General features: G+C 38.6%; 49 protein-coding genes (2 of these 49 running past the window's edge). 27 read left to right on the top strand and 22 right to left on the bottom strand.

Translation table 11 applies throughout. From position 1 onward, the window contains the following. From FHS59_RS19185 to FHS59_RS19170, 4 genes are all read left to right on the top strand, one after another. On the top strand, positions 1 to 1,458 hold the 3' portion of the coding sequence (locus FHS59_RS19185) for a Z1 domain-containing protein (protein ID WP_184497071.1). The gene continues 1,317 nt to the left of window position 1, outside the view; the window shows 1,458 of its 2,775 coding nt (coding positions 1,318–2,775); its start codon lies beyond the left edge, outside the window; it ends in the stop codon at positions 1,456 to 1,458. Further along, positions 1,433 to 2,434, top strand: a complete 1,002-nt coding sequence (locus tag FHS59_RS19180; RefSeq protein ID WP_184497069.1) for a PD-(D/E)XK motif protein — start codon at positions 1,433 to 1,435, stop codon at positions 2,432 to 2,434. Before FHS59_RS19185 ends, FHS59_RS19180 begins: the two co-directional genes overlap by 26 nt. After that, the gene (locus tag FHS59_RS19175; protein WP_184497067.1) at positions 2,431 to 4,806 is read left to right on the top strand and encodes an AIPR family protein; all 2,376 of its coding nucleotides are present in this window, start codon (positions 2,431 to 2,433) and stop codon (positions 4,804 to 4,806) included. Before FHS59_RS19180 ends, FHS59_RS19175 begins: the two co-directional genes overlap by 4 nt. 87 nt (positions 4,807 to 4,893) lie before the next feature. Next, complete coding sequence (locus FHS59_RS19170) at positions 4,894 to 5,136, top strand: hypothetical protein (RefSeq protein ID WP_184497065.1); 243 nt, start codon at positions 4,894 to 4,896, stop codon at positions 5,134 to 5,136. Positions 5,137 to 5,539: 403 nt separating this feature from the next. On the opposite strand, the gene FHS59_RS19165 is transcribed toward FHS59_RS19170, so the two are convergent. From FHS59_RS19165 to FHS59_RS19140, 6 genes are all read right to left on the bottom strand, one after another. Beyond that, on the bottom strand, positions 5,540 to 5,692 hold the full coding sequence (locus tag FHS59_RS19165; RefSeq protein WP_184497063.1) for a DUF559 domain-containing protein: 153 nt from the start codon (positions 5,690 to 5,692) through the stop codon (positions 5,540 to 5,542). Positions 5,693 to 5,932: 240 nt separating this feature from the next. Continuing rightward, positions 5,933 to 6,853: a putative signal transducing protein gene (locus tag FHS59_RS19160; RefSeq protein WP_184497060.1), complete on the bottom strand. Its 921-nt coding sequence runs from the start codon at positions 6,851 to 6,853 to the stop codon at positions 5,933 to 5,935. Between the two features lie 406 nt (positions 6,854 to 7,259). Next, a complete protein-coding gene (locus tag FHS59_RS19155) occupies positions 7,260 to 7,616 on the bottom strand; it encodes a hypothetical protein (RefSeq protein WP_184497058.1) in 357 nt (118 codons plus the stop codon). 135 nt (positions 7,617 to 7,751) lie between these two features. Beyond that, the gene (locus FHS59_RS19150; RefSeq protein ID WP_262890877.1) at positions 7,752 to 8,231 is read right to left on the bottom strand and encodes a very short patch repair endonuclease; all 480 of its coding nucleotides are present in this window, start codon (positions 8,229 to 8,231) and stop codon (positions 7,752 to 7,754) included. Positions 8,232 to 8,667: 436 nt separating this feature from the next. Then, positions 8,668 to 9,141 (bottom strand): hypothetical protein, encoded by a 474-nt coding sequence (locus tag FHS59_RS19145; protein ID WP_221444538.1) that lies wholly within the window; start codon positions 9,139 to 9,141, stop codon positions 8,668 to 8,670. A gap of 172 nt (positions 9,142 to 9,313) precedes the next feature. Continuing rightward, complete coding sequence (locus FHS59_RS19140) at positions 9,314 to 11,116, bottom strand: InlB B-repeat-containing protein (RefSeq protein ID WP_184497054.1); 1,803 nt, start codon at positions 11,114 to 11,116, stop codon at positions 9,314 to 9,316. Positions 11,117 to 11,296: 180 nt separating this feature from the next. On the opposite strand from FHS59_RS19140, the gene FHS59_RS19135 reads away from it, so the two are divergent. Continuing rightward, the gene (locus tag FHS59_RS19135; protein WP_184497052.1) at positions 11,297 to 11,572 is read left to right on the top strand and encodes a DUF4235 domain-containing protein; all 276 of its coding nucleotides are present in this window, start codon (positions 11,297 to 11,299) and stop codon (positions 11,570 to 11,572) included. A gap of 83 nt (positions 11,573 to 11,655) precedes the next feature. Here FHS59_RS19135 and tnpA (FHS59_RS19130) read toward each other — a convergent pair whose 3' ends face one another. Further along, positions 11,656 to 12,084: an IS200/IS605 family transposase gene (tnpA, locus tag FHS59_RS19130; protein WP_184497050.1), complete on the bottom strand. Its 429-nt coding sequence runs from the start codon at positions 12,082 to 12,084 to the stop codon at positions 11,656 to 11,658. A 572-nt stretch (positions 12,085 to 12,656) separates the two neighbouring features. Then, positions 12,657 to 15,254: a mechanosensitive ion channel family protein gene (locus FHS59_RS19125; RefSeq protein WP_184497048.1), complete on the bottom strand. Its 2,598-nt coding sequence runs from the start codon at positions 15,252 to 15,254 to the stop codon at positions 12,657 to 12,659. Positions 15,255 to 15,392: 138 nt separating this feature from the next. On the opposite strand from FHS59_RS19125, the gene FHS59_RS19120 reads away from it, so the two are divergent. From FHS59_RS19120 to FHS59_RS19110, 3 genes are all read left to right on the top strand, one after another. Next, positions 15,393 to 16,253: a hypothetical protein gene (locus FHS59_RS19120; protein WP_184497046.1), complete on the top strand. Its 861-nt coding sequence runs from the start codon at positions 15,393 to 15,395 to the stop codon at positions 16,251 to 16,253. Positions 16,254 to 16,405: 152 nt separating this feature from the next. Continuing rightward, positions 16,406 to 17,461 (top strand): PCMD domain-containing protein, encoded by a 1,056-nt coding sequence (locus tag FHS59_RS19115; RefSeq protein WP_184497043.1) that lies wholly within the window; start codon positions 16,406 to 16,408, stop codon positions 17,459 to 17,461. Between the two features lie 107 nt (positions 17,462 to 17,568). Beyond that, positions 17,569 to 18,339 carry an outer membrane beta-barrel protein gene (locus tag FHS59_RS19110; RefSeq protein ID WP_184497035.1) on the top strand — a complete coding sequence of 257 codons (771 nt, stop codon included), beginning with the start codon at positions 17,569 to 17,571 and terminating at the stop codon, positions 18,337 to 18,339. A gap of 37 nt (positions 18,340 to 18,376) precedes the next feature. On the opposite strand, the gene FHS59_RS19105 is transcribed toward FHS59_RS19110, so the two are convergent. The 7 genes from FHS59_RS19105 to FHS59_RS19075 all read right to left on the bottom strand — a co-directional run bounded on the left by FHS59_RS19105 (position 18,377) and on the right by FHS59_RS19075 (position 27,528). Continuing rightward, positions 18,377 to 19,177, bottom strand: coding sequence for a TapB family protein (locus FHS59_RS19105; protein WP_184497033.1), 801 nt, complete (start codon positions 19,175 to 19,177; stop codon positions 18,377 to 18,379). A 13-nt stretch (positions 19,178 to 19,190) separates the two neighbouring features. Continuing rightward, positions 19,191 to 20,492: a hypothetical protein gene (locus tag FHS59_RS19100; RefSeq protein ID WP_184497031.1), complete on the bottom strand. Its 1,302-nt coding sequence runs from the start codon at positions 20,490 to 20,492 to the stop codon at positions 19,191 to 19,193. Positions 20,493 to 20,496: 4 nt separating this feature from the next. Then, positions 20,497 to 21,540: a hypothetical protein gene (locus FHS59_RS19095; RefSeq protein WP_184497029.1), complete on the bottom strand. Its 1,044-nt coding sequence runs from the start codon at positions 21,538 to 21,540 to the stop codon at positions 20,497 to 20,499. 3 nt (positions 21,541 to 21,543) lie between these two features. Continuing rightward, on the bottom strand, positions 21,544 to 22,815 hold the full coding sequence (locus FHS59_RS19090) for an OmpA family protein (RefSeq protein ID WP_184497027.1): 1,272 nt from the start codon (positions 22,813 to 22,815) through the stop codon (positions 21,544 to 21,546). Positions 22,816 to 22,911: 96 nt separating this feature from the next. Then, the gene (locus tag FHS59_RS19085) at positions 22,912 to 23,550 is read right to left on the bottom strand and encodes a response regulator (RefSeq protein WP_184497026.1); all 639 of its coding nucleotides are present in this window, start codon (positions 23,548 to 23,550) and stop codon (positions 22,912 to 22,914) included. Positions 23,551 to 23,593: 43 nt separating this feature from the next. Beyond that, positions 23,594 to 25,816 carry a histidine kinase gene (locus FHS59_RS19080; RefSeq protein WP_184497024.1) on the bottom strand — a complete coding sequence of 741 codons (2,223 nt, stop codon included), beginning with the start codon at positions 25,814 to 25,816 and terminating at the stop codon, positions 23,594 to 23,596. 884 nt (positions 25,817 to 26,700) lie between these two features. Further along, positions 26,701 to 27,528: an alpha/beta fold hydrolase gene (locus FHS59_RS19075; RefSeq protein WP_184497022.1), complete on the bottom strand. Its 828-nt coding sequence runs from the start codon at positions 27,526 to 27,528 to the stop codon at positions 26,701 to 26,703. Positions 27,529 to 27,815: 287 nt separating this feature from the next. On the opposite strand from FHS59_RS19075, the gene FHS59_RS19070 reads away from it, so the two are divergent. Then, positions 27,816 to 28,112, top strand: coding sequence for a hypothetical protein (locus tag FHS59_RS19070; protein ID WP_184497020.1), 297 nt, complete (start codon positions 27,816 to 27,818; stop codon positions 28,110 to 28,112). A gap of 302 nt (positions 28,113 to 28,414) precedes the next feature. Here FHS59_RS19070 and FHS59_RS19065 read toward each other — a convergent pair whose 3' ends face one another. Continuing rightward, positions 28,415 to 29,758, bottom strand: a complete 1,344-nt coding sequence (locus tag FHS59_RS19065) for a hypothetical protein (RefSeq protein ID WP_184497018.1) — start codon at positions 29,756 to 29,758, stop codon at positions 28,415 to 28,417. A 453-nt stretch (positions 29,759 to 30,211) separates the two neighbouring features. Between FHS59_RS19065 and FHS59_RS19060 the strand changes: the two genes are divergently transcribed. The 5 genes from FHS59_RS19060 to alr all read left to right on the top strand — a co-directional run bounded on the left by FHS59_RS19060 (position 30,212) and on the right by alr (position 37,565). After that, positions 30,212 to 31,138 carry a hypothetical protein gene (locus FHS59_RS19060; protein WP_184497016.1) on the top strand — a complete coding sequence of 309 codons (927 nt, stop codon included), beginning with the start codon at positions 30,212 to 30,214 and terminating at the stop codon, positions 31,136 to 31,138. A 368-nt stretch (positions 31,139 to 31,506) separates the two neighbouring features. After that, on the top strand, positions 31,507 to 32,769 hold the full coding sequence (locus tag FHS59_RS19055; protein WP_246388516.1) for a S41 family peptidase: 1,263 nt from the start codon (positions 31,507 to 31,509) through the stop codon (positions 32,767 to 32,769). A 417-nt stretch (positions 32,770 to 33,186) separates the two neighbouring features. Further along, a complete protein-coding gene (locus tag FHS59_RS19050) occupies positions 33,187 to 34,410 on the top strand; it encodes an ATP-grasp domain-containing protein (protein ID WP_184497014.1) in 1,224 nt (407 codons plus the stop codon). Positions 34,411 to 34,425: 15 nt separating this feature from the next. Next, positions 34,426 to 36,414 (top strand): hypothetical protein, encoded by a 1,989-nt coding sequence (locus FHS59_RS19045; RefSeq protein ID WP_184497013.1) that lies wholly within the window; start codon positions 34,426 to 34,428, stop codon positions 36,412 to 36,414. Next, positions 36,408 to 37,565: an alanine racemase gene (gene alr, locus FHS59_RS19040; protein ID WP_184497012.1), complete on the top strand. Its 1,158-nt coding sequence runs from the start codon at positions 36,408 to 36,410 to the stop codon at positions 37,563 to 37,565. Before FHS59_RS19045 ends, alr begins: the two co-directional genes overlap by 7 nt. 135 nt (positions 37,566 to 37,700) lie before the next feature. Here the strand turns inward: alr and FHS59_RS19035 are convergent, their stop codons facing one another. Further along, positions 37,701 to 38,516 carry a hypothetical protein gene (locus FHS59_RS19035; RefSeq protein ID WP_184497010.1) on the bottom strand — a complete coding sequence of 272 codons (816 nt, stop codon included), beginning with the start codon at positions 38,514 to 38,516 and terminating at the stop codon, positions 37,701 to 37,703. A 175-nt stretch (positions 38,517 to 38,691) separates the two neighbouring features. Between FHS59_RS19035 and FHS59_RS19030 the strand changes: the two genes are divergently transcribed. Further along, entirely contained in the window at positions 38,692 to 38,967 is a 276-nt protein-coding gene (locus FHS59_RS19030) for a DUF4235 domain-containing protein (protein ID WP_184497008.1), read from the top strand. A gap of 70 nt (positions 38,968 to 39,037) precedes the next feature. Here the strand turns inward: FHS59_RS19030 and tnpA (FHS59_RS19025) are convergent, their stop codons facing one another. Continuing rightward, on the bottom strand, positions 39,038 to 39,466 hold the full coding sequence (tnpA, locus tag FHS59_RS19025; protein ID WP_184497006.1) for an IS200/IS605 family transposase: 429 nt from the start codon (positions 39,464 to 39,466) through the stop codon (positions 39,038 to 39,040). A 1,940-nt stretch (positions 39,467 to 41,406) separates the two neighbouring features. Between tnpA (FHS59_RS19025) and FHS59_RS19020 the strand changes: the two genes are divergently transcribed. The 3 genes from FHS59_RS19020 to FHS59_RS19010 all read left to right on the top strand — a co-directional run bounded on the left by FHS59_RS19020 (position 41,407) and on the right by FHS59_RS19010 (position 45,153). Next, positions 41,407 to 41,721: a hypothetical protein gene (locus FHS59_RS19020; RefSeq protein ID WP_184497004.1), complete on the top strand. Its 315-nt coding sequence runs from the start codon at positions 41,407 to 41,409 to the stop codon at positions 41,719 to 41,721. Between the two features lie 500 nt (positions 41,722 to 42,221). Continuing rightward, entirely contained in the window at positions 42,222 to 44,057 is a 1,836-nt protein-coding gene (locus FHS59_RS19015) for an alpha/beta hydrolase-fold protein (protein WP_184497002.1), read from the top strand. A 439-nt stretch (positions 44,058 to 44,496) separates the two neighbouring features. Then, entirely contained in the window at positions 44,497 to 45,153 is a 657-nt protein-coding gene (locus FHS59_RS19010; RefSeq protein ID WP_184497000.1) for a YiiX/YebB-like N1pC/P60 family cysteine hydrolase, read from the top strand. Positions 45,154 to 45,341: 188 nt separating this feature from the next. On the opposite strand, the gene FHS59_RS19005 is transcribed toward FHS59_RS19010, so the two are convergent. Together FHS59_RS19005 and FHS59_RS19000 are read right to left on the bottom strand one after the other, a co-directional pair. Then, positions 45,342 to 46,091, bottom strand: a complete 750-nt coding sequence (locus FHS59_RS19005; protein ID WP_184496998.1) for a LytR/AlgR family response regulator transcription factor — start codon at positions 46,089 to 46,091, stop codon at positions 45,342 to 45,344. Positions 46,092 to 46,093: 2 nt separating this feature from the next. Further along, on the bottom strand, positions 46,094 to 47,881 hold the full coding sequence (locus tag FHS59_RS19000; protein ID WP_184496996.1) for a histidine kinase: 1,788 nt from the start codon (positions 47,879 to 47,881) through the stop codon (positions 46,094 to 46,096). A 143-nt stretch (positions 47,882 to 48,024) separates the two neighbouring features. On the opposite strand from FHS59_RS19000, the gene FHS59_RS18995 reads away from it, so the two are divergent. From FHS59_RS18995 to FHS59_RS18975, 5 genes are all read left to right on the top strand, one after another. Beyond that, positions 48,025 to 48,492, top strand: coding sequence for a PspC domain-containing protein (locus FHS59_RS18995; RefSeq protein WP_184496995.1), 468 nt, complete (start codon positions 48,025 to 48,027; stop codon positions 48,490 to 48,492). Beyond that, entirely contained in the window at positions 48,489 to 49,076 is a 588-nt protein-coding gene (locus FHS59_RS18990; protein ID WP_184496994.1) for a hypothetical protein, read from the top strand. Before FHS59_RS18995 ends, FHS59_RS18990 begins: the two co-directional genes overlap by 4 nt. Before the next feature lie 368 nt (positions 49,077 to 49,444). Beyond that, entirely contained in the window at positions 49,445 to 49,876 is a 432-nt protein-coding gene (locus tag FHS59_RS18985) for a (4Fe-4S)-binding protein (RefSeq protein ID WP_184496993.1), read from the top strand. A gap of 15 nt (positions 49,877 to 49,891) precedes the next feature. Beyond that, positions 49,892 to 50,467, top strand: a complete 576-nt coding sequence (gene kefF / locus FHS59_RS18980) for a glutathione-regulated potassium-efflux system oxidoreductase KefF (RefSeq protein WP_184496992.1) — start codon at positions 49,892 to 49,894, stop codon at positions 50,465 to 50,467. After that, positions 50,464 to 52,353 carry a monovalent cation:proton antiporter-2 (CPA2) family protein gene (locus FHS59_RS18975; RefSeq protein ID WP_184496991.1) on the top strand — a complete coding sequence of 630 codons (1,890 nt, stop codon included), beginning with the start codon at positions 50,464 to 50,466 and terminating at the stop codon, positions 52,351 to 52,353. The genes kefF and FHS59_RS18975 overlap by 4 nt, the downstream gene beginning before the upstream one ends. A 94-nt stretch (positions 52,354 to 52,447) precedes the next feature. Here FHS59_RS18975 and FHS59_RS18970 read toward each other — a convergent pair whose 3' ends face one another. Next, positions 52,448 to 53,221, bottom strand: coding sequence for a hypothetical protein (locus FHS59_RS18970; RefSeq protein WP_184496990.1), 774 nt, complete (start codon positions 53,219 to 53,221; stop codon positions 52,448 to 52,450). Between the two features lie 180 nt (positions 53,222 to 53,401). Between FHS59_RS18970 and FHS59_RS18965 the strand changes: the two genes are divergently transcribed. Together FHS59_RS18965 and FHS59_RS18960 are read left to right on the top strand one after the other, a co-directional pair. After that, a complete protein-coding gene (locus tag FHS59_RS18965; protein ID WP_184496989.1) occupies positions 53,402 to 55,417 on the top strand; it encodes a carboxypeptidase-like regulatory domain-containing protein in 2,016 nt (671 codons plus the stop codon). A gap of 174 nt (positions 55,418 to 55,591) precedes the next feature. Next, complete coding sequence (locus tag FHS59_RS18960; RefSeq protein ID WP_184496988.1) at positions 55,592 to 55,801, top strand: hypothetical protein; 210 nt, start codon at positions 55,592 to 55,594, stop codon at positions 55,799 to 55,801. Positions 55,802 to 55,935: 134 nt separating this feature from the next. Here the strand turns inward: FHS59_RS18960 and FHS59_RS18955 are convergent, their stop codons facing one another. Then, complete coding sequence (locus tag FHS59_RS18955; protein WP_184496987.1) at positions 55,936 to 56,208, bottom strand: hypothetical protein; 273 nt, start codon at positions 56,206 to 56,208, stop codon at positions 55,936 to 55,938. Positions 56,209 to 56,404: 196 nt separating this feature from the next. Between FHS59_RS18955 and FHS59_RS18950 the strand changes: the two genes are divergently transcribed. Further along, complete coding sequence (locus tag FHS59_RS18950) at positions 56,405 to 57,283, top strand: aldose 1-epimerase family protein (RefSeq protein ID WP_184496986.1); 879 nt, start codon at positions 56,405 to 56,407, stop codon at positions 57,281 to 57,283. 236 nt (positions 57,284 to 57,519) lie between these two features. Further along, positions 57,520 to 57,671, top strand: partial view of a YybH family protein gene (locus FHS59_RS18945; protein WP_184496985.1) — the 5' end (the start) only. It continues 295 nt past the right edge of the window; the window shows 152 of its 447 coding nt (coding positions 1–152); it begins with the start codon at positions 57,520 to 57,522; its stop codon lies beyond the right edge, outside the window.

Genomic DNA, 57,671 nt, shown 5'->3' with positions numbered 1-57,671 from the left:
CAGGAAAAAAAGCATAACTCTATGCTTATACACGTTGCACTCAGGGTAGCATGGATTGACCGAATCGCATGGCTCGTAAATGAAATACTGAGAGATTATAAAAGACAAATCAAATCAGGACAAGGTGATCTTTTAACAGAACTGGAGGATCTCTACAAAAACGATTTTATTCCAACGACAGAAGAAGTACTTGAAAATCTTTCCTATTCTGACCCAAAAATAAAACCCTTGATCTGGGATAAGGTAAAATCTGAATTGATCAATGCGGTAACCAAAATAGAAGTTCGGGCAGTACATGGAACAAAAAACACCCGTGATCTTGAATACCACAATATTGAAGAAATCAACTACGGAAAATATGAAAATGGACTGTCAGTAATAGCAGTAGGTGGAAATAAACTGGCTCGTGGCATTACGCTGGAGGGTTTATCAGTCAGCTATTATCTGCGTACTACGCGTATGTATGATTCTCTTATGCAAATGGGAAGGTGGTTCGGCTACCGCCCTGGTTATGTTGATCTCTGCAGGTTATATACAACCGAACAACTGGTAAACTGGTATCGACACGTGACCATGGCCACGGAGGAAATGCGGGCAGATTTTGATGAGTTGGCAGCTCGAAACCTGCGTCCTGAAGATTTTCAGCTAAAGGTACGAACACATCCCGGTATGTTGCTTATTACCTCTGTAACCAGAATGAGAGATCATGAGCGAATACAGGTAGGCTTTTCTGGTAAACTGATCCAAACTTATGCATTTGAAAAGTCATCAGCTGTGGTAAATTCAAACTATCAGTCGTTCACAAATCTTCTAAATCGGCTTGCCAGTCCTGAAAAGCAACAATCAGTTCGGGGGATAAATGGTTTGTTATGGAAGAATGTGAGTTCAACTATTGTATCTGATTTTATCGCCTCCTACCAGTCAGGCTACATTCGCAGTGATATATTAAGGTCATACATTGAAAAGCAAAACCAACATGGTAAACTTACAGAATGGTCAGTTGCTGTCATTTTGAATACAGGTAATACGATTACCACAAAAGGTGATCTCAGTGGTAAACCAGTTCAATCACATCTGTTCAGCTGGAGTGATGGAAATATTACTGCCGGACTGCCCGCCCGTAACCTTGAAAACGGACTGACAGAACTAATAGTTAAGGGGAACAAAAATGCCATTCTGGATAAAAGAGCCAGAATGATAGATCTGCAATTTGATTTTGAGCCAACAGAGCAGGAAATAAAAGACAAACGGAATTGTGAAGAAACTCCTCTTTTAGTAATAATGCCTCTGGACCCAAGGATCTCTCCCGACATTGACAAAAACATACCCTTAGTTGGTTTTGGATTGATCTTCCCGGAATTTGATGGAGAGGCAACTTATGAATATGCCGCCCGACCTATTCAAAACGAATTTGAAGAAATTCTTCAGGACGATGACGATACTGAAGATGATGGGTGAAATAAAAAAGTTATGGCTTGAACAGGAATCTATATCCGGAAAGAATGTGGTGAGAAAACGGATTGATTCAATTTCCGGATTGAATTGTTTCATTGGACTCATTGGAGTAACGGGTGCCAGAATGTTTCAAATGGAACTGGATACAACAGCTGCATTACATAAAAACTACCTGAGAAAATTCCGTGGGGTGGAAATACAAGCAATACCTTACAGCCAATCCCACACTGAATACACTATCATTCTACTTGAAAAAGAACTGAAGGAAATTTTCACAATGTTCATAGAGGACATTATTGAAAAACTTGGTCCGGTCGCTGAACCTCAGGAAGCTCTTACGTTAATTAACCAAAGGGTAAATTATTGGAAAAAACTCTTTTCCAAAGCAACAGGAGAATTTTTATCTGCTGATAAACAGAGAGGGTTATTCGGGGAACTTTTCTTTCTCAGTTTACTGCTTCAGAACTCATCAAATCATCAGGAAGCTTTGCACTCATGGAGAGGTGCGGAAAGTGCAAACCAAGATTTTGCAAAGGATGGAAACGCAGTAGAGATTAAAACAACTAAAGCAAACAATCCCTCAGTATATGTTTCAAATGAGCAGCAACTTGATTTTACTGCATGGGATCATCTCTTCCTTGGCTTGATTTCGGTAACTGAAACAACAGGAAATCAGAATTCGCTTGTCGCCATTATAGAAGAAATAAAGGATTTGATAAATCACGACCCTGAACTGACAGAAGAGTTTGAAACTAGGCTTGAACATGCAGGAGTAAGTGGTGACATGATTGAAAACTATAATGAGATTAGTTATTCAGTAAATAATGTGAGGTTCTTCAAGATTCAGAATGGATTCCCCGTGATCCTAAAAGGTAATCTACTTAGTGATGCTATATATAATGTAAAATATCAGATTGATATTTCATCCTGTGGTCCATTTGAAGTTCCAGAAGCAGATGTATTTAGAACAATGATATGAGCCAAATAACAGGAACTTTACACACTGACTTTGAACTCGAACAGTATCTTCAGGAGCTTTATCATGAAGTCAACTCACTTACCTATGCAGATGAGGACGGAAATTCCAAAGAGAATAAATTCACAGAGCATGTAATGGAGCTATTGGCGGAAGCAGGAGAAACTGACAGTATAAGACTGTGTCCCTATATCAAGGAAAATAAACTGGAAAACATCCAATTTAAGATCAATGGTTACGCAATTGAAGAGGGCTTTGAGACACTTGACATTTTTATAGCCTCTTTTCAAGATACCAATCAGCTATATCGAATCGGTAAATCTGATTTCGAAAAATTAATTAAATGGCCGACTGGTTTCATTAACGCAGCTTTCAAAGGTCATTTGGAGGATATAGAACCTTCCTCGGAAGCTTTTGGCCTTGCTAAACTAATACGTGATAATTATAAGGATATCATTCGCATAAATATTTTCATCATTTCAAATGGAAATATCCCACATGATCCTCCGGTGAATTATTCAATTAAAGGTCTTGAAGAGGTTGTTTTCAATTTTCAAGTTTGGGATGCAGAGCGTCTACATCGTCTTTCGCAGTCAAAGTACAATAGAGAGCCAATTGAAATAGATTTCAAAAAAAAGTTGGGAGCCGTACTCCCATGTCTTTCAATGCCTTCCGGCAATGATCTTTATGAATGTTATTTGGCGATAGTCCCTGGAAGTATTTTGTCCAACCTCTATCAGAATTATGGTACTAGACTTTTGGAAAGCAATGTCCGAGCCTTCTTGCAACAAAACGGTAAAATCAACAAGGGAATCCGTGAGACAATCAGACAGGAGCCATATATGTTTTTACCATACAACAACGGGATTGCAACTACAGCACAAGAAGTAAAAACTGAAAGAAATGAAAGCGGTCATTTAGTAATCACTGCAGTAAAGGACTTTCAAATAGTCAATGGAGGCCAAACAACTGCCTCGCTGTTTCATACCGGAAAGAGATTTAAGGCTGATATCTCGAAGGTGTTCGTCCAGATGAAGCTGACCGTCATTAAGGACGAAGACAAAAAGAACGAAGCGGTACCTTATATATCGAGGTATGCAAATTCCCAGAATCCGGTTTCTGAACTTGATTTGACATCCAACAATCCGTTCCTTCAACGGCTGGAGGAACTTTCCAGAACATCCTATTCCATTGATCCTTCGGACACAAATAAGCAAACAGTTTGGTTTCTTGAAAGGGTAAAAGGACAGTACAAAGAAGCGTTGAACAAAGAACCAACAAAAGGAAAAAAGGATGCCTTCGTACTAAAATATCCACGAAACCAAGTTATTGTTAAGTCGGAAATAGCAAAATATGTTAATGTCTGGAATCAGCAGCCCTATCATGTTTCCAAGGGTGCTCAAAAAAACTACAATCAGTTTTTAAAAGAAGTAGAAAAGGATTTTAAAAAGAAAAAACCCAGCCGAATTTACTGGCAAGACATTGTCGCAAATGCAATCCTCTTTAAAGTAGCTGACAAACTATTCGGCCGGAAAAACCAAGATCCAATTGGAGACACAAACATCAAGTCCCAAACAGTGACCTATGCCCTATCCTACATTCATTTTTTGACTGACAATCGCCTTAACCTAGCAATAATATGGGAAAAGCAATACGTGCCAGGAGATCTTCAATTAGAGTTGAAAAAGGCATTAAAATTTGTTTATGGCTTTCTTAACAATTTGAATGTTGCTCTTATAAGTGAGGCTGCAAAGTCAGAAAAAACATGGGCATCACTAAAAGGCTTAAAAGAACATAACCTGGACATGGGTGTTATCCGAAAATACCTGATAGACGAAAGAGAATATAAATCCAGATACGAATCAGACAGCACTTCTCTAGAAGAAAGCCAGAAATACAACAAACTTCAAAAAATCACATCTCTCGGGCTTAGGTTCTGGGACGGATTGTTTCTATATAATCTGCAAACGGGTATCTTATCTAATTATCAGGAGACAAATGTTTCGATGATAAGAAAAGTCCTAAAAGAGTCTGGAAGCCTTTCTGATCAACTTATTGAAAAAGGCGCTAGTATTGTTGATTTTTTGACTGAAAAAAATATTGATTTTGAAAAGGTTATAGCAATAAGCAAACTTGACGAAAAAGACCTCATTGACCCAGCAGAATTATACAATAGACTCGAAAAACTTGAAAACGATGATTGGAAAAGAATTATCGATCTTGGAGAACAAACACAAACCTTGGGATTTAATGAGCTAAGCGTGATACGCTCAGTTCAACAGAAAATAAAGCGAAAAGAAACTGTTGATTTAAAACGATTGGAGATAGTGGAGAGCGCAATTAAGAAATTGAAGAGGTTTGGGTTAAGAGTGTGATAAGACAAATCCTTTTCCAGATATACCAAAGTTCTCAAACGCTATTATCAATATAGTGGAAATCCCAGTCAACTAAAAACTAATAATATGGATATAAAAGAAAAATCAATTTATGCAGTTTCACTTTTAAAAGAGGCAATTTTAGAAGTAATTAAACAAAATCCTGAGGGGATTATTAACAATGAAATTGCTCGTTTACTTAAGCTTGAATCAGACTTTGAAGGTAATCAGAAGAATTATCTTTCTTGGTCTGTGGTAGGTTTACTCGTAAATGAGGGCAAAGTGAAATACAAAAAAGTTGGTTCACGTAAACTATATTTTATTGGTTAAAATGGTGGTTGTAATTGCCCAAGCTCCTATTTCCCCCTTCATGTCAAAATCCCAAAACACCAACACAGTCCAACTATTGAATTGGTAATTGGTATTGACTTCTTAGTCACGCTGTATTTTACTATAGAACCGGGGATTGGGAAATTAAGCCTAATGAAAAAATATTCGTACTTTTGAAGAGTTAGATCTGATCAAGCTTCTTTCGGAAACGAAACGTAATCAGGTAAAAGAAATGGCCTGCATATCGGTGCGGGCCTTTTTCGTTTCCATCTGTCAGGAAATCGAATCCATTGGTAAAAACTGCACCACTTGACTTCTGCTTTAAAGCGAATAAGCCATTGATGAAAACTAATAAATTTTATTTCAATTTTTTTTTGCTATTACCTAATAAAGCAAACCGGAGCTATTTTTTAAAAAAAAGCATCAACTCCTTAAAATGCCTTAACACAATATTCAAACAGGCACCCAACTCCCCTTTCACCTCAAAATCCCAAAACCTCAATACTGTCCAGCCTTTGGATTGATAGTAGGCATTGATTTCCAGGTCCCTCTCCATATTCCGCACGATCTTGGCGATCCAGAATTCCCGGTTGGGCCTGATAGCATGTTATGTTTCACTTTCATACTTAAAATCGGAGTAACAATCAAAACAGTGATACTCTTTTTTAAAGGAGGGAATGGGAATCCAAAAAAATATCAGAATCCCAGCGACCAATGATAGCTTTCTACTTTTTGCAATATTATCTGAACCACAATTTGGACAGAGTTGATTGTTTTTTTGTTTATCACTCATCTCTTAATCAATCAAACCTCTAATGCTATCTCTTTTCAACTTTACTTTCTGGAAATCAGCGTTAATATCATTATTTCTATCCCACTTTTCCCTCTCTTCAATGTACTCAGAGTAGTACTTTTCAGCAGATGACCAATCTTCATTTAGCTCATAAACACTTGCTAATTGAGATTTGTAATCCTCATTTATTTCGACTGCACTTTTCAAATAATCTATAGCTTCCTCATAATTCCCCAATTGAACTTGGCAATATGCCATACCAGCAAACCCATTTGGATTTTTAAAACCATAAATCATTGAATTACTGAAATTCTCGCTTGCAAGGCTAAAAGAGTCCAATTGTACATAACCATAGGCCAGCATTAAATATAGATTTTCATTGTTAGGGTATGATGTAGACAATAATTCTTTTGAATAATTGACTGCCAATTGGGGATTGGGATAAATAAGGCTATCAATTATTGGAAGATGGAAGTTCTCTAGTTTATCGGTTAATTCTTTTTCTTTTTTCTGTCGTATTTCACTTAAGCGCTCTTCTTTGGATGGCAGGTTAATAATGAAAACTATTGCAGATATCAGAATCATAATAATCCCGGCAAGAATTAGCCCTCTAATTTCTACAGGCCACTTCTTAACTACTGGGATTTTGTTTGTTCGATTATCAATCCACTTAAAAATCCACGACGGTTTTTCATCCTCAATATCTAACAGTCCAGCTTCTTTTAATAGTGGATAAGCTTTTTCGTAATCTGATTCCGATATTTGTAACTTGATTCCTCCCACTGCATTTGATAAGAAATTATAAGCTTGTACCGTTAATTCATCCTTTAGAAATACAGCTATCCCTTGGGATTCAAGTTTGGATTTTATGACATGGGCCTGATGAGGATACTGAAAAGTGGCAACCGTTACAAATCTGTTCATAGTTAAGAGAAGAGGGAGTGAAAAATTTCCAAAAGTAAATGGAGGAATTGCATGTGAAAATAGACCTTATCAAAAAGAATGGGGCTGTCAGAAAGATTTACATTTTTTGCTAGAAATATCAGGAAAACTAAAAACAAATCCTACCTACTACCAAAAGCTGGCAATGTACTAAAACTAATAATTGAATAAATGCAGAGGGCAGGTTAGCAATAACTAATTATTCAATTTTAAATACTTCCTTTTAAAAAGGTAAATGCTTGTATTTAAAAAAACTGAACTGCACATAAATAGAAATATCTTCAATTCAAACCCATTTAATATTAGTTCTAATCCAAACATGAAAATAAATATCCATAGGCAAAGCTGCAAGTAGAATAATTGGTTAAATAGCCATTTTTGAGGCTTTTTAGTTGATTTCACTTTCAGTCTTTTTGAGAGGATCTTCAATAAACATTTTGGCAAATTCCCTGCAGCTCTCTATTAACTCTTGGATGAGTTCATCCCGCAAAGCCTTTATCCCTGATACTGTGGCCATATCGTACTTTCCAGCTAATTCCACTCTATTTTTAGCCATAGAAGCTCCGGTACATTTATCCAGTATCTGTTTGGGAGCCAAATCCAGCGTGTCGCTTTTTGAGGTCTCTTCCAGGCATATGCATAAATCCTTTGCAGTCTTCTTTAGAATATCCTGAGAAAAGGACGGAGTGACTTGAAAAATGCAGAATAGCATCATAACTGGGATGCTCTTGTATATTTTAATCATAGAACTTAATGAAAACTGACTTAAAATTTAATTTAAAAATCCCATTTATACACTATTGGGATTTGGCTAAAGCCCCATTTAGGATGTTAATCCTTTGAGGAATGGGCTGAAGCCACATTCCTATTTATTTTGGTTTCAAAATAACTTGTATTCGTCGAAATGAGCTAACACCCTATTTAAAATAGTACCGAGCTCTTCTTTCACCTCAAAATCCCAAAACCTCAATACTGTCCAGCTTTTTGATTTGTAGTAGGCGTTGATTTCCATGTCCCGTTCCATATTCCGCTCGATCTTGGCGATCCAGAATTCCCGGTTGGACTTGATGGCTTCTCTCCTATTCTCCCAGTCGTAGCCATGCCAGAAGGTACCATCTACGAAGATGACGAGTTTGTATTTTTTCAGACTGATATCGGGTTTGCCTGGAAGTTTATGCTTTGGGGTTTTGTACCTCACGCCTGCATGCCATAGTGCTTTCTTTAATAACTTCTCTGGTTTGGTGTTCTGTCCTCTGATTTTGGACATGTTAAAGGATCGGGCTTTGGTAGTGTAAAAGCCGTTCTCTTCCGAGAATCTGGGGACAGCTACTTTAGGTCGTATGTAAGGTTTAGATTTCAATCCTCCCAAATTACTAAAAAGTAATTGATCGATTTAAATACATGATGGGGTACCTTCGACCCCCCATCCCCCCCTTTCGAGGTACCCCCTCCCACCTCCGAGCCCCCTGATTGAACCTTTTTGCCTCAAGCTTGAACCTATTTGTTTCGACTTTGAGCCTTTTTGCCTCGACGTTGAACCAATTTGGTTTGAGCCCGAAGCAATTTGCTTCAATCAAGATGCTATTTGATTCAAGTTTGAACCTATTTGCCTTGAGCTTGAGCCTATTTGGTTGATTGTTTAAGCTTTTTGCCTCTAACGTGAAGCATTTTGCCTTGAGGCTGAACCTTTCTATGGGGTGATCCGATTCCATCCTAAAAAAAACAGCGAGCCAAAGGATTCGGACTCGCTGTTTGGCGTTAAGTAGTATTAATTAGGGATTAAGCAACTTCACTCTTTACTCCGGACTGCTACTGCTTGATTTTCTTGTAAATCGTTTTTTCAGGTCTTCATAGATCCCTTTCGCGTTCGGAGCATTTAATCTAGCGGCATATTTGGTCGTGTTGTAATACCCCAATCCACCTTCCAGTGTTTCTGATCCCGCCAGCATCACGGTATCACTGAGGTTGTCACACAATAGATTTGCCGCTTTCAAAATGGGATCCAGACCATTGACAGCTTTCCAATCCTTTTGCATTTCCTCTACAGGAAGAAAAGGAGGTAAAAACTGAGGTTCTGATACCACATAATCCATCACCTTTTCTACAAAGGGTCTGGTACCATCTGACATTTTGAGGATAGTTCTCCTATCCTCTGGAGTCAGCGCAATTAAAAAAGGAGCTAAAATAGTCCTGGCAGCATTGACATGTTCCAGTGCTGCGGCGAGATCCGCTTCGGGAATCTCAATGGAGATACGATTTTCTATCGCCATAGTGAAAAATAGTTAAGTGAGAAATAAAAATTAATTACATCTAAAATAATCGTTTTCAAATGAAAACCTATCTCTTAGTGAAAAAATAATAATTACGTTTTAGATAGATTTAAAAAAAAAGGTCCGGACTTATATGCCCGGACCCTTTCTCCTATTCCATTCTATTTGTCAATTATTTTAGATTTCCTGAAAGATCTGTTTCAATTAGGAAAATGTCTTTCTTGCCATGATTCATTCCTTCAAATAACTGATCGTTGGATTCCGTGGTACCACCCAGAATTAAACCTCCATTTTTGGAAAGTGTCAAGCTAGACTTTGTGAATTTTTGGGAATCTGCACCAAAAGGCATGGAGAAATAGCCTTCACTTTTTGTTCCTCCATAGGCTTTAATCGACTTTTTATTTAAATACGAGTCAACTTTCATCATGACTAAATCACTCTCTCCAATATAAAGGTTGGCCAAATCAATATCTTGAGAATCAGAGCAGCCGAGTACAAAGAACTCATTTGAAGCAGGAGATTTCAATAGGGCCATTCCTATATCTGTCTGATTTCCTCCAAACAATCGTAAAGTCCCCAAACCAGATCCAGAAGGAGCCAAATCCATCAAAAACAAGTTTGAACCACTCAAGCCATTATTGTAAAAGTCTCCATCAGTAGAAGTCGTGGAACCTACTAATAACAGGCTATTTTGATTTTGTACAATATCATATGCTATATCAGTCCCTGATCCGCTATAAACTGCTTTGGAAAGCTGATTGCCGTTTGAGTCCATATTAATCACCAGGATATCTTCTTGATTCTGTGCACCTCTTGGTTGCTGCGTTCCCACAATCTTGATGTTGTTATCATTGGTTTCAATCAAAGCAGTTCCCTCATCATCCTCGAATGAACCATAATTTCTAGACCATAACAAGTCACCAGCTTCTGAGATCCACATGAGAACAATGTCTTTTCCACCAATTTTATTGCCTGGTACCTGATTGCAACATTCTCCCTCTGTAGTTCCCATCAAAACATAAAATCCAAGTTTGGACTGGATCATAGAGTTAGAGAAGATAGCAGTGGAATTAGCTCCAAAACTATTCAACCAAATGGTGCTACCGCTTGGGGAAACCTTCAGATGAAAAATGTCTGTTTGTCCTTTTTTCTTTCCAGAAAAATCACCGTCTGAGGAAGTAAATGATCCGGTAAGTGAATAAGTCCCATCGTTGTTTTCAATTACATTGCTTGTATAGTCATTGCCACTTCCTCCAATCACTTTTACCCATTCTACGACCAAATCAGGTGATACCTGAATCAAAAAGGCATCTTGGCCACCTTTTGACAAACCTTCAAAAATACCATCGCTTGAGTTGGTAGTACCTGCCAATAGATAACTTCCTCCGGAAACTTTCAGCACTTTTGTCAATACATCATCTTCTGAACCTCCCAAAAGTAAAGCAGAGATTTTAGGGGCAAATATGGCAGTCACTTCTGTCTCTTCGGTGATATTGAGTTGCGCTGGAACCATGTTTCCTTCAATAGCCCCAGTCCATTTCTGGAAGACCCATCCTTCTTTTGGTTTTGGGGTCAACTCCACTAGTGACCCATGCGGATATTCCCTTCCTGAAGGGTTTTCTACCAATCGCTCTTCAACAGTTCCTTCCCCTTGAATCGTAATTGTCAATGGATAAGGTTTCTTTTCAAAGACTGCCAGGACTTCATTATCGCTTTCCAGCAATAAATTTAGCGTTGTTGAAGTTCCACTCCCATCCAATTGCCATTCTTTAAAGATCCAATTGGGTTCAGGTACGGCAGTCATTTCTAACATCTGCCCTTCGTATAAGTTTTCTGTGGAATAATTTACTTTACCAGCATCTGCAGGAGTTATTTCTACTCTTAGATTGACAGTTTCTAGCGGTTTCTCGGTTTCGCAGGAAACCATCAAAATACTTCCTACAAAAAACAGGAAGTAGATAATCTGTTTACGCATTGATTTTTTATTATTAATTGAAATGTTTCGAGCTCAAAACTAAAGAATTTTTTATAAGGGGAATTAAAAAGATAGTAATTCATAAAAGAAAAGGATAAGCGGAAATTAGACCGCAAAACTAAATCCAATCTTATTTTAAATGATTCTGCATGGTGTTTGCATTTTTTTAAGAAAGACGATATGAAACTTTCAAAAAACAAATTTCAAATTCTATCCGCACTTCTTTCTTTAGGAGTTGCTGCACTTGCAAAAGCAGCCGTGGATAATCGATATGAGGCTATAACTGGGAAACCAGCACCTAAAAATCCTGAAACAGCAGAGGCATCAATTGGAAATGTGATATTATACACAGCCATTTCAGCTGCAATTGGAATCACAGCCAAATTGGTAGTGCGGAAATATTTTACCAAACAGTGGAAAAAAGTCGACGGCGAAGTTCCAAAGCATTTGAATTAGGAAGGATAGAAATAAAAAAGATTGGATAATTTTTTGGAATAACCTTTTCATTTATAAGCTATTAATAAAGCCTAGATATACAGCTAAACCCCAAATTTATATTTAGCTATAAATTCTTCGTATTCCTCTTGAAATGACTTCTTCATGTGATGTTGTTCTTGATTTTTAATATAAGATCTAACATTCTCAAGAATAGATTCTGACACCGAAACTGAAAAATATTCATCCTGCCATTCAAATTTCTCTGAAGTCAATTGATTTTTATTGATCCAGAATGAAGATTCACCTTTGATCAGTTGTATAACTTTTTGAATTGTCTGATTTACTCCAAGTGAAACTAAGCAATGGCAATGGTCCGAAAAACCACTAACATGGTCCACAAAGATCCCTTTAGATTTCAAATTTTCTCTAATATGATCCCATACTTTTAATCTTAAATCTTTAGAATCTAAAAAAGGAAAGCGGTTTTTTGTACTCCATACAAAATGGATATAGACTTTATTGTATGACATAAAAAATATTTAATTGTATATCTAATTTAATAGATTTCCCGAATTTAAATGAGAAAGGAATGGGCTAAAGCCCGGATTAAATAAACATACTTTAATAGAAATGGCCTAAAGTGCCATTCCTATTGATAAGGTCAAATAATGAAATCATGGAAATGATTAATTATTCAAATTCCAAAAAACCTAATTCTCATCATCAATAGACATCGAAATCCCATCAATAGCCTCTTGCCCCGATACAGATCGGGACTGGAGGCTAAAAAGAAATGGCTAAAGCCCTAAATAAAATATCAATCGCTTATTTGGAATTGCCTAAAGCGCCATTCTTATTGATAAGGTCAAATAATTAAATATGAATATCCTCTTTTGCACCACCACCCTTTTATTATTTGATTGAAGAGACGGAAGAAAGAAGACCGAAGACAGGAGCAAGCTAGACCTGAAATTCAAGGCTTCTTTTTTGCAGTCTAAAGTTTATACTGGGAAGATTACGGTTAATCAAATAATCAAATCATGGATATGATTTATTATTCATATTGCAATAAAATCAGGCCTCGAGTTGCAATCACTTATTTTTAAATTCCCTCAGATTTTTTTTTATCAGTAGGATCTGGAATATACTTAGTTGATTTTTCTTTTGCCTTGATATAAACGTCCTGCTGAGGAAATGGAATATGAATTCCTTTTAGCCTAAATGCCTTATGAATTTTGTTTATCAGATCTCCTTTTGTGGGCACATAATCAAAATAATTGCCTATCCAGCAAATAATTTGAATATCTATACTACTAGAGGAGAATTCTTTAGGAGCAACTCTAGGATTGGGATAGCTTTTTATCCTACTATCCTCTCTGATCAAATCGAAAACTACCTCCAACACCAAGTCTATATCGGATCCATAGGCAACACCCACGGTGAAATCCAACTTTCTGCCCTTTCCAGTAGTCCAGTTGATCAACTGCTTGCTGATTAAATCACTGTTTGGGATTACTACTGTAGATCCTTCAAACATACTCACAATACTACTTCGTATGCCTATGGATTTCATAGTGCCAGGTTTCCCGTCAATTTCTATCAAATCCCCAGCCTGTACAGGATTTTCAAATGCAATGATAAAACCACTCACGAGGTTAGCAACCAAACTCTGCAATCCCAGTCCTATTCCCACACTCAATGCTCCAAGGATGATGGTGATTTTATCCAATGGTATTCCTGAAGCAGCAAATGCAAGAAACAGACCCAAGCAAATCACAAATACCTGTGCCAAGGAAAGCCAACTGCTTAAACTCACCTTTTTACGTTCTTCAGGATTATGGGTCACTTCCGGCTCTGTGGTAAACAGCGAAAGTGTTTTTGAAATTAATGCTGCAGCAAGTAGGATTACCACGAAAATAAAGATCCCCTTTATAGAAAATGTATAGGAACCTACAGTTCTGGTTTCTACGAGAAAATCATTTATGGCACTGTAAATTTCAGAGAAGAAGTAAAAATTCTTACCCAAAAGAACAGCCCAGCCTACTACCAAAAGCTTGTAGACAATTGCTGGGGCCTGAGAACCTACTCGTTCAAAATTGATAAAAAATAAATTTTTGCTGTAATGATGGTAAATCTTGCTTGAAATAGTCAACGCCTGATTTAAAAGTCTTACTGACCAAAGCAGCAGTATACCCACTACCACTCCCATATATCCTGCAAAAAGAAAGGATTTGCTTAAGTTATACCTTCCGCCCAAGATCAGAATTATCGAGATGGCTTCAAAAATCCCCATCAATGCTATAAAATAGACAATCCTCTTTTCCTTTAAAAGTTTATGGAATCCGAATGCCGGAATGGCAATGGCTATTAGGACCCCAAGTGATGCCAGAATTATTATCAATGGGACTTCCTTATGGTGAGGAATCAGATTCATGGAAAATAACCCAGTTAAAATCATCACCAGAGTCATTACAATCCAGAAATAGAGCCATACCTTATTTAAATATCCGATAAAATATAAGGAAAGGCTCACAGCACTTACTATCCAAATCATCAAATAAAAGCTAAAGGGGGGCATGGGGAATATAAACTGAAGAATAGATGGTGCTATTACTAAGCTGGACAAAGTGATATGACTTAGTACATTTTCTTTCTCTGATAAAGAAGGACTATCGGCATCATTGTTAATTTTCTTCTTTAAGTTGCGCAGAAAAAGTGCAAATATGAAGGTAAGAATCACAGCCAAAATGATTCTCCATCTGTAAAGCTGAAGGTACATGAAAAAGGCCGCTTTTTCTTTATAGAATGAAAGCGCATATCCCTGCTTAAAAGATCCATTCCAGAAAAGGTCAGTTGATTCTTCCTTGATTTCCCGCTTCAGAATACCCGAATTTAAATTAGCAGAGTAATTTCGTTGAAGCGTAAGATTTTCACGTACCTCAAAAAGTAAGGCATTGATACTTACTTGCATACTGTCAACAGCTTTTAAATTGACAGTAAGCCTTTCTGCAATAGGACCAATTTCATTCGCGATTTCAAGTAACCGATTAAAGTATGCCTTCGCTTCCATTGAGTCGCTGGGAAACTGATACAGTTCCTCATGTGAGTTGATAGAATCCAGCATGTACTGCGAAAATCTCAGTCGATCTGCATAGGTATCCACTTTTTGTTTGGCCTTGGAGATTTTTTTTTCTAATTCTCCCAGTACAGAAGAAGTAACCATTAAATTTCTTTCGGAAGGTACATGAGTTTGGAATTGAGAAGCAGAATCCAATAACTGGTCTAAAAGAACTCTGCTCTTTTCAAGCTCCATACCTAAATCAAGAATTTTGGGATACTCTTTTAAATCGCTTTCCGAAGCCAGGGCATGATTCTTCAGCTGCTCTACCAAATGTGTCTGCTTGAGATAAATTTTTCTTTTCTTGAAATCCTCCTTCCCTGCTTGCGTCGATTGATCGCTGAATACTCTTAAAAATTTTCTGAAATCACTGCGGTATAATTGTCCTAAATCCAAGCTGTCTTCTTTCAAGCCAACTGTGTCGAGCCTAGATAAAGTATCCTCCGGCAATAATAAACTTGATGCTGAAGAATTACTGACAGGGAAAATAAGAGCCAGCATCAACACCGCTGCAAATGGAAAAAAAATATTTCCATTTAAGGAAAACAAATTTCCTCTTTTTGAGATTAATGATTTAAACATCTTTATCAGGGATATCTATAAAGAAGCAATATGCTAATTTGATGAAATATTATAAATATTAGCATAAATAAATTTGGAAAATTAATTTTTAAAGAATTTATTTGAATCATGTAATATTTTTCTAAACCTTTTTTCATTATGAAATCCATCACACTAATCTTTGCAATGTTATTTTTATTAGCATCAAATGCTTATTCACAAGCTAAACAAGATGTATTAACATTAAACTCCGGAGAGAGAAAAGAAGGGAAGGTTACCGGAATCACGGATACTTCGGTAAAATTTAGATATCCAGGTGAAGAATTTGATTATGAAATTAAAAAGACAGATCTAAGCCAGATTGAATTTGCAAGTGGCAGAATAGAAAAATTCTCCGCGGGGGACTCTATGACCGGTGGTATGCCCACGTCAAATCCTGGAAGCTCCCCTGATAGACATAATAAATTAGCTGTGCTACCATTTGCCTTTATTTCAAATGATCCAGGGATGCAATCCGGATCAATGGGGACCCTCACACAGAGCACCACTGCCAATTTTGTGAAAGGTGAGTATGGAACACTTACTCTTCAGGATCCAATGACTACCAATGCAATACTAGCCAAGAACAATATTAAACCTGATAATCTTGCGGCATACACTCCCGATGAACTTGCTAAGTTATTGGGGGTGGAATTTATTATCTATGGAACAGTAAATATCACCAATAAGGGCACTTCCACTTATGGTTCGGCTGGCACAACTTTTAATGAAAAGCAGACGTCCACCTATGATTCAAACAAAAGCAGTGAGAAGACAAAAGGAGGAGCATACACTTCTAGCGTTTCTTCTACTACCATAGAATATGATACTACTGTAGATCTTCGAATGTTTAATGACAGGGGAGATAACTTGTATAGTCAATCAAGACATGTATTTGGAACAGCTTCTGATGCTTACAAAGGCGGAGTGGAATACATGATTAAGCGTACTCCATTTGGTTCGAAATACGGTAAGAAGTAACTAAGTATTGGTGGTATCACCAATGGTAGAAACCCAAATAAACGCCTCTTTTTCTGTGTTAATATAATCCTATAATGTTTAAGTCTCATTGATAAATGAGAAGATAGAGGATATATATTTTTACTATCAATTAGTACAATAAAATTTCTCATATGAAGAACATTATAGCACTTATATGTACAGCGTTTCTTTTACAGTCATGTATTAAAGAGGAACCAAAAAATCCTGAAGCTGATATCCTCAGTTTTCAATTGGATGAAAGCCTGCTTACAGGTAAAACAGTGATTAACCAGTCCAACAATACTATTCAACTGTTTTTGACTGGCGAAGCATTTGATTCTGGGGTTGCCCCCATTATTGAGATAAGTCCAAATGCCTCTATCAGCCCAAATTCTCTAGATTCTATCCATTTTGACAATGGACCAGTCGAATATGTAGTGACTTCCCAAGCAGGCTTCAATAAAAAAACATATACTGTAGAAGTGGCTAATGTGGGTAACTGGACATTTGACTTTGAAGACTGGAAAGCCCATCCTGATGATAAGTATGAATACCCATTCGAAAGTAATGGTTCGGAGATCTGGACATCCGGAAATCCAGGAGTAGCTTTATCTGGAATCCCCAAGATAGCAAGTGCTTATCCGACCCGCTCTACCACTGATGCCTACTCAGGTTCTAAAGCTGCTGAGATAGTCACAATTCCAGGTACCGAATTATCAGAATTTTTAGGGATTTATCTTTATGCCGGTTCTCTATTTATGGGGGATTTTAATTCTTCGGTTGTCCTTATCAATCCCTTATCGGCCACTGAGTTTGGAGAACCCTATATCGGAACCCCAGATCGTTTTGTTGGCTATTATAAATATACTCCCGGAAATACTTTTCAGGATGAAAACAAAAATCCAGTGTCTGGAAAAGTAGATGAGTGCTCACTTTATGCAGTCTTGTTTACCGGGCCCGAACGACTAAATGGTTCAAACATTAACACCTCAGATAAGGTAATTGCTACTGCAAAACTCCCTGATGGATCAGCTAGAGCAGAATACACCAAATTTGATATTCCATTTATATACAAAGCAGATTGGGATTCCACAGCCACAAATCTTATGGTTGCTATAGTTGCATCATCCAGTAGCGAGGGAGACCGCTACAGGGGGGCTTTAGGAAGCAGATTGGTAGTGGATAGTCTTGCCATTGTTCCCAGATAAAACAGCCCTAAAGTGTAGCATAGCAGGAAATTGTGAACTAGCTGTAGAATAGACTTTTATGTTAATAAACGGTTAGTCAGAAAACTTTCTATTAAAATATGGCGGGCATGATGAAACACCTTAACTCTGAAAACATGAAAAAAAATATACTTATTTTAATTGTTATTTTCTTGACTTTACACAAGTCGGTAGTAGCTCAGGAGGACTCAAAAAGCAATATGGATGTATATATCCATGTTGGTTATAATCTAGGTGGATTGGCACCAGTTTCCTTCCCTAATACTATACGGGAAATTAAGAGTTACTCACCAGGATTTTCCCCTGTAATTGGTTTAGAAAGCTCATATAAACTAAAGGGTGGATGGGGTATTGGTAGTGGTATTGGCCTAGATTGGAAGGGTATGAAAGTAACAGACCGCGTCCAGTATTTCCACACGATAATTACGATGGATGGATCTTCCTTGGAAGGCGACTTTACTGGCACAAATACAACCAATGTGAAGAACATGTACCTTTCTATCCCTTTATATGCTTCATATACTACTGAAAATAGATGGAGATTTAAAGGGGGGATGTATTTTGCATGGCTGCTTGATGGCTCTTTTACTGGGTCAGTGTCTGACGGCTATCTAAGAAAAGGTAATTCACTTGGGGAAAAAGTAGAAGTAGATTATGCTGCTTTTGATTTCAGCGATGAGCTCAATAATTTTGATTTGGGTATATCGGTAGGGGCAGAAAAATATCTATTTGGAAATTTTGGGGTTGCCGGGAATCTCAAATGGGGTTTAATTCCAGGATTTCCAGAATCCTTTACTGGAATAGATTTCAATATGTACAACATCTATCTAGATCTCGGCATAACGTATAAAATTTTCTAAAATAGCCAACCTCAAATTAGATCTAAGAATATTTTATTTAATGACGAAGATTACGAATACCCACAATTCGGTTGCCCGACTCCAATTCTCCGTTTTTGTAGGTTTCTGATTTGACTATTCCGATAGCCGGGGCAAACCAGGTAATGGAGCTCAATTTGGTCTCTGCCTGCATTTTCGCAATCATCTCTTTCATGTTCGCATCCATGCCGGGCAATTCCATATCTATCTTCAGATCGTTGGTGATTTTAAATGCATCCCAAGTCCCAGCCTCCGTGGTAACAGACTCCTGAGCGGTGACTTTCCTATTGGAAAGTGTAATCGTCATGGAACGGGGCTTTCCTCCTTGCTCTGAACGAACGGTAGAAACGATATCAGGTAGATTCTCCCCTACTTTCAGCTGGAGAGGAAGAATAAATTCCTCTGACTGAAAAGTCGAATCCTTGGCTTTTGCCTGAGTTCTATACATTGATGCCATGTCAAAGTATAAATTATTGCCATCACATCGATAGCTAAACTTTACCTGGGTTTCCGCCCCTGTGGGAAGCGATCGACCGGTCCCTTCCACCTCGGCAACCGAAAAACCATTTTCCTGGCGAACATTCAAAACCCTTATGGTCTGAGCCGAGGTTTCCTGTCCAGTTTTGTTAAAGTCTTTGGATATTATCTCCGTACCGGGTTGAAAAAAAGGAATGTCTCCACAGGGAATAGATCCGGGCACAGGCGATTCCAATTCCGGTGCATCTGAAACCTTTTCAGACTGGACAGTGGTAGCCACTTCTTCGGGCCGTCCACAGGCAAGCAGAGCACAGGCCAAAATAATCATGATTTTACAGTTCATGGCTTCATTTCGTTTAGTTGCAGCGGGACCTTTGTAAGGAAGACAGCTGCTGGAGTTTCTTGTATGGTAGTTGGGGATCATTGCTGTTGGCAGCATCCATCTGGGCAAACTGCTCCTTCATAGAAATCTGTCCCTGCTTTTCCTGCTCGAGACATTCGATTTTGGCTCGGATTCGCTGTACTGTCGAGGGACTGTTGACATTTCCCTGAAAGGTTAGCATGCGCTCCTGCTCACAAATCCGGAGTTCTATATCGTAAATGCTTTCCTGAATCATGTCGTCAAAATTGAGCATGGTCTGGGAAAAACTCTGGTAGGTGGCTGCAGACTGCTGATTGGGTTGTCCTAGCCGGGACTGTGCGGAACTCTGCCCTACTCTTAACTGGCCTTCTTTGCGCTCAGCCACTTCCCGCTTAAATTGCAAATTCCTTTCTTTGATCCCGGCACAATAGTCCTCGGAGTTGATCTTCTGGGCCTGTTGCTCCACCTTTTGCTTTTCCCGCTCATTACTTTCCAGAGCCCGTTCGAAGATCTCCGTTTCCATCGGTTTAAATGGCCGACTATCAAAACAGTTTTGTACGTCCCAGATGTCAACGATCTGCGCATTGTAGGGAGATCCCTCCACTTCAAGAATCAAAAAGAGTCCTTCTTCGGCTTGCTGATAGCCAATTCCAAAATTGCCCAGGTACTTTTTAGGAGCAAAGTTGACTTTGTCAGGCAGTTCTTTTCCAAAAAGATACCATAGTTCGGTGCGGTCGGTGACTTTGTAGGCAAATGCCTTGACTTTGCCTCCTAGAAACTCTTTAGTCATTTCAGTCCTGCGAAGCTCAATGGGTTCTGGACTGTGGGTGTAGCTTATTTGCGTGGTCTCAATCCCTGTATTCGTGACCCCATGATATAGAGTTCCGTGGTTTCTATAGTTAAAATAATGATAGGAATTTCCCGCCAAACCCATAACGGTGAGGTCAAATTCTTCTTCCTCTGGCTTAATCGTGCAATCAGGAATCTCACCCGGTTTGGGTGGGATGAATGACATAAATCCGCCTTCCGTATCAATAAAAAGACAGCCCTGAGATTCACCGGAGGGTGTAGTTACTTTGAATGTGATCGCCTTGTCATAGCAAAGCAGCTGGACATTGGGTAAAATAATCCTTGGCTCACTCATTCCCTCCAGCACGGGAGCCTCCAAAACAGAAAGCAAAAACGGCCTGTGGGGATGGTCTGTAAACGCCAGGCTATCCCTTCGTTCCCGATCTTGGGCCATCAGTCCTCCCAGAGCAAAGCCATAAAACAGTAAGGCAATCAGTAGTTTTTTCATCTTATCAATAGTAAATGATCAGCACGCCAGACGCTCCAGTGCTACTGTTGATATCCGAGGCGTTGGGATCATATTGTTCATAGCCTGCACCTCCACCACCGCCCGGGAAATTTCCGGGCTGGGCAGCTCTAGACAATTCCGGAAAGCCGTTGACTTTGAAAATCCCCTCACCACCTGAACCACCCCTTGGCGCATCCCCGCCTTTTCCTCCGATGATTTGATAGGTATACACATTTGAGGCAATTTCCCGCAAAGGCGTTGCCTTGACCGCTTGGCCGCCTTCTCCTCGGATACTAAAAGTATTTCTCTCAAAAACTCCAGAGGTTCGTTCCAAATAACCACCCTTAGAAGCCTCAGGAGTCAAATCTCTCATCTCCACAGCGGGATGCTTGCCGCTGGTCATGGTCAGCGAACCCAAATCCGATTGGATGACCAGGGGATACAGATTTCTCCCACTCGCCGGAATACGAATCCGAAATACGGTACCAGGGACCACCTGAATTACCGAAAGAAAATACCCTCCGGCACCTCCCCCTGTACCCATACCATAGCCGTCAGCTCCAGCACTCCAGCCCTCCATCCGAACCGAGGTCACACCCTCTGGTACGGTCCAGTTATGCTCTGTAAACTGCTGACTGGCAGTGGGCGAAATCATCCCTGTATATCCCAAAACAACCATGTGAGATTGGACCGCGACCTGAGATGGTGCCGTCATTGGCCCCAGATCCTGTGGACTTACCTGAGACTGACCGGAAGTATTGATTCCCTGGTTGGAAAAGATAGATCCGCCCGAAGGAGTCGTCGCAGACACCGGTGTGGAAGTTTCAAATCTTAATCGGATCTTTGGATCCGTAATCAAGCCACTGTACATCAGTTTGTACTGTGCAGTATCAGCATTGCTGGGCACCTTCACAATCAGGTTATTCCCTTCCCGGCGTATCATCCCCGACTGAATCATGGCGTCCAGTGCTTTTTCTTTATCCGACTTTTGCGCTTGTGCATCCCAGACCAAAAGCACCATTAAAAACAGAATCAAAACCCGTCTCATCACTCAGTTTTTAGTGAATTGCACTCTTCTGTTTTTGGCTTTGCCCTCAGCAGAGGTATTTGGCGCCACAGGCATCGTCTCCCCTTTTCCATCAATGGTCAACCTTCCGGCCTCTATGCCTTTTTTGGTGATCAGATAGGTCTTGACCGAATTTGCCCGGTTGATAGATAGAGCCAGGTTACTGGAATCGTCTCCATCGCTATCGGTGTGACCGGTAATTTTAAGATTCATTCCCGGATTACTCAGCAATGCCTGACCTATTTGATCCAGGATCGGAAAAGAGGAAGTCTCAATGATATCACTATTCACCGCAAAGAGTATTTCAGAGGTAGAGGCAGTTCCTTCTTCCATCAATTGCTTGATCAGTAGGCTTCTGGCATCGGTTTCGGCCGAGGCTATGCGGACATTCCCAAGGTACAAGGGAGTTTCGGAGGCAGGGATGACGTAGTTATTGTTGAAAAAAATATTGTTGAGCAGATCCGGACTAAGGGCCCGGGGTAGGTCGATCAGTTTTTGCCCGTCAAAATAAATTCTGACCCGGGTTTTATTGATAGCGATGTCCACATGAAGTACCTCATTTACGTATTGGGTCAATGGAAAATCACTCTTATTGCCTAGTACATCGGCTTTGAGTCCATACTCCAGCGTTTTGGTGTCATTTCCTGCAAAGCCATGAATATTCACAAAAAATTTATTGCCATAGTTGACATCTTCTCTCAGAATATCCCGCACGTTGGTCAGGCCAAACTGCACAAATGGCGTGGAGCCATCCTCCAATAGCAGCAAATCAAACTGGACCGTGGCATTTTCGGGAAGGGCTTGGTCCATCACCGGATTGACGATACTGTTGTGGATTACCTCCAGCCAGCGCTGACCTTCTACCTCAACCACCTGCCCACTTCCATTGGTATTCCACTGTGCAGGAAAATCCCCCAAGGCATCTTGGGAAAAATCATCACTGAACAAGACTTCCACTCCCGGCACAAAATCAGATGCCTGAGCGGGAGACTTGGAAGAAGGAGATTTGGCACTACCAGAATCATCCAATCCATCTTCTTCACCAGGTTCCTCTTTCGACTTCTTTGATTTCTTTTTAAACATGCCATTGATCGCCTCTTCCATTTTGTTGAGGCCTTTGTCAATGCTTTGATCAATTTTTTGATCCGTACGCTGAATGACCTTTTGTTCTGTCTTCTCTTTGGTTTTCTCTGGGAGACTTTGGCACAAGGCCCATTCCCCCAATACTAAAAGCGGAAGTAAAAGTAGTTGTCTCATGGTTCTGATTTTTCATTAAAATTAGAACCATAACCATTGTCTCTCAACTACATATTCATGTGGAAATCACCCCCTCCTTCTTAACTCTCTGCACAATTATTCCACCAACCGATTTTTAAGGGCTTTGGATACTGCCTCGGTGGCTGAGTGTACATGGAGCTTTTCATAAATCTTCTTAATATGAAATCTTACGGTATCGATGCTGATAAAAATCTCAGAGGCGATCATTTTGTAGCTAAACCCATGCACCAAAAGCTCCAAAATTTTCGTTTCCTTTTCCGTCAAGTTACTTTTTTCCTGCTCCTGGCTTTTGGCTCTTGGTAGCATTTTGAGTACTTTTTTAGCTACGGAACCCGTCATGGGAGCTCCTCCGTTCAAGACTGTTCGGATTGCATATGCAATCTCTTCACTGAGGTGTCTTTTTAGGATGTATCCAGATGCTCCAGCATAAATGGCATTGAAGATGTTCTCGTTGTCCTCAAATACTGTCAACATGATCACGGGCAAGTCCTCTTCTATTTTCCGGATACGTGCAACAGCTTGGACGCCATTGACCAGGGGCATGTCGATATCCATCAAGATTACATCAGGTTTGTATTGAACAATATCCTGTTCTACTGATTGCGCATTGGGGAGAGAAGCCACCAGATCCATTTCAGGCTCAGATTCCACCAAAAAACGAATGCTGCTCCGGAGCATTTCGTTGTCATCGTATACCAGCACTTTTGTTTTCATGAATTAAAAATAGGCAACCAAAAAGGCAAAAAGAACTACATAATCATGCGGGGGGCAGCAAAATCTGCACCTCAGTCCCATATCCAATCTCACTGGATATAGTACAAGAGCCTCCTAATGCTTTGGCCCTACTGTAAAGATTTTTGAGTCCACTGGAAGATCGGTTGGCGGCTAAGTCAAACCCTTTCCCATCATCCTTGGTAGAAAAAAGCAAGTCCTGCCCTTTGGCAAGCAGTTGAATGGACACTTTTTTGGCTTCGGAATGTTTGGCGATATTGTTAATTACTTCCTTAAACATCATCAGAAAATCCCGGCGTTGGTTCATTTTCAATTTCTTTTGAACCACCTGCTCCTCGACCAAAAGTTGAATTTCGATTTCTTTAGGTTCCAGCGTTTTAACCAAGTACTCTCTCATCCGTACCACCAGATCCCCTATTTTGTCATTTTCAGGATTGACAGCCCAGACAATATCACTCATCCCTTGTTGGGCTTCTACGGATTGAGCTGTGATTTGATGAAGGTAGGGTCTAATGGGCTCTTGGGTTACGGCCATTTTCTTGGCAGATACCTCAGAAAGAATCTTGATACTTGTCAGGATAGAGCCAATTTCATCATGAAGATCTTTGGCAATATCTCCCCGGATTGCGAGCAAGGACTCCTGCTCCTTTAATTTTCTTTGAAGTTTGTATCGGGTGAAAAGAAAATACCCAATTAAAACCAAGATGCCAAAAGCCAGAAAACTGAGGTTCCGGTATAGTCTGGATTCCTGAAGCTGCCTATCCCGAATCTCACTTTCTTTTTCAACCAGAGCCAGCTGCTGTTCCTTGGTAGTGGCTATGAGTGCCTGCTTTTGCAATTCTTCATTTTGTTGTTGGATCTTCAACTGATTGAGTTCTTGGTTTTGGGTCAGCAGGGTAATTGCCTGCTCCTTTTTACCTACTTCCAACAAGTTTTGAGATAACAAGGCCTTTTGTTTTTCAATTTCCAGTTCATTTAGCTGGTCTTGATTCAACAGCCTTAGAATTTCATTGTCTTTCTTTTCAGTTTCAAACTTCTTTTCCAATTCGGCAATATTGCTCAAAGTGTTTTCCTGAATGATGCTATCCCGGTAGAGGGTATGCAAGTTGATGTAATCGTAGGCTTGTCGATACTTTCCCTGGCTCCTATAATAGAAGGCCAATTGCTGATATAGATCCCTAAAGTTGGCCTTGTTGAGGTTTCGCTGGTTATAAGCCATGGATTGGTTGAAATAATTCATGACCGTCAGGGAGTCTTTTTCCAAGGCGACCGCGTGCATTGCCATGGAAAGAAATCTTCTGGAAATCATCGCTGGATCCTGCCCTTTTTTTTGAAGGATAACCATGGCCTTCTGTTCAAATTCCAGTGCTTTCTCCCGGTCTCCCTGATCGCTATACAACAAGGCTGAAGTAATATAGGCCTGAGACATGCGATCCTCGTCCCCTGCCTCTTCGGCCAAACGGGCACAGAGGCCTAGATATACTTCCACCTTTTGCTGGTCAATACCCCGATAAAATTGGCTGATATTGCAATATCCAAGTGCCATTTTTGCCTTGTCTCCAGCCTTTTCCCGATAAGCGATGGACTGAAGAGCATAGGCAATCGCTTTGGGCATGTCCCTCAGTGAATAGTAGGCGATGGAAATATTGTTGAGCGTCACTCCCAGCTCGGCAAAGTTTTCAGGGTTGACTTGCTCCAGAATTTCTTTGGAAAGGATCAGGTTATTGATTTGCTTTTCTGGGGCTCCATTAAGTCCAAGGGCATACCCATAATCATTGTAAGCTAAGGCTGCTTCCTCTGAGGGATGGGATTTGAAATATCTTTCAATCGCCTGCTCAAAAACAGGAAGGGATTCTTTTACCTGTCCCCCATACATCAGGGCTTGGGCATGAAGCAATTCAGCCCTTGCCATCAGCTCGGGGTTTGACATATCCTGGCCTAGGGAATAGGCCTCTTTGGAAAGAGTTTCAGCCTGATCCAGTTGATCCTCCTCCAAAAAAATCTCCCCTTTTTTCAATAGCGCAGCAGCATGATCATAGTTCAATCCCTTTTGTCTGGCAAAAGCAAGCGCCTCATCTGCAAAGGAATGTGCCTGGATAAGGTCTCCTGAAATCATGAATTGATCCGCTTTTTGGAGCAAGGAACTTATCTGCAAGGAGTCGGATTGGGCAGGTGCCTGGGAAAATGCTTTCCCGCCAAGGGATAATCCTAGCCCACAAAAACAGCAGAATAAGAGAATACGACCCATGTTTGAAAAATTTTTGAACTCACGTAAAATCCTGTGAGATAATCCATTGTTAAGATAAATAAATCTGTCTGAATATAATCTAACCAGAAAACAGCAAGGCGAAATTATCCGATCCAAACAAGCTTTAAATTGGAATGGCCTAAAGCGCTTTTCCTATTGATAAGGTCAAAAAATCAAATCGTTGAAATTGTTTATTCTAAAAATCCTGAATTATTTCTCCCATATTGATATGCATCAAGATCCCATCAACATCCTTTTGCCCCGATACAGATCGGGACATGAGGTTAATTAAATATGGCTAAAGCCCTAAATAATATATCGATCGTTAATTTGGAATGGCCTAAAGCGCCATTCCTATTGATAAGGTCAAAAAATCAAATCGTGGAAATTGTCTATTCATAAAAATCCTGAATTATTTCTCCCATATTGATATGCATCAAGATCCCATTAATAGAGGCTATGCGGATGGATCCTAATAGGAATGGGTTATAGTACATACCTTGATCTTGGCAGATTTGAGGGAGTTACATATTCTTTCTTTTTTCTTCCTTAATTCTCTTGATCCGCTTCCTAAAAATCAAATATACGATCAGAATTATCAAGGGTAAGGCTATAAAAATGACTATGTTGCTAGTCTTGGATAAATCAACGGGACCACTTGGCTTGGGGATCCCCTCCTGGTATTGAGCATAGGTAATAGTTGGAATCATGAGGATGATTGCCAGAAGAAGCTTTGAAAGCCATGTATTTTTGTTTAAAAACGTGTTCATCTTCAATCTTGGTTTAGTTCAAATTATTGATTTGAGCAAAATTCAAAAAAGAGTTTCCTATCCAGAATTCGAATTATTTTCCAGTTCGGTTAAACTCTTTCTTAGGTTTTCTTATTACTTAAGAAAAGCCAGCAGTAATTTATTTACTTCATCCCTGTGGGTGAGATTTAATCCATGCGGAGCATCTGGGATAAGATGGTATTCATTATCAGCAATTCCTTTCGCTGCCTGAGCTGCAGAAGTTTGAAATGGAACTATGTTGTCCGCGTCTCCATGTATGATAAGTGTGGGAACATCAACATTTTTCAATTCAAACCTGAAATCTGTACTAGCCCAAGCTTCTGCAGATTTGATAGTGGCTATAGCTGAGGCATGGCTTGCAATGGAAAAATCATAGTCAAGATTCGCCTGGGACACCCGGTCTTTTAATTCTTGAAAATTGTAGAAGTTCTCATGAAAGCCCTTTAGAAACCCAATGCGATCAGATTTTAGATTCTGCATGATATCATTCAGATTCTCTTGAGGAACTCCAGAGGGATTGTCTGGTTTTTGAGCTACCAAAGGAATAATTGAAGCAATCAAGGCAGCTTTCACAACCCTGTCTCCTTCGTAATCCGTGAAATAGCGAACGACCTCTCCTCCACCCATACTGAATCCTACCAAGGTCACATTTGTAAGTTCTAATTGTAAGATAAGTTCACGGAGATCTACTGTCAAAGCACTGAAGTCATAATCACCAAGAGGCTGGGATGATTTCCCAAATCCTCTTCTATCGTAGGCAATTACCCGATAGCCGGCATCTACTAAGGTTGCGATTTGTCCTTCCCAAGCCTGATGACTGAGAGGCCAACCGTGAATTAAAATTACAGGATCACCATCTCCATAATCCTGATAGAAGATTCTAATTTTTTGGTTTCCGATTTCATGTTTTAAAAATGGCATAGTGAGTTATTTTTAGGTTGTAAGCTTAAAAACTCCAAAATCGATGCCATGCAACATATGCTGGTTTAACAAGAGAATAGGAGGCAATCAGCTACAGATCAAAGCAGAAAGCCTACCCTATTCGGGAAGATAATTCCCTATTTGTCATTTATATACGTTTTCCCTTCACCTAAGGAAATTGAATGGGTATTAAAATCCAAGTTCATTTCAATCCCATGAATTGATAAGGAAAATTGGTCAAAAGTGGAAAGGGATGTTAAAAGAAAAAAGCGATAAATTAGGGATCTATGAGTATGATTTACTATATCAAAAAAACAGGAGATAAACTCATCACTTGGTGTAACAAAAAACAAGAATGGGTAAATCATCCCCGACCCGTTATTTACGAAACGATTGAAGAAGTCGAAGCAGTATACACCTCACTTCCTGAAGTTGAAAGGGCTACCAGTGAGATTATAGGACGTGATTTAACGGCGAGATTCAATAAATTCAGAAAAGATAATGCAGCTGAATTAGAATTACGTCCATCCGATTATAGCACTAAAGAAGAGATGGTCGAATTTATCAAGAAAAAGCTAGGATGATTTTTGGATACAGTTGTGCAGTTCCTGTTATTCACTACTAATTCTACCCGTCTCTTTCCTATTTATCTACAATTGCCAACTACGGTAGTTTTTATGTTAGTTAAAGGTTGTTTAGATCTACAACAATAGGGAATTTTGCTATTGTCCAAAACTCTAAAAACTGCCAAACCAACTGACCTTTTAGAATACAATATCACAAAACCAAAAAAGGCATGGAGGTACTCGGGGTTCGGTTTAAGCTATAATAGTATAACTGGAATTTAATAGTAAAGAACCTGATGATTTTCTAACTAATATGAAAATCACTTTTGTCCTTTCTTAAATATTAAATTCAAAGGCAATTTGTAGCCCATTTCTAGCATAAAGCCATTAAGTGTGCCGGATGATTTGAAACCCACAGGATCTCCTTTTATTTGCCCAGTCAAATCTACCGTACCTACTTTTGGACTACCAAAATTTTGCGACACTTTGAAGTTGATCAAACTTGAATTGAAAATGGGTAATTCCGCATACACTCCTGCATTGAAAAAAACCTTACCATTCAAATCGGAATTTTGGGCTACATAGGATAAATTGAAATCAGGTCCTCCAAACCCTCCTTCCCTTCCAAAGTCGTTTCCAGAACCTGTGATTAAATAGGTGGAAAATGATGAGCCTATTCTTAAACGATTTTTATCACCTATTAGAAAATCATATTTCAAAGTCAGAGGAATTGCATGAATACTGGATGAATTTAAAACAACACGAGTATTAAGCTGTGGAATAGAGATTGAGTTGGCATAGCTAAAAGTGGCGTAGCCGGTTTCAACACTTAAGGAGTTTAACCGGTAGCCCGCCCCAAATAAACTTCCACTGGAAATATGTGAAAATCCAAGATTTGGCTCTCTTTCCGATTTGGGCCTGAATCGTAGGAATCCACTTCCTACTAGATAAGCGCCACTACTCCAAGCACGGTCTCTTTTAATTTCTTTGCTCTCTTTCGCTTTATTTTTTTTGTATTCCTGACGTTTGCTTTTCGACCAATTGTCGAGATTAATTCCATAACCAACAAACATACTTGTGTAAGATCCACTACGTGAAATTTCTGTTGAATATGCAGATTGGCCCCTGTAAAAACTGAGTGGGTTCAGATTCTGAAGACCTAATTGATGTCGGATCCCGACCATGAAATAATTTTTCCTATTTGTGTAATATTTATACCCAGCTTCCAATCTAAGGTTAGGTATGATTTCAGTTTTATTCTCATAAGAAACTTGAGTGATGGAATCCGTTGAGATTAAGTCGAAAAATTTATTTACTGTAATGCCAATTGATGGTTGAAGGAAAAAACCATGATTTTCTTTTTCCCAATTATATCGAAGCCCGACACTATAATTCCCAAAGCTTTCGGTAGATATTTGCCTTTGGAAACTTGAACTCATGTCGGGATAATTTGGATAATTTATTGTCTTCTGATTGTTTCTTGCATATTCTGCCTGTACCGACAATTGCAAATTTTGCTTCAAACGGGTTAGAAAATTAATACCAAGATTATAATTCCAAGGAGCTTTTACGTCTATGCCTGGCTGAGCCGGAGTAAAGACCACATGATTATAGCTTCTCTGAGGCCCGCCATAAAATTCTAGATTGAATTTATTTTGTGCCATTAATAGTTGGCTATGGGAAGATAAAACAAGAAAAATGAAACATGTCAATAACTTTCTCATGGCTGATTTTTTTAAACTAAAAATATTTTCGAAATAATAATTTGAATATAGTGGGTTGTCCCAAACATCAATTACGTTTTTAATTTATTTAGGAATTTTTAAGTTTCAGAACGTCTTTTTCTGAGATTTATTCACATGTGACGACTAAAAAAATAAATGAAATCAAAAGAATTAAAACATGAGATTGTTAGAACTCACTATTTATGAAGCGAGTTATCCGTATTTTAAAAACTGCAAGAGAAACTTCTATGAAGAGATTTAAATCGAAGGAGTTAATTGAAAGAAAGGTTATCAACCTTTAAAAAATAATAACTAGAAACCCGAACTTTTTATTTTTAAATACGAACTTATTATTTAATTATGGTGAAGTTCTACTCTTTTTCTTTCAATCAAATGAATAAACATTCTCTTTTTACCCTATTAATTGCTTCTATAGGTTTTGCATCCTGCAGTGAAGACCCACCACAGCCTATTGACAATACCATTCCGACAATTTCTAAATTAGAATATTCTTCAGAAATTGAACCTTACCCTGGCCAAGTTATTCCATGGGATTGGTCATCTTTTCGGTATTATTTAAATATAAGTGACCCTGAAGGAATCTCAGAAATAATTCTGGGAGTTAAAGGAGATTTGCCCAATAATGCAGAAGGTGATTTCGCCAATAAATTTGAGTTATTAAACCATACTGAGATTATCAATAAAGATTATGATAGTCCAAAATACAACTTCCAACCTGGAAAAGATGAAATAAACTTTGACCCTTTTACCATAGAATGGAAAGGAACCTATTCTGTTGCTTCCCTTCCAATTCTCGCAGGCCCCTATGAGTTGAGCATCGATGCGCAAGACATTCATGGTAACATAACCAATCATGAATTTGGATCTAATTATCAAACCATTGTCTTTGTTGAAAGAACTTATGCTCCTTTAATTCATAGACCTCATGGACTCCCTGACGTTATAACTTTAGAAACCAATGAGGCACTTTCACTAGAAGGTGGAATCATGAAGACAGATGACGAACTGTCAACTCCCTTGAAGTTTGTTTGGATTAAGCTGGCTGATCAAGATGTCTTGGGTGACTATAAAGGAGAAACAGATCAAATAGTCTACGATGAAAGGATGTGGGGTCAGTCTTTAAGATTGGATAAATCGGGAAGCGAACTTCCTTCAGTATCCGAGCTTACTTTTAATGAGTTATTGGAAATTGATCCAATGGATTTTCCAGAGGGAAAATCTAATTTTGTCATGATTATATGGGCTGAAGATGAGGCTGGAAATGCTTCAATGAGGTCCATACCTATAGAAATCAACTAATTAAATTTTTAAGGGTCCTCAAAAGAGTGACCCTTATTTTTTATCCTATTTCTGATCTCAATATTTTACATTCTGGATCCTCATTCTATTTTGATAATTTCCGCTAATGGCATTAAAGTCATCTCAAGTTCCATGTCTTCTTAGCTGAACTTTAGAAAAATCACTTCATTGATTAAAATTAGATCCAGCGCCAAAAGTGGAGTTTCAAAGTATTATTTCCAGCCAACTTGCCAATTATTTTCCATAGAAATGCATTTATTGCAAGTTCTTTTAGTTTAAAAATTATGACATTCAAAAACTTTAAACTCCTTTGTCTTTTTAGCTTCTTTTTTTCCTCCTGCTTAGCGTTTGGCCAGATACCGAATAATTTGACCCAGGAAGATAAAATCTATGGCCTCTCTAAATTTTGGCAGGAAGTAAACTATAATTCTGTCTACCTCTACAAAGTGGATCAACTTAAGTGGGATGAGCTATTCAAGGAACTTACCTCCAAGGTTCAGGAAACTTCCAATGATTTCGAGTATTATCGATTGCTTCAGAAGTTTTGTGCAACCCTGAAAGATGGACATACCAATGTTTACTTTCCAAAATACATTCAGGAAAAAGTACTTAATAACAACTATGGGAAATACCGCTTCATTATTAATAATATTGGTGGGAAGGCCATAATAACTCATATCAATGAAAGTAAAAAAGAAGAAATTCCAATTGGATCCGAGATTATTGAAGTAAACGGTATTCCCACTAGAGATTACTTAAACGAAAATGTTCTCCCATATATTTCCGCTTCCACATCTTACACTTTAGAAGACTGGGGCATAAAAAAGTTGCTTGAAGGTTATCTGGGCACCACCTATGATTTAAAATTATTGCAGCCCAATGGTGATGAAAAAACATTGAATATCACGATAGCAAAATCCGAAGATAGGGAAATGTTTCCCGTCATAGAAAAGAAAGAACTTTTTGAGTTTAAGTGGTATCCCAACAACACTGCCTATATCTCTCTGAACTCCTTTTCGGATTGGGAAATTGCTGAGATGTTTCGTAAAAAAAACAAAGAATTACAGCAAGCAGAATCCCTGATCTTAGATTTACGAAATAACGGAGGAGGAAATACCATTATTGGAAAGGTCATCTTACATTACCTAACGGAAGACACTGTTTTTTTTGGTTCTAAATCTCAGACCAGACAGCATGTAGCGACTTTTAAAGCAAGAGGTAATGATACCTATTTTTATGATCTGCCATATTCTCCAGACACATTGGGACCAGGAGATAAAAGGCTACTCAAGAATAAAAGAATTATAGTTCCTACAGCAATTTTAATCGGCCATGGGACTGCTTCTGCTGCGGAAGATTTTCTGATTTACGCTGATAAGCAAAAGCATATGACCAAAATTGGTGAACCCAGCTATGGGAGTACCGGTAAGCCGCTAAGTTTTAATTTACCCCAAGGAGGCCTTGCTAGGGTTTGTACAAAAAAAGACACATATCCAGATGGAAGAGAGTTTGTGGGAGTTGGAATCCAACCTGATATTTTTGTTCAAAAAACCCTTAATGACTATTTAGAAGATAGAGATCCTGTATTAGAAAAAGCTCTTGATTTCTTAATAAGCCAAGAAAAACATTAATTCTTATTTCTTAAAAAGATAATATTATTGTCCGCAATGGAGCCAGTAATTGCAGAATGTGTATATAGGTGATAATCGTCCATCGACGACAGTCCATAGTCCACAGCACGCTCAAAAAAACTTCAACCCTTTTTTCCTTTGGGTATTGTTATGAAAGCGGTTATGTAGAATAAAAAAGCTTTTTAATAAATCATTGACCGCATTTAGTGATTGGCCACTCCTTTAATTCCACTATTCTAAGAACCTGCTGTACTCAGCAAGGGGATTGAAAAAAGATGGAACGATCTTCGGTGTACAGCCCTTGTATAATAAGGTACTCTGGTCTTTTTGACAATTCTGTCCTTTCTCCTCACACATCCTGTGTGGACCAGAGCATCTGATTTTCAATCAATTTTTAACCCTAAACCTTAAAATACCATGGCAAAATGTTTTGCATTAATAGGCTGGAGTCTTCCTGTCATCGAAAGCATGCAGAAGACCGGACGTCCTTTTGTAGTAGTTTCCTTTTCGGATTTTGAAACTTATGCTGCTGAAAATAATATCCCTTTTGTTTCCTACCCTTTAGACGAATGGTCTGATACTTCCAATTCCATCGACTTATATGAAAAGTTGAAGGCTTTTGATGTGGATGTGGCTGTGCCGCTTTACGAGGAAACTGTCGAATGGGCTGGTGCCTTAAACTCAATTTACCGAGGCGATCCACGAGTGCTCAACAGGGCTTTCTTATTCCGAAACAAAGCCATGATGAAGCGAAAAGCGCTGATTGGTGGTCTCCGAGTAGGACTCTTTGAGGAAGTTTATAATAAAGAGGGTGTCAAAGCCTTTATGAAACGACTCAATCAGGCAAATCTTCAGCTCGATGGAGAAGAAGATAGCTGGGTACATATCAAACCTTTTGCTTCAGCGGGAACTGTGGGGCATAGATTGCTGCGCTCCATGAGTGATATCGATGAAAAATGTGAAGACAGTGATTTCCCGTGTTTGGCCGAAAGTCACCTACCCGGCCGTGAGTTTTCCTGCGAGGCATTTATCAATAAAGGAAAAATCAGATTCCTGAATATCACCGAATACGTCAAGCTGGGTTATTCCAATTTCATTCCCGAAGGAAAATACCTGGAAAGCAAACGCGATCTGATCCACAAGGAAGTACAAAAGATGGTGGATATCTTCGGAATAGAATACGGGATGGTTCACCCAGAATGGTTCCTGACCGATAAGGACGAACTTAACTTTGGAGAAACAGCATGCAGGATTCCAGGAGGGCATATTTTAGAACTTTGCTCCAAATCCTATGAATTTGATGCATTGGCAGCCTTTGTGATTTGCCATGATCCGAATATTACGGAAGAGGAATTGGATGAGATCTTTCCTGCGAAAGACTTCAAACCTAAAAACTACCATGGCAATGTGATGATCTATCCTCGTAAGCGCCAATTCTCAAAACTTGAAATCCCTGAGTCTTTGAATGACGAGCCTTACTTTGTAGAGCATACCCTTATCGCACCTTATGAAGGACAAAAGCTCAGTGCAGACAGGGATGGATTTGGAAATCATTTTGGTACAATCAACTTCAAAGGTGAAGATCCAGATCGCATGACCGAGTTGCTGAAGCATTACGAGGAAGAAGAGTTTTACGTGTAAATTTTCAATCAATACATGCAATTAACCACCGATAAGGTATTTACTAATTTTGAACAAAGTCTCCAGGAGTTTATCGACTCGGGACCGCTGACCAAAAAGGAAAAGGCAACAAAATTAGCCAGTCATATCGATATACTAAGCTTGACCAGATCTGGTCTTGCTTTTTTATATAGCAAAAGCGTCACCCTCGATCAGGCTGAGTTTTTTAAAGGAACATCCTGGAATGATCCTGACAAGCTTGTTCCCTATTTAGTCAAGGGAACGCTTAAATATGGGCATCCATCCTCCAGTTTTGAGGCATTATCGGAGCTACGAATGCTTCGCTATGCCAAAGGAGAGGATGTACATCAAACCGTCTCTGCGGAGGATGCACAGCGTTTCTTGGAGGAGGTAATCGTGCATAATCTTGAGTTTGCGCTACGTGAACCTACTGAGGAGACGCGTGTGAAAATGCCCGAACGGGAATTAAAGAAGGCATTCAATCTCTTTGGCTTTATCATGTCCGAAATGGATTTGCGCGGAGTTTATGAAAAGCTAGTGGAAGAAATTCGCCTGATTTGTGAACAGCGCCCCATCCGCACCTCAAAAGCCCGGGAACTTATCAGTTTGGTCAACAGGAGATTTGATACTTCCGGGGATCTCAAGCTGGATCAGGAAATGCGGATTTATATCGATGCCTTGTATGCTCCTTCCGAAGGCTCAAAAGCTCATCAAGGAAAGGATTCCTACCAGACTTTTCTGGAAAATGCGGATGAGGAAACTTTGGCAAAAGAAGCAGAGGAAATGGGAAGCTGCATGAATGCCACAGGTTTGGTAAGTGGGTATCAAGCTGTTTTTCTAAAGCATCTTGTGAAAGCCCATGGTGATTTGGTTCCGATTTGCCTGGATTTAAATGATCGGGGAACAGCCGAATGGGACAAATACCATGAGATGATTTCTTCCCTGATTTTAGAAACAGTGAGTTGGGATAACTGCCAGTGTATTTATGGCCTAGCCCGAATGCTCCGCAAAAACCTATTTTCCCGAAGGGCTGTTCGGGTGGGGTTAGAAAACCTTCGCAGGATAAAGATCAATCCCCAGGTGGAAAAGAGGATTTTGAAATCTCTGGTCAATCGGGATGAAGAGGTCACGGCATTACAGTATCTGATTGGAGGAACGATCAAGGTTTTGGGACAGCCTTTGGGTGTGGGTCAAGGGAATAACCCTACCTGTCAATCTGCCCGGGGCATTAGCATGTGGAGTCAGCATTCCCCGGCCAAGCTGATCGATATGATTATCACCGTAGCCACCCAAAACAATCTGATCATGCGCTTCGAAAACCAGAATCTGGTTTCCAACAATCTGATCAAAGGCCTGCTGGATCAGTTGGATTATAATCTGGATGTGGTGTCCATTGTATTGGTTCCACATCTGGACAAAATCTACAATGAGATGATGCGGCTTTCCGCAGGAAGATTGGAAGATCCACATAAATGGGTTAATCCGGCCATGTATGGACAATGGATCCAAGTGGGTTTTGCCTCCTGTTATGATTACATGAGTAATTCCATCATGGACTTCCCAGGATATGTGCGGATATTTTATGCTGCTTTTCACCCGGATTACAACAATAATAAGCAGATGGTTTACCCCAACCCTGTGGGTATTTTCATTACCAGTAACAAAGGGGATATGATTGGTTTTCATGCCGTTTCCCTCCTACGAGTGGAGAAAAGTCCCAAGGGAGAAATCCGCGCCTACTTCCTCAATCCCAACAATGAGGGCAGACAGGACTGGGGACAGAATATCATCCCTTCTGTTCATGGTAAAGGAGAAAAGAAAGGAGAATCTTCCCTTCCATTCTATCAGTTTGCCGCAAGGGTTTATGCCTTCCATTACAGCACATTGGATGTAAAAGACAGATTAAATCAGGTCCCAACAGAAGAACTGGAGCGGGTGGAAAAACTTGGAAGAGAAAGTTGGGGGAAATCCTATACCTGGAATCAACAAACGAAATTATGGTAAGACATTCATCAAGAATAGAACTCAGTCAATCCTCATTGACAAATAATATCAACTTCATCAAAAAGAAGGTCGGTGAAGGCGTAAAAATATCTTCCGTGGTCAAGGCAAATGCCTATGGCCATGGAATTCGTGAATTTGTGAAGATGGCTGAAAAAGCCGGAGTAAGTCATTTTGCCACTGCATCGGCATTTGAGGCAGAGGAAGTTTTAGAAGCAAAATCTGAGAGCAGTGATGCTATGATCATGGGTATTCTTTATGATGAGGATATTGACTGGGCTGTAGAAAATGGAATTGAGTTTTATGTCTTCAATTACGAAAGACTACCCTTAGTATTGGAGTCCGCTCAGAGGCTAGGAAAGCAAGCCAAAGTGCACATTGAAGTGGAAACCGGAGCAAATAGAACTGGAATGACCAAAAGTGAATTTCCTGCTACGCTAAGTTTTCTTAAGAAGCATTCAAAAGAAATAGCCTTTAAAGGTCTATGTACTCATTTTGGCGGAGCGGAGAACTTTTCGAATCAATTTAAAATTGATAAGCAGCATGAGCGCTACAAAAACTTCCTGAAGCAATGCAAGCAAAAGAATATCGAGCCGGAAATCCGTCATATTGCATGTTCCGCAGCTGCTTTGGCCTATAAAGACACTGTGTATGATATGGTGAGAATTGGTGTGGCGCAATATGGTTTTTGGCCTAGTCCTGATATTTACTATGCACATTTACAAAAAACAGGGAAGCAATCGGATAGTGCTCTGAAGAGGATTTTTACCTGGAAAACGGATGTAATGGACGTGAGGGATGTGGAAGCCGGTGAGTTTATAGGCTATGGTACCTCCTATCAGGCTTCACAGGATATGAAAGTGGCGGTGATGCCCCTTGGTTATAGTAATGGCTATCCCCGAGCCCAATCCAATTCTGGTCATGTGCTGATAAAAGGAAAAAAGGTACAAATTGTCGGCCTGATCAATATGAATCTTTTTATGGTGGATGTCTCAAATATCCCAGATGTGCAGGTTGGTGATGAGGTTGTATTGGTAGGCCGTCAAAATAACAATACCATCAATATCAGTTCATTCTCTCAAGTCACTCAGTTGCTGAACAATGAAATGCTGAGTAGGCTTCCAGCGGCTATTCCTAGGAGAATCACGAAATAGAAATGGATTGATGACAAATTTCCATTTTAGGAGAAAGGAAACTATTGGATTCCATTTATAATAGTGGAATTGAGGATTCTGCATCATGTTTTTTTAAGAAAAATAATAGAAACCTCAATTCTTAAATACTATATTTCAATTTTGGTCCCATCCTTTTCCCCAGTCTTCCCAATAATAGCCCCAGGGTGCCATTCTAAAATACCTGCCTCGTATTTGAGCATTTTGAATTAATAAATACTTCCCGTCTTCTGATTTTAATAAGGCACAAAACTTAAAAGTAGCTTCCACAGACGCAGGGTTTCCATTATTTCCATTTGGTTCGGTATTGAAAATTGGTTTTTTGTTTTTCAGGTCTGAAACTGAGATACTAAAAATAGAATTATCCACACCTAAAGAACTATATGACTTGCCTTCGACCTTATATTCAATAATAAAATCACTAAAATCCTCCCATGAATTTCCAAAATCATAGGATTCTTCCTTTAATAAGTCATAAAATTTTTCTTGAGTGCTAAATGAATCGCAAGGAAATGGGACTTGAATATTTAAGAACCTTTTGTACTGATGTGGATTTTCACTAGAGTTATCAAATTCCGATAATAACAGGCCAATAGACATATAAGGACTTGTAATATATTCGTAGCCTTCACCACAATTACCACTACCTCCAGACCCTATTTGATAAGCATCCTTGTTTTCCCAAAATTCAAATGTTGATCCAGTAGGCTTTGCAGAGGTAAACTCCAGTGGGTTTTGATCAAAAAATATTAAAGAAAATTGTCCGTAAAGTTCGGTTTTTGGAACAGTTTGTAATAAATCATTTTCCTGAAAGGAATTTGAATCGCATAATGAATTTTCCTCCCATGGAATTAAATCTTCATCTGGTTGACACCCAAATTGGATTGTTACTATTAAAAAAGAAATTACCAGATAAAAAGGGAATTGTTTCATAGAGAAGATTTTAATTAGCGTTACCTTTTTTTTTAGTTCTTTACGCTATTAGTCCACCAATAGTTTGTCATTTCAAAATTAAATTATGGTAGTTGGCTTTTTCCCATAAGCAAAAGAAATGGCTTATGAGATTGTCATTAAGCATCATGTTTGTTTTTAAATAAAGAAAGACGACATGAAGCTTTCAAAAAACAAATTTCAAATTCTATCCGCACTTCTTTCTCTTGGTGTTGCAGCGCTTGCAAAAGCAGCCGTAGACAACCGTTATGAGGCGATCACGGGCAAAGAAGCTCCGAAAAATCCCGAATCTGCAGAGGCGACTTTAGGAAATGTAATCTTATATACCGCATTTACTGCGGCAGTTGGAGTCACCGCAAAAATCATTGTGCGGAAATATTTCACCAAACAGTGGAAAAAAGTCGACGGTAATGTTCCAAAGCATTTGAAGTAGGAAGGATAGAAATAAAAAAGATTGGATAATTTTTTGGAATAACCTTTTCATTTTCAAGCTAGTATTACAGCTAAACCCCAAATTTATATTTAGCTATAAATTCTTCATATTCCTCTTGAAATGACTTCTTCATGTGATGCTTTTCCTGATTTTTAATATATGTTCTAACATTCTGAAGAATCGATTCTGATACCGAAACTGAAAAATATTCGTCCTGCCATTCAAATTTCTCTGAAGTCAATTGATTTTTATTGATCCAGAATGAAGATTCACCTTTGATCAGCTGTATAACTTTTTGAATTGTCTGATTTACCCCAAGTGAAACTAAGCAATGGCAATGGTCCGAAAAACCACTAACATGGTCCACAAAGATCCCTTTAGATTTAGAGTTTTCTTTAATATGGTCCCATACTTTTAATCTTAAATCTTTAGAATCTAAAAAAGGAAAGCGGTTTTTTGTACTCCATACAAAATGGATATAGACTTTATTGTAGGACATAAAAAATATTTAATTGTATATCTAATTTAATAGATTTCCCGAATTTAAAGGGAAAGGATTGGGCTAAAGCCCGGATTAAATAAACAATTTTTAATAGGAATGGCCTAAAGTGCCATTCCTATTGATGGGATTTTGTTAATCAATTCAATAATGGGTTTAAAACCTAATTTAAAGTCTCCACATTAATCTTGACTTGAATCTCATCAATAGCCTCCAGTTCCGATATCTATCGGAATAGATGGAGGCTAAATTAAACAATTGACCTATTTCGGCTTTAGCCATAATCAATTGAATGGAATTGGGCTGAAGCCCATTTAATACCAGGCCTAAATATCGGAATGGCCTAAAGAGCCATTCCTATTGATGGGATTGGGTTTATCAAATCAATAACGGGTTTAAAACCTATTGTAAGGATTGTATTTATGCATTTTTAAAAAATTGGACGAATAATTACAAAATTTCTTGATTATGTCTCCACATTAATATGGACTTCAATTTTATCAAAAGTAGGAATGGCCTAAAGCGCCATTCCTATTGATGGGAATGGGTTTATCAAATCAATAACGGGTTTAAAACCTATTGTAAGGATTGTAATTATGCATTTTTAGAAATTGGATGGATAATTACAAAATTCCCTGATTATGTCTCCACATTAATATGGACTTCAATTTTATCAATAGCCTCCAGTTCCGATATCTATCGGAATAGATGGAGGCTAAATTAACCAATTGACCTATTTCGGCTTTAGCCATAATCAATTGAATGGAATTAGGCTGAAGCCCATTTAATACCATAGACCTAAATATCGGAATGGCCTAAAGCGCCATTCCTATTGATGGGATTGGGTTTATCAAATCAATAACGGGTTTAAAACCTATTGTAAGGATTGAAATTATGCATTTTTAGAAATTGGACGGATAATTACAAAATTCCTTGATTATGTCTCCACATTAATATCGACTTCAATTTTATCAATAGCCTCCAGCTTTAGATGGAGGCGATATTAAACAAATGTCCCATTCTGGCTTTAGCCATGATCTATTGAAGGAAATTGGGCTGAAGCCCATTTATATAATAGACCCAAATATCGGAATAGCCTAAAGAGCCATTCCTATTGATGGGAATGGGTTTATCAAATCAATAACGGGTTTAAAACCTATTGTAAGGATTGTAATTATGCATTTTTAGAAATTGGACGGATAATTACAAAATTCCCTGATTATGTCTCCACATTAATATGGACTGGAATTTTATCAATAGCCTCCAGCTTTAGATGGAGGCTATATTAAACAATTGACCCATTCAGGCTTTAGCCATGAAAAATTGAATGGAATTGGGCTGAAGCCCATTTAATACCATAGACCTAAATATCGGAATGGCCTAAAGCGCCATTCCTATTGATGAGGGAATTCAATCAACGAAACGGTGATTTTATTAATTACAGAAATCGGGTATTATTTATTTCTACTTCCAAATAATTGAAACAAAATCTCATCAATAGCCTCCAGTTCCGATATCTATCGGAATAGATGGAGGCTATATTAAACAAATGTCCCATTCCGGCTTTAGCCAAAATCAATAAAACGGGAATGGGCTGAAGCCCATTTATATAATAGACCCAAATATCGGAATGGCCTAAAGAGCCATTCCTATTGATGAGGGAATTCAATCAACGAAACGGTGATTTTATTAATTACAGAAATCGGGTATTATTTATTTCTACTTCCAAATTTTTAAATCGGAATCCAATCAATAGCCTCCAGCTTTAGATGGAGGCTAGGATTATCAAAAAATCAAATTCGGCTTTAGCCAGATTATTCGGATTGATTTTTGGACGTAGTTCATCAAATAAATTTTAATAAGCAATGCTATACAAAGTGGAGCTACCTTTTATGATTTAAATTTTCCTCCATACTGTTTAGCTTTAATAAAAAAACGTCATGAGCCTCAAGATCATCATTCCAACAGAACCCAGAATAAGCGCCGAAATCCCAAGTGACTATCCTATTCCTCCAATCGGGGAAGAGTTTTATATCCGCTTCGAAACGTTCATTACTGACCCTAAAGATTGGGAGAAAGTAAAAAGCATTTTGGATCATGAAGCACTTACAGTAGAAAAAGTAGAGGACAATAAAGTTTACTTGTACCAAGGCCAAAAAGCAGATTTGCAAGGCACCATTGAAAGCGATGAATATATGCCTTCTATCGTGCAGTATTGGGCTCAACACCCAGAAACCAAACCAGATCAGTTTTAATTAGACTGTTTTCCTTGCATCGATGCTAAAGCCCTGAATAAATATTCTTTTAAGGGAATGGGCTGAAGCACCATTCCTATTGATGGAAGAATTCAATCAAACAAATTGGTGATTTTATTAATCACTGAAATCGGGTAACTATTAATTTCTCCTTCCAAATTTTTAAATCGGAATCCCATCAATTGCCTCCAACTTTAGATGGAGGCTAGGATTATCAAAAATCAATTCGGCTTTAGCCATGATCAATTGAAGGAATGGGCTGAAGCCCTTTTATTATAATAGATCCTATATCGGAATGGGCTGAAGCACCATTCCCATTGATGGGATTGTGTTTATTTAACTTTAGGAAATTGGATAATTTCAAAATCCCTTGATTTAGTCTCTACATTAATCTGGATTGGAATTTTTTAATCAATACCCTCTAACTTAAATGGAGGCTATGAAATTTGACAACTTCCCCAATTACTCTATTTTTACGAAAGACCTAAACCCATTAACCTATGAAAAAAACTTTTCTACTTACCTTACTCCTATGCTTTGGATTGACTTTGGCCCAAGCACAAAAAGGAACCAAAGAGCGGGTCAAAGTACATAGCCGCGCACTAGAAGGCAATCTGATCGGAGATCCTGCTGATCGTGATGTGACTGTTTACCTACCTCCTTCTTACCTAACAAATCCCGAAAAGCATTTCCCAGTGCTCTACATGCTCCATGGATTTACCGACACCGATTCCCAATGGTTTGGATGGGAAGATCATTGGATCAATCTTCAGAATGTCATAGAACAATCTCTGGCGGCCGGAGCCTCCAAAGAGATGATTGTAGTGATGCCCAACGCTTTCAACAAGTTTAAAGGAAGTATGTATGCGAGTTCGGCGACTGTTGGAGACTGGGAAACTTTCGTTACCAAAGAGTTGGTCAGTTACATTGACGCCAACTACCGAACGCTACCCAATAAAGCCAGCAGAGGACTAGCCGGACACTCTATGGGTGGTTACGGAACGCTTCGATTGGGAATGAAATATCCAGATGTTTATTCAGCGATTTATGCTTTGAGTCCATGCTGTATGGACGGTGGTGCTAGCACCGATCCTGAGTTGATTTCTAAATTGGAGAAATTAACCCCAGATCAGATTAGTGAAACTTCGTTTTTTGAAATTGCTGCATTAGCCACTTCAGCAGCATTTGCTCCTAATCCTAATAACCCTCCTTTTTACCTCGACTTACCAGCAAAGGATGGTTCACCAAGAGAAGATATTATCAATAAAATTATTGCAAATCGAACGCTCACTACGATTGATCAATATATACCAAACCTGAAGAGGCTTAAAGCCATTGGAATGGATGCTGGAACTGAGGACAGAGGCATTAGCGCAGCAACCAAAAAACTGCATGAAGTTTTAGAATCCTATCAGATTCAGCACATGTATGAAAGCTACGAAGGGGATCATTTGAACCGCATCGCTGAGCGAATTGAAACCAAAGCATTGCCTTTCTTTTCAGAAAATCTGGCTTTTCAGAAAAGCACTGTTAGCGAAATCATTGAAGACGGTGGAACCGGTGAATATCCAGCAGTAATGACCTCAGAGATCAGCCTACCTGCTCATACAATCTTCAGACCTCAAAACATTGATTCTTTTGGAGGAGAAAATAAGCTTCCTGTGATTGCATGGGGAAATGGGGCTTGTTTCGACTCCCCATGGGAGCATGTCAACTTCCTGAATGAAATTGCTTCGCACGGCTTCTTGGTGGTAGCAATTGGCACCATGCCAAAGCAGACTGATGTTCGCTCCAAGTCGCAAAAACTTTTGGATGCAATTGACTGGGCCATTGCGCAGAATAATGATCCAAAAAGCCCTTATTATCAAAAGATCGACACAGATAATATTGCGGTGAGCGGGATGTCTTGCGGAGGCCTTCAGACACTTGAAGTAGCCGGAGATCCTAGAATCACCACAGTAGGTGTATTTAACAGTGGAGTTTTGGGTAATCCTGGCGGTGGAATGCCGGGCATGCCTCAGGTTACCAAAGATCAATTACAAAACATCAAAGTCCCTACCCTTTACTTGCTGGGTGGAGAATCCGACATCGCCTATGGAAACGGAATGGATGATTTCAATCGCATCAATCATATTCCTGTTTTTGTGGGCAATTTGGACGTAGGTCATGGGGGCACTTATGGAAAGCCACATGGAGGAGAATTTGCCCGTGTTGCACTCAATTGGTATCTGTGGCAACTGAAAGGCGATGAGGAAGCTGGTAAGCTTTTCTCTACCAACCCACCTGGACTTTCGAAATGGGAAGGCTGGAAAGTAGAGAAGAAAAATATGGACTAAGTGAAATATGGTTATCCTCAATGAGAACAGTATCCTTAAATTCTTTGCTTATCGAGACGGAAGACGGAAGACAGAAGACAGAAGCAACCTCAAATTTATTTTTAACATATTCTAAATTGCTTTTGCCAATTTATTTGTAGGATAACGGATGTACATAAAATAAAATAATTGTCTTACTCGGCACCATTCACAAAAGCCTCCAAAGCCTTTTAATAAATTGGTTTTGAAGGCTTTTTTATTTCTGAAAGTCCAGTGATATCCCGCAGATTGACACAGAAAAAGAACGCAGATTCTCACAGATTGCGTTCTGAAGATAAGTTTCTTTCATACCTGTTTTTGAAGTCCTTATTCATGAATGTTTTATTTCCATTTGGAAGTATTGCTTTAGAATATCTATAAATAAATGATCAGGGCTATCTTTGCCAAAAATCCCCTATTGATGAAAAAGCAGTTATTTTCCCTCCTTACTTTCCTTGGTCTAATTTCTATTTTTTGCTTACCTGCAAATGCACAGGAAAAGGTTCTTTATCATCAATTAGAAATTCAGAATGGTGATCTTTTGTTTGTAGGTGCCAAGCCAGATCAACTTTCTGGCGCGATTAACCGAGTAACCCAACGGGATGCGGAGATATCTTTTGATCATGTTGGAATATTGGAAGTTTCAGGTTCTGAAGTATATATCCTGCATGCCAGCACTGAAAATGGATCTGTCCGTGAACCTTTGGATAGTTTGGTGGCAAGGACCAAGGCGAAAGACAAAGAAATGGTCCTTTATCGACTCTCAGAAGAGGCACAATCTTCCATTCCTACCGCAATCAATTTGGCCAAAAACATGCTTGGAAAGCCATATAACTGGAGTTATGTATTGAATGACTCTACGCTCTATTGCTCGGATTTTGTGGAAAGAGCATTTCGACCTGCCAGCATTTTTAACCTTGAACCAATGACTTTTAAAAATCCAGAAACAGGTGAAACCGACTCCTTTTGGGTAGAATTTTATGAAAAACTGGATATGGAAGTTCCTGAAGGAAAGCTTGGCTGTAATCCAAATGGCCTAGCTGCAAATGAAAAGCTGAGGAGGATTGGAGAGTTATGATTCTTAATAGAATCTTTCAATTTCTTTTAGAAATTAGTTTAGAAAGTCGCGGATAATCATCCACCGACGACAGTCCATTGTCCACAGCACGTTGAAATATACTTCAAACCATTTTTCCTTTGGCTACCGGTAAGAAAGCGGACATTCATATTATTTAATAATAAACAAAGCAGTGGTTGTAACATAAATCAACTTTGCAAAAAGCCACCAATTGCTTTGGAAAAAGCCTCTTTCCTTCGCACAGAAATTTCGAGAACCAAATTATTTATCAGAGTGACATAGCCACTTTTCGAATATCCATTCACACACTTCAAATTGATTAAATGGGAATTATGGATTCTGAAAAATCCAAAATCCGACAATAGTCCCTCAAAGTATTTGAGGGTCTTAGAAACTGTATGTTTTTTCCCGTCCAGTGTAAAAATATGGGTGTAATTTATATCTGCCTCGCATCTCAAAATATCCTCTATGGCTAAAAAAATAAAGCCATCCTTAGAAGGCAAACTGATTTTTTTGGTAGTTGGAGTTTGTGAAAGGTGACTTAGCAATACATCTATCCTTTCTTTCAACTGTCGCTGCCCGATCTGATCAAATGCTTTCTCAATAGCTTTTTCAAAATCCTCTCTATCAATTGGTTTCAATAAATAATCTATAGCAGAAAACCGAAATGCATCCAAAGCATATTGTTCGTAAGAAGTGGTGAAAATCAGGCAAAAATCAGAAAATGATAATTGGGACAAAAGATCAAATCCTGTTTTCCCTCCAATCATGACATCCAAAAAAACTATATCCGGGTGTATTTGCTCCAAGCCATCTTTTGCATCGTCCACCGAGGAAAAACAAATTGTATTTATTTTCTCAGAATAAGGCTTTAAAAAAGCCAAAATCCTGTCTGTACAATGCTGTTCGTCTTCTACAATTGCAATAGTTATATCCATCTTCAATAGGCCAAATGTAAGGGAAGCATAATTTCTACCTTAGTGCCCGAATCCAAGGTTTTATCAATAATCTGAAGGCTTCCTTGTGTTCCAGATTTTTCATTCAGGATTTTTATTCTGTTTTCCGTAATCGCCACTCCCATCGATTTTTTACCAATTGAATTGCTGGATTTCGCTCTTCCTATTCCATTATCTTCCACAATACAAAGTAGATTTTCGCCTTTTACTTCAAAGCTGATTTCAATTCTTCCCCTTTCCCCATTTTCTGGAAAAGCGTGCCAAATAGCATTTTCAATAAATGGCTGAAGTAGCATGGGAGGAACCAAAATAGCATCTAGATCTATATTTTCAGCAAAACGGATGGAATAGGAAAATCTATGGGGTTGCCTTTTGGATTCAATTTGTAAATACAATTCCAAGAACTCCACATCTTCCCTGAGTGTAATTTCCTCCTGTCCGGAGTTTTCTAATACGATACGTATTAGTTTCCCAAACTTAGAAAGGTAATCCTGAGCAGAGTCGCTATCATTTTTCAGGATATAATCTCCTATAGAATTTAAGGAATTGAAGATAAAATGAGGGTTCATTTGGGATCGGAGAGCCTTTAACTCAGTTTCAGAAACCAAAGTCTTGAATTCTGCATCCTTGATTTTCGCTAAAGAATCTCTTCTTCTTTTATACAAATATCCTCCGATCAAAAGTATTAACCCGATCAAAATTGCTAAACCCAAAGTGAAATTTCTCACCAACTTTTGTCTTTCAATGTCAACCCTTGCCTGAGCTCTTTCTTTTTCAAAATCAAAAGCCATCTGCTTTCTGCTGACTTCCACCCTTCTGTTTTGATTCGTCAAACTATCTTTAAGCGTAGCAAAATTTTTATATGCATCCAGACTTTCTTTATACTTTCCTCTTGCTTCATAGATGTCTGCCAAAGTTCCCCAGGCTGACTTCTGTATGAATAGATTTTCTTGTTTCTGGCTATATTCCAAAGACATAAGTGCCATCTGTTCCGCCTTATTTAGATCGCCATTTTCAAGAAAAGCCATCGCTGAATTGGCATAGGCTGTGGGTTTGACAAAATCAATTTCAAGTGAATCTACCAAGGCCAAACTTCTCTCAGCTGTTTCCAGAGCATTTTCCAATTGATTGGACTGAACATAAATCAAGGAAAGATTACTATAAAGGTTTGCCAGTTGGACCGGATTGCTTTTGATCTGTTCATATTCAAGTGCCTTTTCGAAATAGAATATGGCTGAATCATTTTTCTGAAGAGAGCCATAGATATTTCCAATATTCAGAATAGCGGTCAATTCTAATTTCCTACTATTTGAAGCTACTTCTTTAAATATTTCCAGGCCTTTTTCATATTCTTCCTGCTCGTAATAGATCGTGCCGATATTTCCCTGAATGCCCCATTTAAATTCTCTAACTGCAGGATTGGATTCCGAAATGGAAAGAGCTTGCAAGTAATAATCCAAAGCGATATAGGGATTGGAAAATCTATATTGGTAGATCAAGCCCAGGCGTTCATTGGCCATTAAAGCTCCTTTTTGATAGCCTAGATATTCTGAAAATGCCAATGTTTCCAAAGCCATTTCCAGCAAAGTGCTATCTGAAGAGTTTGTAAAGAGGCTTTGTTTGATAAAATCATTCCTTTTGTCAAGAATCAAAGTATCAGCCAAATCAAGATGATCTTTCTTTAGCTTTAAAGAATCACTATCAGAAGGTATTCCTTGGAGAATCAATCCAAAAAAATAAAAGGCAAAATTCAGGATTAAACAGTTGATCATGGCTGGAAAAAAGATCCATTAAATTAAGGTTTTAGATCAAAAAATAAATCAAACACTACAATAAATTACTCGGTTCACCCATTAAATCATTCTCCCTTTCCACCTGGCTTTCCCTACTCTAATTTTATTAGAAAGCCGAAAAAATGGATGCACAAAAAATTAAAACTTACTTTTCGAAGCCTGATAAACTATTGCTGGGAGTAGCTTCAACACTATCATATAAAGCTAATATCCCCACTTTTCTTATAAGAATTGGAATATTGATTATCACCTTGGTTTTTATCCCAATTGGTATTCTGATGTACCTGTTTCTTTATTTCACATTGGTCTTAAAAAAGGGTAAAACAGTTTCTTTTTCCCTTTCAGGATTGATCCTTGGAATTCCCCTAAGCTATTACTTCCAACCAGAAATGATAAAAAACTGGAGAGGTGGAACCGGCGTTTTCGGGTACTTTTTGAATATCCCGACGATTCTTGAACAATATGATCAACTCGTAGGAAATGGCTGGAGCATCTTTGGAAATATCCTATTGTCCATGATCATTTTCGGTTGCCTAGGGGCATTTATGGGTTATTATTTAGATAAAAATAAAAGCAAGAAGCCATCATGAAAAAATCAATCAAAATCCTTTTAGTGTTTGCAGCAATCCTATTTTTAGGAACAGCCTGCTCCAGCGATGATGAAAATCCTATGGATCAGAGTATTTATTATTTTCGGTTTAAGGTGGATGGAAATCAAGTGGATTATCAATACCAACCTCAGACTCAAATAAATCTGACAGGAGGAAAATACTATGATGATGTCAATCAGCTTCATATCATCCAACTATCCGGTGCAGAAAACATCTTTCAACCCCTACAAAATCAGGTAATATTTAGACTGGATCATACAGAAGATTTGATCGCAGGAGTGAATTATTCCAATGTGCCTATTTCTGATGGAACCATTCTTCATACTTTACTTTTCAGCTATATGGATGAAAATGGAACGGCCTACCTAGCTACTAATAATATACTGGGACTTGCTTTATGGGATGAGGTTAGAATAAGATTTGATCAGATTGATTCCAATGGATTAAAGGGTGTTTTTTCTGGGACAGGAAAAGTTTATGACAGCAGCGGAGGAACAAATACACTAATAGGTCAGGTGACCATTACAGAAGGGGAATTTTTCGTCCCTAGGAATAACGAATAATATGGAAATTGATATTGTAATTCTGTTACTATTAATTATTGACTAAGGTTCAGATTTTTTTCTCATAAATAAGGTTTTTAAACATGATTATCCGTAATGGAGCCAATAGTAAAAAAATGAGTTTAGAAAGTCTCGGATAAGGGTCCACCGACGGCAGTCCACTGTCTACAGCACTTTGAAAGATAATTAAAACACTTTTTTATTTGAGGACTGGTAAGAAAGTGGTTGTACATATTTAAAAAAATTCACCTAAAATGCTCTATTGAGATAATTTTACGCAATAGCGTCATATAGCCTCCATCCATTTTTCCTTAATAATTCCCATTCTTACTTAACTTGTACTTTTAAAGTTTCAAACCGAAGTACAGATGACCGAACCTATCAAGAAGGAATATTCCAATGGCGAGCTTACCGTCGTATGGGAGCCTCATAAATGCATCCATTCCAAAAAATGTGTGACTGGACTGCCAGCAGTTTTTGATTTTAATAGAAGACCTTGGATCAAGGCAGATAGTGCAGATTCAGAAACCATTGCCAAGCAAATTGACACCTGTCCAAGTGGGGCTTTGAGTTATTATTATCTGGATAAAGAAAAAGAAAAATCTCAGGAAACTTCTGAAGTGCAAAAAGTCGAAGTAACTCAAAATGGACCTCTGTTGGTTCATGGGAAACTTCATATTCAGACCAGCGAAGGAGAGCATATTTCTGATAAGAAAATCACTGCCTTTTGTCGTTGTGGTGGAAGCCAAAACAAGCCTTTTTGCGATGGAACCCACAAAAAAATAGATTTTAAGGGGTAACATATTCCAATTACAATGCGAAAAATTCTTGTTCTTTTTGCCCATCCAAAGTATGAACATTCTGAAGTAAATCAGGCTATGATCCGCTCGATCAGTGAGTTGGAAAATGTGGAAATCCGCGATTTATATGAGCTATATCCAGACTTCAATATATCCATTCAGCAGGAACAAGAAGCACTGATTCAAGCAGATGTGGTCATTTGGCATCATCCTATTTATTGGTATTCCTGTCCTCCATTGTTAAAACAGTGGATTGATTTGGTTTTGGAATTTGGATGGGCTTATGGACCAGGTGGTGTGTATCTAAAAGGAAAATATCTTTTGAATGCCATAACATCGGGTGGCTCAGATTTAGCCTATTCCAAAGAAGGCCGAAATCAACATCCCATAGTCGATTTCCTTCTTCCATTTGAGCAAACCGGAAAGCTTTGCCTAATGAATTACCTCGCTCCTTTTCATGTATCCGGGACCTTTAAAATCACGGATTCGGAATTGGAAGATCAGGCAAAAGCCTATCGGGAATTCGTACTGGAACTTCGGGATTCAGAACAAATTGACAGACCAATCAGAACCAATCCCCTACTGAAATGAATGGATTTTTAGCAAATGCTGTCATTTACATTATTGCAGCGATCATCTGCGTGCCTTTGGCAAAAAGGTTGGGGATGGGATCGGTTCTGGGATATCTGCTGGCAGGAATCCTGATTGGTCCTTACCTCTTGGGTTTTATCACCAACGAAGGTCAAGGTCAGGATATCATGCATGCAACGGAATTTGGTGTGGTGATGATGCTGTTCTTGATCGGCTTGGAATTAGAACCTAAAAACCTCTGGAAAATCAGGGATTTAATTATTCGAATCGGTCTTTCACAGGTTCTTGTCACAGCGCTTTTGGTTTTCTGTGTAGGAATTTTGATTCCCATTCCATGGCAGATTTCATTGGCCATTGCTCTATCCATGGCTCTTTCATCCACTGCCATTGTTCTCCAATCCCTCAAGGAAAGGAATGAAATGAACTCCAAATTGGGAAAAATGTCCTTTGGGGTTTTGCTAATGCAAGACATTGCTGTGATTCCTATTTTGGCCATTCTCCCACTATTAGTAGTTGCAAGCCCTGATTTAACAACGGCCCATACAGATGATATGCATGGATTGATTGAAAGTCTTCCCGGTTGGGCTCAGACCTTATCAATTTTTGCTGCTATAGGGATCGTGGTGCTTTTAGGTAGATATGGTTTTGGACCTTTGTTGAATTTTGTTGCCAAGACCCGATTAAGAGAATTATTCACAGCCTCAGCACTATTGATTGTGGTGGGTATTTCTTATTTGATGGAATTGGTAGGTTTAAGTCCCGCCCTTGGAGCATTTTTGGCAGGAGTCATTTTGGCCAACTCTCCTTATCGCCATGCCCTAGAATCTGATTTGGAACCATTCAAAGGTTTACTATTGGGGCTTTTCTTTATGGCCGTTGGATCCACGATCAACTTCTCTCTTATTTACAAGGAAGCAAGCACAGTTTTTACTTTGACTTTAGGTATTATCCTTCTGAAAACATTGGTTTTGCTGGTTTTGGGGAAGGTCAAAAAGTTGCATCTTACGACGAACCTGAAGTTTGCAATTGGTTTGTCCCAAGTGGGAGAATTCTCTTTTGTTACTTATGCTTTTGCGCAGCAACTTGGGATTTTCGAGCAATCTCTCACAGATACATTAATGGCTGTAACAGCTCTCAGTATGACCATAAGCCCTGTTTTAATGTTGGTATTTGATAAATTCATCATCCCTATGATGTCCAAAAATCCAGAAACCAAAGAACAGAAAATGGATACTTTCCAGGAGAAAAATAAAGTGATTCTTATTGGTTTTGGTCATTTTGGATCTACTCTGGGAAGGTTTCTCAGGGCAAGTGGTGTGGAAGCAACTATTTTGGATTCTGATCCTGAAAGAATAGAATATCTAAGAAAGATGGGCTTCAAAGTATATTTCGGAGATGGCACAAGAGCAGAACTTTTACAATCAGCCGGAGCAGAAGAAGCAAGCATTTTGATCTCAGCGATTGATAATACAGAATACAGTTTGAAGCTCGTGGAACTTTGCAAGCAGGAATTTCCTCATCTGGAAGTCATGATCCGGGCAAAAAACAGGTATGATGCATTTGAACTGATGGAAAAAGGTGTTACAAATATCTACAGGGAACACTTAGATACTTCTATCAAAATGGGAGAAGATGTTTTAAAGAAATTGGGTTTCAGAGCACACACGGTTCATAGAATGGCAAAACAATTTCATGATTATGATGAGGCTGCGCTGAAAGTTCTTATCAATTATAAAAACAATCAGGATGAATACATTTCCAAGAACAGGCAACAAATTGAAATGCAGGAATCCTTACTTTCAGGAGAATTGATGCGCAAGTTTTCTGTAAATGACCATACCTGGGACAGTGATGGGATTAAGGAAGCAGAAAAGAAAAGTAAATAAAATTGATTTTCAGGAGGTTTGTTATGTCCTTTGTTTGAAGAGAAAGAAGACTAGAGTGCATATCATCAATTGGAATTTAGTTTGAATTCACCCCTTAATGTGACTCAAATCTGCCAAAATCTGCTGCTTTAATCTCCACTGTATGTATGCCATTCGTGATCAGTGTTTGCTCTATTTGGTAGTTATCTGCAAGCATTTTATAATATTGAGCATCTGCCATGCTCGGTGCTAAAATTCCCAGGTAATTATTCCCAGGAGGTTCGTAGTGATTATGCAAATGATACCTCAGCTTCCAGCCATTTTTGATATCTTCCTCTAATTGGTGAATCAGTAAAACTGGTTTGGGTGGCCAAGGTTGATCACTGGAACCGAAATAGACACGATAGGCTTTCCGTTCCTGGTGATAAGCTATGAATGCATGGAACTCGGTTGGACGGGTCAAGAGTGGATATTTCTCCAATTGATAATTCAGGATTTGGGCTTCTAATGAATTCATAGGTCTTACTTTTCCAACGGCTCCTGTATGAACCAACATGGCATTGTAATGATCTCCATTTTTCACATAAACCATGCTATCTTTAGGATTTCTTTGAGTCTGCTCTTTTTTCACCACTCGTTGGAATTGAACTACTCCCAAGAGTTTTTCCAAAGAATCTTGAAAGGATTGAACAGCAGTCAAGCCTTTGGGTGCGTTTGACCATACACTTGCTTGATCTTGAAATTCCCAAAAGAAAAATTCAGCAGCACCTTCCCTTCCTAATCCTGTTTTGGGTTGTTTCAATAAATTAAAATCATCCTGCTGTATAATTAGCCAAGAAGAAGTTATCCCGACGAATAAAAGAAGGTACAAGATTAAAGAAGGTTTCATGTTTTATTCTCCATTGAAAGATTAAAATCAAGAAAAAGTAAAGAAAGGGAATATAAAAGAATATATCCCACTTCTTTCAAGTACTAATTACAAAACTACCTCCTACCCTTTTTAGACCTTCACGTATTTTAATCTATCCCAATAATTTCATAACTTATTGTAAACTAATTCTTTAACGTCATGCCAGCACCAGCAATAGTTGCAGGGTTATCTGCAGCAGATTTGATCGCCCTAGGAGGAACCGTAGCCAGTACCGCTACTGCTATCGGAACTTTACCTGATGAACTTGTTACCATTGGAAGTATTAGCATCTCCTTGGCCAGCAGAGGAACATTTTACGTAGGAGATACATTTGTGATTACCGGTGAATTCGATGTTTCCTACGGAGAAGTTTCTGGGAATGAGGGAAGGATTGTCATAGAAATCATAGAGGAAGGGAAAGGAGTAATCAAAACCTTTCCCCAAATCCAGGCCCAATCGCCCAAGGAGCATATTTCATTTCGAATGAATGGCCGTTTCATCAGTCATGGCACTAAATACTATTACATCAAAGTCACGGCAACAGGGGAAGAGGATTTATCATGGTTACCTAATGGCGATACCGTCATAACCAAATCTGGAGTTTCCGGAACGATAGGATTAGAGGTAAAAAAACCCATTTCATTTACAACCAACTTACTTACTCCAAGTGTTAATCATGGGGATTATTCCCGTACTTTGATGTATGCCACCAACCACAGTGAAAGTGATGCGAGAATCGTTGTCCAAATCGAATGGCAACGAAGTTTCCCAAGAGAAGCCCATGCATTGACGACTTCATTAAGGGCAGGGCAAACAGATTTACAAATATTAGACTACAGGAAAAAACACAACGGTGATAACCACTCAGATGAAAAAATATTCTACATAGAACCTATCAAACATATTTATCACAATCATCAAATAAAAGCCCCTTGGGGTGATTATTTTTATCGATATGACCAGTTATATCCAGATAAAGAAAAGGTCTATCCACCACTTACAGTGTATTGTAAAGGCACTAAAAAGGAAACCGAAGTCAGTTTTGTCCCTAATCCTACTCCTGGTCTTCTACAAAAAAAAGAGCAAAACTATAAGTGCGCTACCCTCGATGAAAACGAGGAAAGCTTGCTTTGTGGAGCGCTGCTCTTTGATCAGTATGGTAATACCTTGGTGGGAGTTCCCCAGGACTCAAGTAATGAAATTCAATTCCGTGGAAAATTATGTGGTCAAATAGCAACTTTAAAACTTACCCCCTCATCTTCTCTATATAGCTCATTTACCACTACGGTGTATTTACAAGAACCTTTGCTAGAAACTGATCATGATACCTACATATTTTACCCTACTTCATTACCTGCTATTCAAGGGGTAGTATGGATAGAAGAGTTGGGCAGGTTGGTTTCCGGTGCAAAAATCAGTTTTATCAATTCTGAACTTGGAGTGATTTATGAAACAGTCACTGCTGAGGATGGGAAATTTAGTATTCCCTGCCATACCAAGTCATTTGTTAATGGACAAGCATTAATCAAGGTAGCTTTACCAAGGAATATTTCTTTTCAATGGATGGAGGATGAACTTTTTAGAGAAATTTCTTTGGAAGAGATTTCTGCAAATGGACATGTGTGCCTCATCCATGCAAGTGTAGAGAAGAGTGAGGATTGGGCTAAAATAAGTGGACAAGTCACTTTTAAAGATTACCAATCTGGTTTAAATCATGCAGTTAAAGATGCCACAGTAGTGGTGCGGAATGAACAAGATGAAGTTGAAGACAAATCAACTACCGATGAATTTGGAAATTATTCATTTGGAGTGAAGCCAGGCTGGTATTTTGTAGAGGTTGAAAATGCCATAGAATTAGGATTTGAAAGTAGAAATAGAAATTTCATTGAAATAAGAAATAGCAGAACACAGGTAAATGTCAAACTTTCTCTACCAAAACCAGAGATAGAAAGAAAAACCACCAATTATTTAAAAGGGAAAGCATCGCCCTTCAAATCGGATAAAATTGTAGTTTTTGAGAAAAATCAGTTACTAAAAGAAATTGAAGTTAATAAAAAGAATTTTTACCTCGATTTGAATGAATTAACTGCAAATAATGATGTTACGATTTCTTGGAAACGAGGAGAACTATTAGGTAAACCCATTTCACTAAAAGATTTATTAAAAAACATATAACGTGTTGTTTTTGAATACAATATCCACAAAAAAAAAAAAAAAAACAGGTATGATGCATTTGAACTGATGGAAAAAGGAGTTACAAACATCTACAGGGAACACTTGGATACTTCTATCAAAATAGGAGAAGGTGTTTTAAAGAAATTGGGTTTCAGAGCACATACGGTTCACTGAATGGCAAAACAATTTCATGATTATGACGAGGCTGCGCTGAAAGTTCTTATCAATTATAAGAACAATCAGGATGAATATATTTCCAAGAACAGGCAGCAAATTGAGATGCAGAAATCCTTACTTTCAGGAGAATTGATGCGCAAGTTTTCTGTAAATGACCATACCTGGGATAGTGATGGGATTAAGGAAGCAGAAAAGAAAAGTAATTAAAATTGATTTTCAGGAGGTTTGTTTTGCTCTTTGGTTGAAGAAGAAGACTAGAGAGCAAATCATCATTTGGAATAAGCCATTTTCATTCGTAACAAAGCAATTTCAATCACCTAACTTTTGTAAAAGAATTACATTTAACCCTCTTCTACAGCTCCTAGATTATTGTCCGAATAGAATTTATCCCGGTATTCCTGAAACTGCTCTTCAAGCGAAGTGACCAGATTGAGATTGGTGTCTACAGCTAAAAATATATCAGGTAGCTTCTCCTCTAAAACCTTCACTCCCAAGTTGATATTGTCAACTTCTATTTTGGAAATCTTCTTTAAAACAGAGGTTTGACTGTTTCTTAAATCTTCAAATTCCCGAAGAATTTTATCCATCATATCCAGTTTTTCTCGCTTATCCATTCGTCTTTATTTTGGGTTATTGAACTGATTTTCAACTAGAAGTTACGATTTTATTAAGGAGTTTAAAATCAAAATCTGTTTTATGTCCATTCGACGATTTCGTTCTCAAGCTCAATTTCCCCTGAATTTTCAAGCCTCTCTCCTCCCTTTTACTAAGTCTGATCATTATCTTGCGAATTGAATTTAATCCCCAATTATGATTTTTACCATCGAGTCGGAAAGCTTGGTTGTTCAAGTGAATTTGAAAGGAATGGAGCTTTGTTCTATCCGATCCAAAGCAACTGGAAGAGAATATTTATGGCAAGGAGATCCACAATTTTGGACAGGTCAGGCTCCAGTATTATTTCCGATTATAGGTGCATTGAAAGATGGTAAGACTAGTTTTAATGGGAAAGATTATGCACTTCCAAAACATGGTTTTATCAGGAATTCCATGCTTGGTAAACTGATAAAGCAAGAATCTGATCGATTGGTTTTTTTGGTGAAAAGCTCTCCGGAAACTAAGGCTGTCTACCCTTTTGAATTTAGCTTTGAGTTGACTTATGAGATTTCTGGGAAGGCACTTATAGTCTCCCATCAAATCACAAATCGAGGCGATGAATCCATGTATTATTCATTGGGAGGACATCCAGCCTTTAATTTACCCATGTCCTCAAATGAGAAGTTGGAGGACTATTCTGTGGTTTTTCCAAAGGAAGAAACTGACCATACTTGGTTTATTGCCGAAGAAGGTTTGATTGGGGGCGAGGGAGATTTACTTCTTGACCATTCAAAAGAAATTCAATTGAATGATCATATTTTTGATGGGGATGCATTGATTTTTAAACATTTAAAATCCAGATCTGTGTCTTTGGTTCATGCAGAAAGAGGCCCATTTATTAGGGTGGATTTTGAAGATTTTGATTATTTGGGTATTTGGGCAAAGCCCGGAGCTCCTTATGTGTGTTTGGAACCTTGGCTAGGAATTGCGGATTCTGTAAATCATTCAGGAAAACTTGTGGATAAAGAAGGAATCAGAATGCTTCCTGCTAATGCCTCAGAAACTAAAGAATTCACAATCCATATTATGGAATGATTTTTCAAATTTCAGCTGATTCATGATTTTTTAAAGTAGGATAAACGAGGTAGTCAATTGTATAATTCAACTATTTGTTGTAATTTCCTAAGACAAGAAAGCCATTTCTTTAGTGCAACTTTTTCGACACTTCAGTGAATTTTAAATTTTTGGGCTTTCCGGATACAATTACGCTTGGATTATAACAGAGTAGCCGAAAACTGTCTAGAGTAGGCACCATTTTTAATTCCATTTTTATGAAAAAGTCAATTTCAATTGGATTGTTTTGCCTCATTATCTGCACTTTGATCTCAGTCCCTCTTTATGCACAGGACCTCAGTGCGGAACTAGCAACAATCGCTAAGAATTACGAAAAAGCTTACAATGATCGAGATGTGGCATCATTAGT

It is taken from the genome of Algoriphagus iocasae (genome assembly GCF_014206875.1).
Classification (GTDB): domain Bacteria; phylum Bacteroidota; class Bacteroidia; order Cytophagales; family Cyclobacteriaceae; genus Algoriphagus; species Algoriphagus iocasae.
The sequence above is the reverse complement of the archived record's forward strand: the minus strand, read 5'-3'. Positions and strand labels throughout refer to the sequence as shown.

What these genes read in the sequence shown, in the direction of transcription:
- FHS59_RS19180 (WP_184497069.1), top strand. Translation starts at nt 1,433, where the DNA reads ATGACGATACTGAAGATGATGGGTGAAATAAAAAAGTTATGGCTTGAA.
- FHS59_RS19175 (WP_184497067.1), top strand. Translation starts at nt 2,431, where the DNA reads ATGAGCCAAATAACAGGAACTTTACACACTGACTTTGAACTCGAACAG.
- FHS59_RS19170 (WP_184497065.1), top strand. Translation starts at nt 4,894, where the DNA reads ATGGATATAAAAGAAAAATCAATTTATGCAGTTTCACTTTTAAAAGAG.
- FHS59_RS19165 (WP_184497063.1), bottom strand. Translation starts at nt 5,692, where the DNA reads ATGGAGAGGGACCTGGAAATCAATGCCTACTATCAATCCAAAGGCTGG.
- FHS59_RS19160 (WP_184497060.1), bottom strand. Translation starts at nt 6,853, where the DNA reads ATGAACAGATTTGTAACGGTTGCCACTTTTCAGTATCCTCATCAGGCC.
- FHS59_RS19155 (WP_184497058.1), bottom strand. Translation starts at nt 7,616, where the DNA reads ATGATTAAAATATACAAGAGCATCCCAGTTATGATGCTATTCTGCATT.
- FHS59_RS19145 (WP_221444538.1), bottom strand. Translation starts at nt 9,141, where the DNA reads ATGGCGATAGAAAATCGTATCTCCATTGAGATTCCCGAAGCGGATCTC.
- FHS59_RS19140 (WP_184497054.1), bottom strand. Translation starts at nt 11,116, where the DNA reads ATGCGTAAACAGATTATCTACTTCCTGTTTTTTGTAGGAAGTATTTTG.
- FHS59_RS19135 (WP_184497052.1), top strand. Translation starts at nt 11,297, where the DNA reads ATGAAACTTTCAAAAAACAAATTTCAAATTCTATCCGCACTTCTTTCT.
- tnpA (WP_184497050.1), bottom strand. Translation starts at nt 12,084, where the DNA reads ATGTCATACAATAAAGTCTATATCCATTTTGTATGGAGTACAAAAAAC.
- FHS59_RS19125 (WP_184497048.1), bottom strand. Translation starts at nt 15,254, where the DNA reads ATGTTTAAATCATTAATCTCAAAAAGAGGAAATTTGTTTTCCTTAAAT.
- FHS59_RS19120 (WP_184497046.1), top strand. Translation starts at nt 15,393, where the DNA reads ATGAAATCCATCACACTAATCTTTGCAATGTTATTTTTATTAGCATCA.
- FHS59_RS19115 (WP_184497043.1), top strand. Translation starts at nt 16,406, where the DNA reads ATGAAGAACATTATAGCACTTATATGTACAGCGTTTCTTTTACAGTCA.
- FHS59_RS19110 (WP_184497035.1), top strand. Translation starts at nt 17,569, where the DNA reads ATGATGAAACACCTTAACTCTGAAAACATGAAAAAAAATATACTTATT.
- FHS59_RS19105 (WP_184497033.1), bottom strand. Translation starts at nt 19,177, where the DNA reads ATGAACTGTAAAATCATGATTATTTTGGCCTGTGCTCTGCTTGCCTGT.
- FHS59_RS19100 (WP_184497031.1), bottom strand. Translation starts at nt 20,492, where the DNA reads ATGAAAAAACTACTGATTGCCTTACTGTTTTATGGCTTTGCTCTGGGA.
- FHS59_RS19095 (WP_184497029.1), bottom strand. Translation starts at nt 21,540, where the DNA reads ATGAGACGGGTTTTGATTCTGTTTTTAATGGTGCTTTTGGTCTGGGAT.
- FHS59_RS19090 (WP_184497027.1), bottom strand. Translation starts at nt 22,815, where the DNA reads ATGAGACAACTACTTTTACTTCCGCTTTTAGTATTGGGGGAATGGGCC.
- FHS59_RS19085 (WP_184497026.1), bottom strand. Translation starts at nt 23,550, where the DNA reads ATGAAAACAAAAGTGCTGGTATACGATGACAACGAAATGCTCCGGAGC.
- FHS59_RS19080 (WP_184497024.1), bottom strand. Translation starts at nt 25,816, where the DNA reads ATGGGTCGTATTCTCTTATTCTGCTGTTTTTGTGGGCTAGGATTATCC.
- FHS59_RS19075 (WP_184497022.1), bottom strand. Translation starts at nt 27,528, where the DNA reads ATGCCATTTTTAAAACATGAAATCGGAAACCAAAAAATTAGAATCTTC.
- FHS59_RS19070 (WP_184497020.1), top strand. Translation starts at nt 27,816, where the DNA reads ATGAGTATGATTTACTATATCAAAAAAACAGGAGATAAACTCATCACT.
- FHS59_RS19065 (WP_184497018.1), bottom strand. Translation starts at nt 29,758, where the DNA reads ATGGCACAAAATAAATTCAATCTAGAATTTTATGGCGGGCCTCAGAGA.
- FHS59_RS19060 (WP_184497016.1), top strand. Translation starts at nt 30,212, where the DNA reads ATGAATAAACATTCTCTTTTTACCCTATTAATTGCTTCTATAGGTTTT.
- FHS59_RS19050 (WP_184497014.1), top strand. Translation starts at nt 33,187, where the DNA reads ATGGCAAAATGTTTTGCATTAATAGGCTGGAGTCTTCCTGTCATCGAA.
- FHS59_RS19045 (WP_184497013.1), top strand. Translation starts at nt 34,426, where the DNA reads ATGCAATTAACCACCGATAAGGTATTTACTAATTTTGAACAAAGTCTC.
- alr (WP_184497012.1), top strand. Translation starts at nt 36,408, where the DNA reads ATGGTAAGACATTCATCAAGAATAGAACTCAGTCAATCCTCATTGACA.
- FHS59_RS19035 (WP_184497010.1), bottom strand. Translation starts at nt 38,516, where the DNA reads ATGAAACAATTCCCTTTTTATCTGGTAATTTCTTTTTTAATAGTAACA.
- FHS59_RS19030 (WP_184497008.1), top strand. Translation starts at nt 38,692, where the DNA reads ATGAAGCTTTCAAAAAACAAATTTCAAATTCTATCCGCACTTCTTTCT.
- tnpA (WP_184497006.1), bottom strand. Translation starts at nt 39,466, where the DNA reads ATGTCCTACAATAAAGTCTATATCCATTTTGTATGGAGTACAAAAAAC.
- FHS59_RS19020 (WP_184497004.1), top strand. Translation starts at nt 41,407, where the DNA reads ATGAGCCTCAAGATCATCATTCCAACAGAACCCAGAATAAGCGCCGAA.
- FHS59_RS19015 (WP_184497002.1), top strand. Translation starts at nt 42,222, where the DNA reads ATGAAAAAAACTTTTCTACTTACCTTACTCCTATGCTTTGGATTGACT.
- FHS59_RS19010 (WP_184497000.1), top strand. Translation starts at nt 44,497, where the DNA reads ATGAAAAAGCAGTTATTTTCCCTCCTTACTTTCCTTGGTCTAATTTCT.
- FHS59_RS19005 (WP_184496998.1), bottom strand. Translation starts at nt 46,091, where the DNA reads ATGGATATAACTATTGCAATTGTAGAAGACGAACAGCATTGTACAGAC.
- FHS59_RS19000 (WP_184496996.1), bottom strand. Translation starts at nt 47,881, where the DNA reads ATGATCAACTGTTTAATCCTGAATTTTGCCTTTTATTTTTTTGGATTG.
- FHS59_RS18995 (WP_184496995.1), top strand. Translation starts at nt 48,025, where the DNA reads ATGGATGCACAAAAAATTAAAACTTACTTTTCGAAGCCTGATAAACTA.
- FHS59_RS18990 (WP_184496994.1), top strand. Translation starts at nt 48,489, where the DNA reads ATGAAAAAATCAATCAAAATCCTTTTAGTGTTTGCAGCAATCCTATTT.
- FHS59_RS18985 (WP_184496993.1), top strand. Translation starts at nt 49,445, where the DNA reads ATGACCGAACCTATCAAGAAGGAATATTCCAATGGCGAGCTTACCGTC.
- kefF (WP_184496992.1), top strand. Translation starts at nt 49,892, where the DNA reads ATGCGAAAAATTCTTGTTCTTTTTGCCCATCCAAAGTATGAACATTCT.
- FHS59_RS18975 (WP_184496991.1), top strand. Translation starts at nt 50,464, where the DNA reads ATGAATGGATTTTTAGCAAATGCTGTCATTTACATTATTGCAGCGATC.
- FHS59_RS18970 (WP_184496990.1), bottom strand. Translation starts at nt 53,221, where the DNA reads ATGAAACCTTCTTTAATCTTGTACCTTCTTTTATTCGTCGGGATAACT.
- FHS59_RS18965 (WP_184496989.1), top strand. Translation starts at nt 53,402, where the DNA reads ATGCCAGCACCAGCAATAGTTGCAGGGTTATCTGCAGCAGATTTGATC.
- FHS59_RS18960 (WP_184496988.1), top strand. Translation starts at nt 55,592, where the DNA reads ATGGCAAAACAATTTCATGATTATGACGAGGCTGCGCTGAAAGTTCTT.
- FHS59_RS18955 (WP_184496987.1), bottom strand. Translation starts at nt 56,208, where the DNA reads ATGGATAAGCGAGAAAAACTGGATATGATGGATAAAATTCTTCGGGAA.
- FHS59_RS18950 (WP_184496986.1), top strand. Translation starts at nt 56,405, where the DNA reads ATGATTTTTACCATCGAGTCGGAAAGCTTGGTTGTTCAAGTGAATTTG.